Origin of the sequence: Kitasatospora atroaurantiaca, from assembly GCF_007828955.1 — a bacterium.
Lineage (GTDB): Bacteria > Actinomycetota > Actinomycetes > Streptomycetales > Streptomycetaceae > Kitasatospora > Kitasatospora atroaurantiaca.
Genome location: NZ_VIVR01000001.1, coordinates 3242206 through 3299876, shown reverse-complemented (window position 1 = coordinate 3299876; position 57671 = coordinate 3242206). Strand labels below are relative to the sequence as shown.

Genomic DNA, 57671 nt, shown 5'->3' with positions numbered 1-57671 from the left:
CCCGGCGTGGGGGTGATCGAGTCCCCGACGGTCGTCGCAAGCATCGTCGGCCGCAACGCCTGTGACGGCCCGTCGGACCTGCCCAGAGTGCTCGCGATCCAGCAGCGGCTGACGCTCACCCCGCTGGAGCCCGGCGGCGTGTACGCGGGGCTGCCGCAGCCGGACGAGGCCGTCCCGGAGGAGCTGAGGTTCCTCGAGCAGCTGCGGCTGTGGATGGCGGCCTTCCCGCCCGCCGCTCCCGACGTCGAGTACCAGCAGCGCTTCGCCCCGCTCGGGCTGCTGGACACCGGCCCCTCCCCGTACCTGGCCGCCGCGCCCGAGTGGACGGCCACCCTCGTCAAGGGCCTGGAGGCCGGCCGGCAGCGGGTCGAGGAGGCGACCAGGCCACCGGAGAACCAGCCCGCCGGAGAGTGGAGTGCCAACCTCCACCTCTTCGACTACAACCTCGACCACCTGGGCCCCGGCACCCTCGACGACTCCGAGTGGCGGATCGCCGACCGCAGGGCCGCCTACCTGACCCGCGCGGTCGCCGCGCGGACCGGGCTCTGGGGAAACCACGCGTACGAGGCGGCCTACGCCACGACCTTCGACGACGCGGAGGGCGGAAAGCTCACCGGCGCCCGCTCGTACACCCTGCGTTTCGACACGCCTCCGCCGGTGGACGCCTTCTGGTCGATCACCATGTACGCCGTTCCCGACTACTTCCTCGTGGCCAACCCGATCGACCGCTACTCGGTCGGCGACCGCACCCCGGGCCTGGTGCACGGCGCGGACGGCTCACTCACCCTCGTCCTGCAGCACGAGCTGCCGAGCGACCCGGCCGAGGCGGCCAACTGGCTGCCCACGCCGGAGGGGGAGTTCCGGCCGGTCCTCCGGATGTACCAGCCGGGTGCCGCGGTGCTCGACGGCTCGTACCGGCTGCCGAGGATCCGACCCCGCTGACGCTGCTCCACCGGCCCACCCGGGAGGTCTCGCCATGGGCGACGCGATCGGACAGATGCTGGCCTCGGCCGTCGGCATCGCCATCAGCCCGGTGCCGCTGATCGCGGTGGTCCTGATGCTCGCCACGCCGAGGGGCAGGGTCAACGGCACCGCCTTCACGCTCGGCTGGGTCGCGGCGCTCGCGGCGGTGGCCACGCTGGTGGTGCTGGCCGGCTCGGGGCTGGACACCGCCGGACCGCGGCCCACCTGGTCCTGGTGGGTCAAGCTGGCCGCCGGGGTGCTGTTGCTGCTCCTCGCCCTCAGGCAGTGGCACGACCGGCCGCGCGCGGGCCATGTGCGCAGTCCGCCGAAGTGGATGCAGACCATCGACCGGTTCACCCCCGAGAGGTCGGCCGGGCTCGCCGCCCAACTGGTGGCGGCCAACCCGAAGAACCTGGTGCTGACGGTCGGCGGCGCCGTCTCCATCGCGACCAGCACGGCGAGCGGTGCTGGCAAGACGGTGGCCGTGGTGCTGATGGTGCTGGTGGGATCGCTGTGCACGCTGGGACCGCTCTGCGTCCACCTCGTCGGCGGGGCCCGGTCGGCCAAGGTGCTGGGTGAGTGGAAGGCGTGGATGTCCGCCCACAACTCGGCGGTCCTGATGGTGGTGCTGGTCGTCATGGGCGCCACGTACGTCGGTGACGCGGTCTCGGGTCTGACGGTCTGACGAGCCGGTCGGTGCCGGTCACGGGGTGGCCGTCGGGGTTCCTGGGGGGCTCCCGGTGGGGCTCCCGGTGGGGCTGCGCGGGGAGGGGGAGGCGGTCGGGGACGTGCCGCCGCCGGCGGTGGGTGAGGCGGTGGGTGAGGCGGTCGGCGGGGCTGTCGGTGTGGGGGTCGGCGAGGGCGTCGGGCTGCTGGTCGGGCTGTTGCTCGGACCGGGGTCCGCGGTCGGCGGCTGACCGCCGCGGTGCTCGGGGCCGCCCTGCAGGGTGACCACCGCCTGCGACGGGGGCAGGGCGATCCTGGCCGTCCACGGGTGCCGCGGGGCGCGGTCCTCGTCCAGGACCACCGTGACGGTGATCCGCTGGCCGGGTGCCAGTGTCCCGGCGTCCCGGCTCAGGCGCAGCCAGTCGGCGTCGACCACGGCGTGCCACTGGATCGTCGTGCCGCCGGAGTTGGTCATGGTGATCACCGTCCGGCCGGCGTACTCTCCGACCTCGACGGTGAGCCGGCCCGCTGCCGGGGCGGGGACGGGAGCCGGCCGCCCGACCGCACCGGAGGACGGCCCGGACGCCCCCGTGCCGTCGCCGTTTAGCCGCTGATTCGGCGGAAGCAACGTTTCTGCGCTCACCGCACCGGCCAGCTCCAGCCCGCCGCTCGTCTGCCCGGCCGGGGGCGCCGGGGACGGCTCCGCGATCCGCTCACGCGCCGCGTCCACCCGGACGGAGGACACCGCAGCCGCTCCGCCAGGGCCGTCGCCCCCGCGATGAGCCCCCCACAGGGCCACCACCGGAGCCGTCAGCACGGCGGCGAGCACCCCGGTGGTCACCACCCGCTGACGCACCGCCAGCGCCCGCCCCTGGCTGGGCGCGCGGTGCCGGGGGAAGCCCCGCTGGTCGAACCGCGGCTCGGGCTGCCCGTCGGGGCCGTCCGGCCTGACCGCCCGGCGACCCGCCGCCGCACCCGCCAGAAAGGCAGCCCCCGCCGAACCGCCGGAACCGCCGACCGGCGTGGCGGGTGGGGCGCCGACCCGTAAGGTCGCCGGCGCGGGCAGGACCGGCAGACCAGGCAGCCCGGCCAGGCCGGTGCCCAGCTCGCCCGCCACCCGCTCGGCGGTGCCCCGGCAGGTCGGGCAGTCCACCACGTGCCGGACCAGCTCTCGGCGCAGCGCCGGGCCCAGCACCCGCCCGCCCTGCCCGCCGTCGGGCAGCGGGGGCCCGAGCCAGCTCTCCGCCCCTGCCCCGCCCAGCTCGCCCAGCACCGGACAGCTGCCGACCATCAGCACCAGCAGCGCGGCCCGCGTCCGGCGGACCTCCGCGCCGGCGGCGGCCAGCAGCGCCTGCGCCGCCTCGCCGGACAGACCCAGCACGGCCGCCACCTCGGCCGGCCGGAGCCGGTGACGGACCGCCAGCTCCAGGGCCTCGCGCTGCTCGGGCTCGGTACCGGCGGCCTCCGGCCAGGCGAGTGAGGCCAGCTCCCGGTGGCGCTGCTCCGCGTGCGCGGGATTCGCCGGGGTGGCCGGGGTGCCGAGCCCCTGCTCCAGCCGCTGCAGGCAGCAGTACCGCGCCAGCGAGTACAGCCACGCCCTGAGCAGGCCGGGATCGGCCAGCCGGGTACCGTGCCGCAGCGCGAGGTCGCGGACCTCGCGGACGGCGGCGAGGGCCGCTTCGTGCTCGCAGAGCACCGAGAGGCAGTAGGTGAACAGCCCGTCGACGCAACTGTCGTAGGCCTGGAGCGTGGGAGAGCTGCCGGGCACGGGGGTAGCAAGCCTGGTTGTCACGTACCAGACGGTAGAGAGGCGGCGGGTCCCGTCCCTGCTTTTCCCCGCTGTTGTACTTCTTTCGGGTAACAACACCGTGCATCACCGGCGGCCGATCGCGTGCCGGGTTGTCGGACCCACCGGCTACGGTTGGCCGCATGGCAGCCCGCACCAAGACCACCGCAAAGCCGCGCCCGGCATACCGCTGCACGGAGTGCGGCAACCAGCTCCCCAAATGGGTCGGCCGCTGCCCCGAGTGCAACGCCTGGGGCACCGTCGAGGAATACGGCGCGGTGCCGATCCGGACGACCGCGGCCGGGCCGGTCAGCGCGCCCGCGCGGCCGATCGGGCAGGTGGACGGCCAGGTCGCGACAGCGCGTACGACGGGCGTGCCCGAGCTCGACCGGGTGCTCGGCGGCGGGCTGGTCCCCGGCGCGGTGGTGCTGCTCGCGGGCGAGCCCGGCGTCGGCAAGTCCACCCTGCTGCTGGACGTGGCCGCCAAGGCCGCCAGTGACCAGCACCGCACGCTGTATGTGACGGGTGAGGAGTCGGCGGGCCAGGTCCGGCTGCGCGCCGACCGGATCAACGCGCTCTCCGACCACCTCTACCTCGCCGCCGAGTCCGACCTCGGCGCGGTGCTCGGACACATCGACCAGGTCGGCCCCGGGCTGCTGATCCTGGACTCGGTGCAGACCATCGCCTCCGCCGAGCTGGACGGCGCGCCCGGCGGCCCGGCCCAGGTCCGCGAGGTCGCGGGGGCGCTGATCCGGGCCTCCAAGGAGCGCGGCATGGCCACCCTCCTGGTCGGCCACGTGACGAAGGACGGCTCGATCGCCGGCCCGCGCCTGCTGGAGCACCTGGTCGACGTCGTGCTGAGCTTCGAGGGCGACCGGCACGCCCGGCTGCGCATCATCCGCGGGGTCAAGAACCGGTACGGCGCCACCGACGAGGTCGGCTGCTTCGAGCTGCACGACGAGGGCATCGCCGGGCTGGCGGACCCGTCCGGCCTCTTCCTGACCCGGCGTGACAAGCCGGTGCCGGGTACCTGCCTGACGGTGACCCTGGAGGGCCGCCGGCCCCTGGTCGCCGAGGTGCAGGCGCTGATGGTGGATTCGCAGATCCCCTCGCCCCGCCGGACCACCTCCGGCCTGGAGTCGCCCCGGATCGCGATGATCCTCGCCGTGGTCGAGCGGCACGGCGGCGTCAAGCTGGGCAAGCAGGACATCTACACCGCGACGGTCGGTGGCGTGAAGCTCACCGAGCCCTCCGCCGACCTGGCCATCGCCCTTGCGGTGGCCAGCTCCTCCTCCGACACCCCGCTGCCCAGCAACCTGGTGGCGATCGGCGAGGTGGGTCTGGCCGGGGAGGTCCGCCGGGTGACGGGAGTGCAGCGCCGACTGGCGGAGGCGCACCGGCTGGGCTTCACCCATGCATTGGTACCGCCGGACCCGGGCAAGGTCCCGCGCGGGATGAAGGTGGTCGAGGTCGCCGACATCGGCGAGGCCCTGCGCGCCATCCCGGGCCGCAAGCGGGCGCCGGCGAAGCCGCGTACCGCCCCCGAAAAGGCCGTTGTACCGCCGCCCGCGGCCTACCCCGAGGAGCTGATGGAGGGCTGGGAACCGGTCGACTCGGACGAACTGCGCTGACCCAGACCCTGTTATTGCCGCACGCAGTTAGACTTTGCCCTGTCTAATTGGCATGAAGTGCAGTAATGCAGCGACAGACCGTCGGGCGCCACGCCACACGGTCCGGGTCGACCGGAGGAGTCACGTGGCAGCCAGCGACCGGGCGGACAAGTCCTCCCGCGAGGAGGCCCTGCTGCGGGCCTCCCTCAGTGCCATCGCCCCGGGGACGGGGTTGCGGGACGGTCTGGAGCGGGTGCTCCGCGCCAACACCGGCGGCCTGATCGTCCTGGGCTTCGACAAGACGGTCGAATCACTGTGCACGGGCGGCTTCGTCCTGGACGTGGAGTTCACCGCCACCCGGCTGCGCGAGCTGTGCAAGCTGGACGGCGCCGTGGTGCTCGACAAGGACATCACCAAGATCGTCAGAGCCGGCGTGCACCTGATGCCCGACTCGACGATCCCGACCGACGAGACCGGCACCCGCCACCGCACCGCCGAACGGGTCAACCGGCAGACCGGCTTCCCGGTCGTCGCGGTCTCGCACTCGATGCGGCTGATCGCGATGTACGTCAACGGCACCCGCCGCGTGCTCGAGGACTCGACCACCGTGCTCTCCCGCGCCAACCAGGCGCTGGCCACCCTGGAGCGCTACAAGCTGCGCCTGGACGAGGTCGCCGGCACACTCTCCGCACTGGAGATCGAGGACCTGGTGACCGTCCGGGACGTCACCGCCGTCGCCCAGCGGCTGGAGATGGTCCGCCTGATCGCGGCCGAGATCGCCGGCTATGTGCTGGAGCTCGGTACCGACGGGCGACTGCTCTCGCTCCAGCTGGACGAGCTGATCGCGGGTGTCGAGCCCGAGCGCGAACTGGTCGCGCGCGACTACTTCCCGGAGCGCGCCGCGAAGCGCGGCCGTACCGTCCCCGAGGTGCTCGCCGACCTGGAGGCGCTCACCCATGCGGAGCTGCTCGACCTGCAGACGGTGGCCAAGGCGCTCGGGTACTCCGGTTCGCCCGAGTCCCTGGACTCCGCCGTCTCGCCGCGCGGCTACCGGCTGCTGGCGAAGGTCCCGCGGCTGCCCAACACCGTGATCGAGCGGCTGGTGGAGCACTTCGGCGGACTGCAGAAGCTGCTGGCGGCCAGCATCGACGACCTGCAGACCGTCGAGGGTGTCGGCGAGACGCGGGCCCGCTCGGTCCGCGAGGGCCTGTCGCGGCTCGCAGAATCGTCCATCCTGGAGCGCTACGTCTGAGCTTGGCTTTAAACCCCACCAAGATCATGTCTTGGTGGGGTTTAAAGCCAAGCTGAGCCGGGCCTCGCGTCGCGTTACGCCCGGTCGGGTGCGGCCGTCGGCTTGATCGCGTAGAGCAGGGTGAAGAGGGTCACGTCGACGGCGTCCTCCTCGGTACTGTCGCCCTCGTCCGCCAGCTGGTCGAGGATGGCGCCCAGTTGGGTGCGCAGGCGCAGGAGCCGCTCGGGGGTGAGCCGCATGCCGAAGTGGCTGAAGAGCCCGGGCGGGCCCGACGAGCCGTCGACGGGAGCGGCGAAGTCGATCCGGCGGCCGAGGTAGTGCCCCTGGAAGTCGGTGCGGACCATGTCCATCGCGGCGAGCATGGTGCCGAGGGCGGCCGGCCGGTCCGCGGAGTCGTCCGAGAAGATCTCGCGGGACAGACGCAGTGAGGTGTGGCCGGTCCGGTAGCGGCTCTCGACGATGCCCGAGACCAGCCGGGTCTCGGCCACCACGATGAGGTCGGCCTTCTCCAACTGCTTGACGTGCCGGTAGAGCTTGGTCTGAGGCTCGCCCAGCTCCGCCGCCATCTCCTTCACCGTCAGCGGCTCGGGAGCGCTCTTCATCAGGACGTTGAGGATCGCCAACCGCAGGGGATCGGCGAGTGCCTTCAGCGTCGCAACGTCCCCGACCTCGCGTTCTCCGTCTCGCTTCGCCACGGGCCCATTTACCCACAACGTGCACCCTTGCGCAATCAATCACTTGTCTGCAAGCATTCACGCATCGATGAATGGTTGCGGATGGGTGACCATCTGCGCTCAGGCAAAAGGGGTGGGGTATGGCTACGGTGGAGCTCACCGAGGTGGCCGGAACGCAGCGGCCGGTGCCACTGCGTCGGAACTGGCGCTTCCAGCTGCTCTGGGGCGGTGCGGCCTCGGCGATGCTCGGCACCTGCGTGGCGGACACCGCCTACCCGCTCGTGCTGCTGGCGATGACCGGATCGCCGGCCGTCGCCGGAGCCTTCGGCGCGGTCCAGTTCGCGGCCTCGCTGGTCTTCGGGGTGCACGGCGGCGCCGTCGCCGACCGCCGGGACCGCCGCCGGATCCTGATCGCGGCGGACGCCGCTCGCTTCCTGACGGCAGCCAGCGTCGTGACGGCGCTTCTGCTGCACCGGCTCACCGTCGTCCACACCCTGCTGGCCGCCGCCGTGATCGGCGCCACCATGGCGTACGGCGGCCCGGTGCGCATGATCGCCGTCCGGGCGGTGGTGCCCCCGGAGCAGATGCGCCAGGCGCTCGCCCAGGAGGAGCTGCGGGTCAGCGGAGCCAGTCTGATCGGGCCGCCGCTGGCCGGGTTCCTGCTCGGGTTCGGGCGGGCCGTGCCCTTCCTCGGCACCGCCCTGGCCTCACTGCTCTCGCTCTGTGCCGCCGTGGCGGTCCGGTTCGACGGCAAGGCGGAGCCCGCCGAGGGCGGCTCGCACGGCGGCGCGCTCGACGGCTTCCGGCACCTGATGGGCAGTCCGCTGCTGCGTTCGACCCTCGCCGTCACCTTCGCCCTCAACCTGGTCGGCTCGGCGATGCTGCTGCCGGTCATGGTCCTGCTGCGGGACGGTGGCAGCTCCACCGCGTCCATCGGACTGGCCCTCTCCGGGGAGGCCGTGGGCGGGCTGCTGGGTGCCCTGCTGGTGGGCCGTCTGCACCGGCTGCTCGGCCCGGGCAAGCTCCTGCTGGCGGTGGCCTGGGTCTGTGTGCCGCTGTTCCTGGTGCCGCTGCTGCCCGGCGGCCCGGTGACGGTCTTCGTCGCCCTCGCCGCGATGATGCTGGGGATTCCCTCGCTCCGGGTGATGGTCGACGTCCTGATCTTCCAGCGCGTGCCGGACGAGCTGCGCGGCCGGGTGGTCGCCGCCACCATGACGGTCTTCATGCTCGGGGTGCCTGTCGGGATGCTCGGCAGCGGCCTGCTGCTGGACCACGTCCCGCCGGCCGCCGCACTGGGCCTCTTCGCCGCCCTGCTCGCGGCGGGGCTGCTGCCCGCGACCCTCGGCCGCTCGCTCCGGCGCACGGAGTGGCCCGCCTGACCCGGCCGCACGGAGTGGGCCCGCCTGCCCCGGCCGCACGGAGTGGCCGCGTGATCCAGCTGCACCGAGCGCCCCCGCCCGATCTGCCGTTCCTGAGTGGGGACGGCCCGCAGCAGGCAGGAGTGCCCGTCCGTACACGGGGGCGGACGGGCACTCCTGTCGGTGCGTCAGGTCAGCTTCCTGACATGCCGGTGGCCGCTCAGTTGGCTGAAAACAGTCGGCAGGCGGCCCGCGCAGAGATGACAACGGCCCGCCCGGGTGGAGCAGAGAGGGTGTCAGCCTTCCAGGCGGATCGAGGTGCGGGCGGAGACCGGGCCGCCGGACGGGCCGGTGAGGTAGGCCTGGACCAGATAGTTCCCGGGCCCGGCGGTCGTGCCGTCGGTGGAGGCGCACTGCGGCTTGCTGCGGCTGCGGTCCCAGGTGAACGTCTCGGTCAGACCGGTCCCGGCGGTGATCTGCACCCAGGTACTCTGACGCTCCGTCGGACAGTCGCCCGAGGACCAGATCCGCTCGTTGGCGGCGGAGGTCACCACGATGGTCGAGGCCACCCGGCCGAGGTCGACCCGGCAGTTCGAGCCCGAGGCGTTGCGGACGGTGAGCGAGAGGCGCGGCTTGTCCTTGAGCTCGTACGAGTTCTGCGTACCGGCCAGCTCCAGGGTGACCTGCGAGGCGGCGCAGGCCGGGAGGGCCATCACCTCGCTGGTGTTGACGGCCGGAGGGGTGGCCGCCCCGCCGCCTGCGCCGCCCGCCCCGCCGGTCGAGGCACCGGCGCCGGTGGCCGTACCGGACGGGCTTGCGCTGCCGCCCGTACCGCCGCTGGTCAGGCTGACGTCGCCGCCGCTGCTGCCCGAGACGCCGCCCGCTCCGCCCGGACCGCCGGGGCGGCTGGTGATCGCGGAGCCGCTCGGGGACGCACCAGGGGTGATCGACTGGGCAGGGGCGGGCTGCGCGGCGTTGTCCTTGCCCTGCTTCCCGTCACCTCCCTGACCGGAGGTCAGCCAGACGATCAGCGCGAGGACGGCCGCCAGGGCTGCGAGCACGACGATGCGCCGACGCCAGTAGATCGACGCCGGCAGCGGTCCCACGGGTTGACGCAGAGAGGGCACGCGCAAACTCTACGAGACTGTGTGCACCCGTTGATGCATCAACACCGCTCTGGCGTCTCTTCCTTCACATGATCCGCCATTTGGTCCGGATGGGGGAGGGGGTTGCGGGCGCTCCGGCGTGCGGGGAATGTGCCGGGCGCGCGCGGGCGTACCCGAGGAGGTGGCACCCGGACCGCCCACTCCCGCCGCGCCGACACGAGCCCGTGGCGTGGGAGGATCGAAGGGCCATGGATGCCATCTCCGCCGCCCCCGCGCCGCTGCTCCACTCGACCGTCCTCGACTGGTACGAGGCCAACGCCCGTGACCTGCCCTGGCGTACCCCCGAGGCCTCGCCGTGGGCGGTCATGGTGAGCGAGTTCATGCTCCAGCAGACCCCGGTCAAGCGGGTGCTGCCCGCCTACGCCGCGTGGCTGGAGCGCTGGCCCGCCCCCGCGGACCTCGCCGCCGACGCGCCGGGCGAGGCCGTCCGGATGTGGGGCAGGCTCGGCTACCCGCGCCGGGCCCTGCGGCTGCACGCCGCCGCCGTGGCGATCACCGCGCACCACGGCGGCCGTGTGCCGGACGACCACGCGGCCCTGCTCGCCCTCCCCGGCGTCGGCGAGTACACGGCGGCCGCGGTGGCCTCCTTCGCCTTCCGGCAGCGCCATGTGGTGCTGGACACCAATGTCCGCCGGGTCTTCGCCCGGGCCGTGACGGGGGTCGAGTACCCGGCGCAGGCGACCACCGCCGCCGAGCGCCGTACCGCCACCGAGCTGCTGCCTGCGAGCGTCGAGACCGCCGCGACCTGGGCGGTCGGCGTGATGGAGCTGGGCGCGCTGGTCTGCACCGCCCGCAGCCCCGAGTGCGGCGCGTGCCCGCTGGCCCGGCACTGCGCCTGGCGGGTGGCCGGGCGGCCGCCGTACCAGGGCCCGCCGCGGCGCGGGCAGTCGTACGAGGGGACGGACCGTCAGGTGCGGGGCAAGCTGCTGGCTGTCCTGCGGGACGCCCACGGCACGGTGCCGCAGGCGAGCCTGGACGCGGTCTGGCCCGAGCCGGTGCAGCGGGCCAGGGCGTTGGACGGACTGGTCGCGGACGGCCTTGTCGAGCCGGTCGGGCCCGGCGTATACCGCCTGCCCGGATAGCCGCGAGGGCGGTCCACCGAACGAACCGGTGGATCGGTAATCCGGTAAATTGCTCATCCGGTGAACCGCCCGGAAACTCGTTACTTGCGGATCAGCTCGGCGAACTCCTCGAAGCTGATCTGGCCGTCGCTGTTCTCGTCGGCGTACTTGAAGGTCGCGGCGGCGTTCGCATCGCTGACCTTCGGGTTCTGCTGGAGGTACATCTTCAGCTCGTCGGCGGTGATGTAGCCGTCGCCATCGGTGTCGATCTCGTCGAACTGGCTCTGGATCTCGGCATTGCTGCGCATTGTCTGCCCCTTGATCGGCGCGGATTTCTGACGCTCAGAATCATAGAGGTGAATACCGCTGGTTTGTCTACGCCTCTTGAATTACCAATTTCTTCGGAAAATTGGACGGCCCCATTTGCACGATGTAGTGCAATGGGGCCGTCGGTGTTCTTCGTGCCGTCAGAGGGCGGCTGCCTCGACGGACTGCTCGGCCGGCTGGCCGGCGCCGCGCAGGGGGACCTCGCGCATGAAGACGGCGGCGGCGACGGCGATCAGGCTGATCACGGCGCCCCACAGGAACACGGTGTGCATGCCGTTGGAGACGGCGTGGTGGTAGGCGTCCTGCACCGGGGCCGGCAGCTTGCGCAGCGCCTCCGGGCCCATCTGACCGAGGTTGCCGGCGGCCTTGGCGCCGGACTCCTTCATGGTCGAGGTGACCCGGTCGTTGAAGAGCGCACCGAACAGGGCCACACCGAAGGAGCCGCCGATGGTGCGGAACAGGGTGGCGGTGGAGCTGGCCACGCCCATGTCCTTGAGCTCCACGCTGTTCTGAGCGACCAGCATGGTGATCTGCATCAGGAAGCCCATACCGGCGCCGAGCACCACCATGTAGCAGGCCGAGGTGAACCGGCTGGTGTCGGTCGACAGGGTGGAGAGCAGCAGCGAGCCGCCGGCCATCACGGCGGTGCCGATGATCGGGTAGATCCGGTACTTGCCGGTCTTGGTGACGGCCTGGCCGACCACCAGCGACACGACCAGCATCCCGAACATCATCGGCATCAGCAGCAGGCCGGAGTTGGTCGCCGAGGCGCCCTGGACGGTCTGCTGGTAGAGCGGCAGAAAGGTTACGGCGCCGAACATCGCGAAACCGACGATGAAGCCGATCACCGAGACCAGGGTGAAGTTGAGGTTCTTGAAGAGGTCGAGCGGGAGCATCGGCTCCTCGACCCGCTGCTCGACGTAGCAGAAGCCGATCAGCGAGGCGGCGGCGAGCGCGGCCAGGCCGAGGATCTGCTTCGAGCCCCAGGCGTACTCCTGGCCGCCCCAGGTGGTGATCAGGACCAGCGAGGTGATGCCGATGGTCAGCAGGGCGGCGCCGACGTAGTCGATCTTCGCGGTGGAGCGGACCTTCGGCAGCTTCAGGGTGACCACGATGAAGGCGAGCGCGACCAGGCCGAGCGGCAGGTTGATGTAGAAGGTCCAGTGCCAGCTGAGGTGGTCGGTGATGAAACCGCCGACCAGCGGGCCGCCGATGGTGGCCAGCGCCATCACGGCGGCGAACATGCCCTGGTACTTGCCGCGGTCACGCGGCGCCACCAGGGCGCCCATGATGGACATCACGCCGACCATCAGACCGCCGGCGCCGAGGCCCTGGACGGCGCGGAAGGCGATCAGCTGGGTCATCGACTGGGAGAGCCCGGAGAGCGCGGAACCTGCCAGGAAGATCGCGATCGAGGTGAGGAAGGTGCCCTTGCGGCCGTAGAGGTCGCCGAGCTTGCCCCAGATCGGGGTGGAGGCGGCGGTGGCCAGGGTGTAGGCGGTCACCACCCAGGAGAGGTGCTCGGCGCCGCCGAGGTCGCCCACGATGGTCGGCATCGCGGTGCCCACGATCAGGTTGTCGAGCATGGCCAGCAGCATGGCGACCACGAGCCCGATCATCACCAGGCGGATCTCGCGCGGTGACCTCGGGGCGGGGTCGGTCGCCCCCTCGACTGCGGCGGCGGGCTGATCCGCCGCGGCCTCGACCTGCTGTTGTGACATGGTGCGTCTCCCGGAAGCGCGGTGCCGGCCGATGGGTCAGTGGCGTGTTGTGGTGCTACTTACTTGACGACCGGCTAGTTAATCGTTCGGTCGCACGGTAAGTTGTCCGTAAGCCGGGCGTCAAGCCAGTTTCGGTAGTGGCCCCACGGGCAGGGAGAATGCACCCCGAGGTGAGCGCCGGTACCGGAGCTTGCCGCCCAATCGACGCAGGCATGAGGCAGGCCACCAAGCCATGAGTACGACGCAGAGCCCCCGCAGTGACACCCGGGCACGCATCATCGACGTCGCGCTCGAACTCTTCGCCGAGCAGGGGTACGAGAAGACCTCGCTGCGGGAGATCGCCGACCGGCTCGGGGTGACCAAGGCGGCGCTGTACTACCACTTCAAGACCAAGGACGACATCGTCCACGGCATCGTGGACAGCATGGCGGCTCCGATCGACGACACCATCGCCTGGGGCGAGGGGAAGCCGTGGTCGCCGGAGCTGCGGGACGAGCTGGTACGGCGCTTCGCGGCGGGGATGTTCGAGCGGGCGCCGCTGCTGCGGTTCTTCCACGACAACCAGCCGGCTCTGCGTGAGTCGCCGGCCGGGCTGGAGTTCAAGGCGCGGATGATGGCGATGATCCGGCTGGTGCACGGGCCCGACGCGACCTTCCAGGACCGGCTGCGGGCCACCATGGCGCTGTTCTCCGTCAACTGGGCACTGGTCCTGCTCAAGCAGGATGTCGAGGGTGCCGGGCGGGACGGCGGCGACGGCGTCGGGGGTGCCGAGCCGAAGGTGGCGACGCTGGCGGAGGCGATGGACGCCGCGCTGGAGGTTGCGTTGGAGAATGCGAGGCGGATCGAGCCGTCCGCGTGATGCGATGGCAGATATCAAAATCTGTCATCGCATCTCCGTTCGCGAGAACCGCCCGACCGCCCGCTAGAAGTTGGTCACCCCACGCGCCGACAGGTACGCGATCGGGTCCACCACGGCTCCGTACCGGTTGCTGGTCCGGATCTCGAAGTGCAGGTGCGGGCCGTGGGAGTTCCCGGTGTTCCCCGACTTGCCGATCTGCTGCCCCGCCGAGACGGTCTGGCCCGCCCGCACCGAGAGCGACGACATGTGGGCGTACTGCGCGAACTTGCCGTCCGAGAGCCGCAGCACGACCTCGTTGCCGTACGCGCCGTCGTAGGCGGCCGACACCACCTTGGCGTCGCCCACCGCGAACAGCGTCGTTCCGGCGGAGACCGCGAAGTCCACACCCGTGTGATAGCCCGCCGCGTACTCGGGGTTGTGGACGCCGAAGGGGTTGCTGATCCGAGCTCCGGGGGCGGGCGCGTACCAGGACGGGGCCGGAGCAGGTGCCGGCGCCGGAGCGGGCGCAGGGGCAGGGGCAGGCGAGGGAGCCGGAGCGGGTGCGCGCTCGGCCGACCGCGAGGCCGCCTCGGTCTCGGCGGCCGGAGCCGGCGCCGCAGGCGCGGGTGCCGCAGCCTCCGGCGCGGCGCCGGGTGCCAGGTTGCTCGCCACGGCCACCGCGTCCTGCGTGGAGGCCGCCCCCGGCAGCTTGTACGCGCTGGGCTCGGCCACCTGGACCACGCCACCCCGGTAGGCCTCCGAGCCGGCCGAGACGAAGACCGAGCTGCCCGGCATCGCGGGCTGGACGGTCTGCGCCGAGGCACTGCCCGGAATCAGCAGGGCGCCGAAGGCCAGGGTGGTGGCGCCGCTCCAGGCCACCACGGTGCGGCGCTCCTGCAGCCAGGCCACCACGGTGCGGCGCTCCTGCAGCCAGGCCACCACGGTGCGGCGCTCCTGCGACTGGGCCACCAGGGCCCGGCGCTCCTGCAGCCAGGAGGCGGCGGGGCGGATCCGGGCGTCCAGAACGGAGACGGCCGTCGCGGCGAGCTTGCGGCGGGCGGTGTCAAAGGCAGGCATCGGGTGGCAGTACCTCGCGGACGGGGGCAGCGTGGCGCAGAGCCGCGAGGGCCTGCCGAGCTGGGGACCATTCAGATGTAAGCGGTCATCACCGGCGGCCCCAAATGCTGTGACCTACTACGGCGTGTAGTGCCCGAGCCCCCGGACTCGACGCCCGCGGCGCATGGATCTTCCGGCCCGGCCTCGGGGTCAATCCCCTGACCGGTCCCCAGCCCGCCGCCCGGACTTCGCCACCCTGAAGGCCGCGCGCCCGCATCGGCTACTACCGTGCCTCGTACCGGCCCCACCCGCTGTGACAATCACCACCAGGAGTGTCCGACCGGCGGTCCGCTTCCCCGGATTCTCCGAGGGAAATCGTGAGCCGCCTCACACCTGGGCCGACCCGGCATCGGCAGGCATCCTGTCCAGCTCCAGACAGCCGTGCCACTCTGAGCGGCACCATCGAGCAACACCCGGCCAACACCCCGACCAACACCGCCAACCAACACCCTCGTAGCGACGCCTCGAGGAAGCGCCAACAAGCCAAGCAGAGCCACCCCAGCACCCGTCCTGCCCGAGCACCCCTTCCCCGACCCGGAGGAACTCCCCATGACGGCACCGCAGCTCAAGCCCGGCACATCCTGGTCCGAGACGTACGCCCGCTGCGTACGGACCGCCCCCGAAGCCTTCACCCCCGACGGTCTGCTCAACCTGGTGCGCGGCGAGTGGCGCGCCCTCGGCATCGCCGGCGAGCACACCACCCCACTGGACGGCACCCCGATCCCGGGCCCACCCCGGGTCGGCATAGAGGAGGCGCAGAGCGCCGTCGCGTTCGCCATCGCCCAGCACGCGGCCTGGGGGAAGGTCCCGTTGGACGAGCGCAAGGCCAAGGTCGCCGCGGCGGTCGACGGTCTGGCCGAGCAGCGCGACCTGCTGGCCCTGCTGCTGGTCTGGGAGATCGGCAAGCCCTGGCGGCTTGCCTGTGCCGACGTCGACCGCGCGCTGGACGGCGTGCGCTGGTACCTCGACAACATCGACCGTCAACTCGGCGACCGCACCCCGCTCCCGGGCCCGGTCTCCAACATCGCCAGCTGGAACTACCCGATGAGCGTGCAGGTGCACGCGGAGCTGGTCCAGCTGCTGGCCGGCAACGCGGTGGTGGCCAAGACCCCGTCCCAGGGCGGCTTCCACTGCCTCACCCTGGCCCATGCCGTGATGCACCGGGCCGGCCTGCCGGTCACCCTGATCTCCGGCCAGGGCGGCCGGATCGCCGATGCGCTGATCCGGGCCGAGGGCTTGGGCGCGCTCGCCTTCGTCGGCGGACGGGCCAACGGCCGCAAGGCCGCGACCGCGCTCGCCGACCTGAACCGCCGTCACTTCCTGGAGCAGGAGGGTCTGAACACCTGGGGCGTCTGGGACTACAGTGACTGGCCCGCGCTGGCCGCGCACCTGCGCAAGGGCTTCGAGTACGCCAAGCAGCGCTGCACCGCCTACCCGCGCTACGTCGTCCAGCGCTCGCTCTTCCCGGCCTTTCTGGAGACCTACCTCGGTGTGCTCGGCGGCCTGCGCTTCGGTCACCCGCTGGCCGTCGCCGCTCCCGACGACCCGCTGCCGGAGCTCGACTTCGGCCCGGTCATCCACGCGGCCAAGGCGGCCGAGCTCCGGGCCCACTTCGATACGGCCGTCGCCGCCCGGGCCGTCCCGCTGCACCGGGGCAGCCTCGACGACGGAACGTTCCTCCCGGGCCAGTCCCGTGACGCCTACCTGGCCCCCGCGGCTGTCCTCAACCCGCCCGCCAGCTGGGCCCTGCACCACTCGGAGCCGTTCGGCCCGCTCGACTCCATCGTCCTGGTCGACACCGAGTCCGAGCTCCTCGCCGCCATGAACGCCGGCAACGGCTCCCTGGTCGCCTCCCTGGCCACCGACGACCTCGCCTTCGCCGACCGGGTCGCCCCCGACCTCCTCGCCTTCAAGGTCGGTATCAACAAGCCCCGCAGCCGCGGTGACCGTGAGGAGGTCTTCGGTGGGCTGGGCGCCTCCTGGAAGGGGGCGTTCGTCGGCGGCGACCTGCTCGTCCAGGCCGTCACCCACGGCCCGGAGGGCCCGGACGAGAAGCTCTACGGCAACTTCCCGTCCTACTCCCTCTACCCGCCCCGCTGAGGCACGCCCCGCTCGGGTAGGCAGCCGAGCAGCCGCGCCGGGGCGCGGAGAACTGCGCAGAACAGGATGCTGCGGACCGGCATCTTCCGATCTCGCGCAGCTCCCCGCGCCCCGGCGCACCCTCGCACCGGACGTGGAGGCGCGGAGCATCTCACCGCCCGGTACGCCGGGCTGACCTAGGCCAGCGCGGCCATCAGGGCCACCCGGCGGTCCGGGTCGGTGCCGGGGGTGGCTGTCTCCGGCAGCTGTAACGTGCCGAGACGAACTCGTCAAACAAACTCTCGCGGTCCGGCGACATCCGTGTACGGCCCCTTGAATCCATCCCCCGGCGCGGCGCGCGCCCTTCACCCCGTACACGAGACACGGGCCCGGGAATGTTGCGTCGCCGGCCGATCGGGAATGATCGGCGGATGACCCACGCATCCGACGCCGTGCCGACCCCCGACCCGCGCGAGCGCAGGTTCGCCGCCCTACGGCGCTGCGACAGGCTGCTCTCGGGCGTCCGGCCGCAGAACCTCCGCGAGCGGCTGGCCGCGCTGGCCACGGATGCCGAGACGGCGTACGACCTGGACCAGCGCCCCGACATCTACGGCGACGGCGTCGTCCGCGCCCTCGAACAGCGGGTGGCCGAGCTGCTCGGCAAGCCCGACGCCGCCTTCTTCCCGACCGGGACGATGGCCCAGCAGGCGGCCCTGCAGTGCTGGGCCGAGCGCAGCGGCAGCCGTACGGTGGCGATGCACCCGCTGGCCCACCCCGAGGTGCACGAGCGGAAGGCCTACTCGCGGCTGAGCGGGCTGCACGCGGTCTGGCCGACCACCGCCCCGAGGATCCCCACGGCCGAGGAACTCCGCGACAGTGGCGAGCAGTTCGGCACCTTGATGCTCGAACTCCCACTGCGCGAGGCCGGATTCATCCTCCCCTCCTGGGAGGAGCTGGTCGCCGCCACGACCGCGCTCGACGGCACCCACGTCCACCTGGACGGTGCCAGGCTCTGGGAGTCCGTGTACCATCTCGGCCACTCCCTGCCGGAGATCGCCGAGTTGGCGGACTCCGTCTACGTCTCCTTCTACAAGACGCTCGGCGGCATCAGCGGCGCCGCGCTGGCCGGCCCCGAGGACTTCGTCCGGGACGCGAAGTCATGGCGTCACCGCTACGGCGGCCAGCTCTTCCAGCAGTGGCCCGCCGCCCTCTCCGCCCTCGCGGGGCTGGACCGCGAACTCCCGCGCCTGGAGTCGTACGTCGGCCACGCCAAGGTGGTCGCCACGGCCCTCGCCGAAGCCGTCGCCGACACCCCGGGCGCCCGGGTCAACCCCGAGCCCCCGCACACCCACCAGTTCCAACTCTGGCTCCCCCACCCGGCGGAGGCGCTCAACGAAGCGAACGTACGCCTCGCCGAGGAGCAGGGCCTCGGCCTCTTCGGGCCCTGGGGCGGGCGGGACCTCCCCGGCCTCTCGATGACCGAGGTGACCGTCGCCTCCGCCGCGCTCGACTGGACCCCGAAGGAGATCACCGAGGCGATGACGGCCTTCCTCACCTACCTCTGAGAAACGCCGTCGGCCCGGCTCCCCTCGCGGGGAACCGGGCCGACGATCTGTCATGCAGTCAGCTGGTCAGCGACACAAGGTCACTTGGCCGGCGTGACGAGCACCAGGGTCTCGAGCTTGTTGAGGCTCTCGTAGATGACCGAGATGCGGGTGTTGGTGTCGGGCACCTGGACGCTGCTGTACTGGTTCGAGGCGTCCCAGTACTTGCCGGTGTGGTCGTTGAAGGTGCGGACGCCCTTCTCGGACGGCACGTTGGCGGCGACATCGGCCTTGTGGAGGTTCAGGCCGTCGGTGCGCTCGAAGCCGAACGGGGAGTCGTAGCCCTGGAGGCGCGGACGCATCAGGGTGCCGTCGGTCCACTTGATCGGCGTCGGGTGCGAGTCGATCGGCAGGACCAGGCCCTGGCCCGGGTGGTTGGCCACGTTGTTGTCGGTCTGGGACTGGTCCCACAGCCAGATCAGCAGGCCGTTCTGGTTGGCGTAGTGCTCCACCCAGTCGGGCTTGGTGGTGCTGAAGCCGAAGTTGTACGGACCGGTCTTCAGGGTCTGGTCGTACGAGACGTACTGACGGTTCTCGACCAGGTAGTGCTGGGCGTAGTCCTTGGAGAACTTGCCCGTGATGCGCGAGAAGCCGGTGGCCGTCCAGCCGTTGTCACCGTTCTCGGCGCCGTCGGTGAAGACCGGGGTGCCGTTGACGGTGACGACGATGTCGTCGAGGGCGAAGCCCTTGTTGTGCACGCCACCGTCGGTGGTGTTGTGGAACCGGACCTTGACGGCCTTGCCCGCGTAGGCGTCCAGCGGGAAGGACAGGTCGCCCCACTTGTTGCCGGAGCTACCGGTCAGGCTCGCCTTGCCGGAGGGGTCCTTCGGGAGGGCGGTGCCGTTGAAGGTGCCGTCCAGGGCGGTCCAGTTGGCGCCGCCGTCGGTCGAGACCTCGGCGTAGCCGTAGTCGTAGTCCTGCTCGAGGTCGTACCAGCCCTTGGCGGACAGCGTCGCCGAGGTCTTGCCGGTCAGGTCCACGTCGCGGGCCAGCGTGACGTTGAGGTTGTCGGCGCTGCCGCTCCACCACTCGTTGCCACCCGCGAACGGGGTGTTGATCTCGGTGGTGACGGTCTTGTTCGGCAGGTCGACGACCAGGGCCTGCGGGCGCTTGGAGTTGTACTCCACCGGGCCGAGCAGGTGGGCGGAGATCTCGCCGGCCTTGGCCTTGTCGTACTTGAGCCAGCCGAGCTGCAGCTTGCTCCAGACGTCGAAGTCGTTCGGCTTGTCGCCGATCGAGTCCTTGCCCTCGCCGAGCCAGGAGCCGGACGACATCAGGGACCAGAAGCCGACCGAGTTGTCGATGCCCTGGCCGGAGGTGTCGTACAGGTCCGGCAGCCCGAGGTCGTGGCCGAACTCGTGCGCGAAGACGCCGAGGCCGCCGTTCTCCGGCTGCATCGTGTAGTCGCCGATCCAGATGCCGGTGTCGCCGACCGGGGTGCCACCGAGCTTGTTGGTGGACGGGCCGGTCTGGCCGGCGCCGGAGCCGTAGACGTACGAGCGGTGGGCCCACAGGGCGTCGGTGCCCTGCTTGCCGCCGCCGGCCGACTGGTCCTCACCGGCGTGCACGATCTGGAAGTGGTCGATGTAACCGTCGGGCTCGTTGAAGTCGCCGTCGTGGTCGTAGTCGTACCGGTCGTACTTGTCGTACTGGGCGATGGTGTCCTTGATCTGAGCGTCCGTCTGGCCCTTGGCCTTCTGGTCGGCGACCCAGGCGTTGATGCCGTCGCGGATCAGGTCCTGCGCGTTGTTGCAGACGTGCTGGCCGCAGTAGTCCGAGCCGTAACGGGCCTCGTTCCACGGCACCTTCACCCAGTCGGTGACCTGGCCCTCGAGCGAGTAGCGGCCCGAGGACTGCTTCTCGTAGAAGGTCTTCATGGAGTCCTGCGTGCTGCTGAAGTACAGGTCCTGGAAGTGCTTCTGGTTGTAGTCCGCCTGCCAGGCGGTGGAGTTGTTCTTGGCGCGGTCCGGCTGCGCGATCTGGTTGTGCTGCGGGCCGGGGGTGCCGCCGTACTTGACCTTGCCGTCGGCGGTCTTGGTGGTGCTGTCCACCTGGTCGCTGAAGTCGACCAGGATGGTGAAGATCTTGTCCGTGCGCTCGCGGGCGAGCTCGACGTACTTGTCACGGCCGAGCTTGATGCTGGTGCTGCTGCCGTGCTTCTCGATCTTGGCGGTGCCCGCCAGGAGCTGCTCGGTCGCGGCCTTCTGCTCGGCCTCGACCTTCTCGGTCAGCGGGCCCGGGAGGTTGTGGTCAACCTTCGTGCTCTGAATCGCGTCCGCAGGGTCGTTCGTGGGCGTGGCCGGTGCGGCGGTCGCCGTGCCCGGCAGCATGCCCGCGCCGAGGGCGGCGATAACCGCCACGGCTGCGGTGGCCGCAGAGGCCCTCGTGGATATCTTCAACGTTGTGACGTCCTCCCCATACCGGCACAGCTGTTGGCCCTGCCGGTGAACCAATGAAAGACAGGTGGACGACATTTGATCCAAGAGTGGGTAAAAAAGAAAGACCTTGACCATGACATGGCGACGACGCTATCCTCCCGCGCCACTGATCAACTGACGATCAGTCACGCCTCCGGTGCGGTCCGGTAGGCAGGGCCTGCATCGCACTCGAACCATGATGTGAACCCCCCGAACGGCGGGGATTGCCGTGCGGTATGTCACAAGATTTGTTACCGATTGTGGAGTGGTCTTCTCAACAGACATTCAACAGACATTAAACAGAAAAGGCCGCGGCCCCGACGGAATGTCGGGGCCGCGGCCTTTCGTGCGGGTTGTGCTACTTCGTCAGATCCGGACCGGTCGAGGCGACGGCCGCCGGAGTGTCCGCCACCGGCGACTTCTCCTCGCCGCGGAAGGTGAACTTGGCTTCCTTGCCCTCGCCCTCCACGCCGACGACCACGATGTGGCCGGCCCGCAGCTCGCCGAAGAGGATCTTCTCGGAGAGGTGGTCCTCGATCTCGCGCTGGATGGTGCGGCGCAGCGGACGGGCACCGAGCAGCGGGTCGTAGCCGCGCTTGGCGAGCAGCTTCTTGGCCTCGATGCTGAGCTCCAGGCCCATGTCGCGGTCCTTGAGGCGGCTGTCCACCTTGTCGATCATCAGGTCGACGATCTGGATGATGTCTTCCTCGGACAGCTGGTGGAAGACCACGATGTCGTCGACACGGTTCAGGAACTCGGGGCGGAAGTGCTGCTTGAGCTCCTCGCCGACCTTCGCCTTCATCCGCTCGTACCCGGTGGCCGTGTCACCCGTGGCCGCGAAGCCCAGGTTGAAGCCCTTGGAGATGTCCCGGGTGCCGAGGTTGGTCGTCATGATGATGACGGTGTTCTTGAAGTCCACGACCCGGCCCTGGGAGTCGGTCAGGCGACCGTCCTCCAGGATCTGCAGCAGCGAGTTGAAGATGTCTGGGTGGGCCTTCTCGACCTCGTCGAACAGGACGACCGAGAACGGCTTGCGGCGCACCTTCTCGGTGAGCTGGCCGCCCTCCTCGTACCCGACGTAGCCGGGGGGCGAGCCGAAGAGCCGCGAGACGGTGTGCTTCTCGCTGAACTCCGACATGTCGAGGGAGATCAGGGCGTCCTCGTCGCCGAACAGGAACTCGGCGAGCGTCTTGGACAGCTCGGTCTTACCGACACCGGACGGGCCGGCGAAGATGAACGAGCCACCGGGGCGCTTCGGGTCCTTGAGGCCCGCACGCGTACGCCGGATGGCCTGGGAGAGCGCCTTGATGGCGTCCTTCTGGCCGATGACGCGCTTGTGCAGCTCGTCCTCCATGCGCAGCAGGCGGGAGGACTCCTCCTCGGTGAGCTTGAAGACCGGGATGCCGGTGGCCGTCGCCAGAACCTCGGCGATCAGCTCCTCGTCCACCTCGGCGACGACATCCATGTCGCCGGCCTTCCACTCCTTCTCCCGCTTGGCCTTGGCCTGCAGAAGCTGCTTCTCGTCGTCTCGCAGGGACGCGGCCTTCTCGAAGTCCTGCGCGTCGATCGCGCTCTCCTTCTCGCGGCGGACGTCGGCGATCTTCTCGTCGAACTCGCGCAGGTCCGGCGGCGCGGTCATCCGGCGGATGCGCATCCGGGAACCGGCCTCGTCGATCAGGTCGATCGCCTTGTCCGGCAGGAAGCGGTCCGAGATGTACCGGTCGGCCAGGGTGGCGGCGGCGACCAGGGCGGCGTCCGTGATGGAGACGCGGTGGTGCGCCTCGTAGCGGTCGCGCAGGCCCTTGAGGATCTCGATGGTGTGCGGCAGCGACGGCTCCGCGACCTGGATCGGCTGGAAGCGGCGCTCCAGCGCGGCGTCCTTCTCCAGGTGCTTGCGGTACTCGTCGAGAGTCGTCGCACCGATGGTCTGCAGCTCGCCACGGGCCAGCATCGGCTTGAGGATGCTGGCGGCGTCGATGGCGCCCTCGGCGGCGCCCGCGCCGACCAGGGTGTGCAGCTCGTCGATGAACAGGATGATGTCGCCGCGGGTGCGGATCTCCTTGAGCACCTTCTTCAGGCGCTCCTCGAAGTCACCGCGGTAGCGGGAGCCGGCAACCAGCGCGCCCAGGTCGAGGGTGTAGAGCTGCTTGTCCTTCAGCGTCTCCGGGACCTCGCCCTTGACGATCGCCTGGGCCAGGCCCTCGACGACCGCGGTCTTGCCGACGCCGGGCTCACCGATCAGCACGGGGTTGTTCTTGGTGCGGCGGGACAGCACCTGCATGACCCGCTCGATCTCCTTCTCGCGCCCGATGACCGGGTCGAGCTTGGCCTCGCGGGCGGCCTGGGTGAGGTTCCGGCCGAACTGGTCGAGGACCAGCGAGGTCGACGGGGTGCCCTCGGCGGGCCCGCCGGCCGTGGCCGACTCCTTGCCACCGCCCTGGTAACCGGAGAGCAGCTGGATGACCTGCTGGCGCACCCGGTTCAGGTCGGCGCCCAGCTTCACCAGGACCTGGGCGGCGACGCCCTCGCCCTCGCGGATCAGGCCGAGCAGGATGTGCTCGGTGCCGATGTAGTTGTGGCCGAGCTGAAGGGCCTCGCGGAGCGACAGCTCCAGCACCTTCTTCGCCCGGGGGGTGAAGGGAATGTGACCGGACGGGGCCTGCTGGCCCTGGCCGATGATCTCCTCGACCTGCTGGCGGACCGCCTCGAGCGAAATCCCGAGGCTCTCCAGGGCCTTAGCGGCGACACCCTCACCCTCGTGGATCAGGCCCAGGAGGATGTGCTCGGTGCCGATGTAGTTGTGGTTGAGCATCCGGGCTTCTTCCTGAGCCAGGACGACAACCCGCCGCGCGCGGTCGGTGAACCTCTCGAACATCGTTTATCGCTCCTCAGAGCGGTCGGGCAGTTCGGGGACTGTCCCCGCCCTGTCCTTCCGCATGCTAGTCCCGCTCAGCGGCGCGGCCCACGGATCCCACTCGTGTGGGGAATCATGCTGCGCGACCAGCCGACACCAATCCCAACCTGATGCTGGGAGACGGTGTTCCCACAGCTGGGCCTGATGCACCCGATACCGCTACGCCATCGGCGAACAAGGCTCGCCGGGGACGGAGCAGCTGGTCTCGCAGATCTCTCCGGCCGGAGCCCTGGGACCCCGTCCACCTGCATTCATACCCGGTATTCCGATGAGTTTCGCGCAGTTTCCCGGGTGGCGGTGTTCGCCTGGCGAGAAGTCTGCTGACGGACCGCCCGACAGCACCCACCGAGGTGACGGTGGCTCAGCTGCCTCCGGCCGGGTGCGGCCGTTCAGGTGGCGGTCGCGTTACCGCTTCGCTCATACAGCGTTGCACAACCCATGACAGCTGCGCTGCCCGTGCCGCCTGCCGAGTTGTCCGATCCGACGCCGGCGCTGCTGGGCTCGGACCGGGTGGAGGTACGGCGGCCGGTCGCTCTGGCCGCCCTGGGGCGGCTGGACCGGCTGCGGCGGCCGTACGGCCCGGTGGTCGCCAGCGGCGGCCTGGCCGCCTTCCTGCTCGCCCCCGGGACGGCCGATGCCGTCCCCGATCTGCTGCACTGGCTCGGCTGGGGGGCCGAGCTGGAGCTGGGCCTCACGGCCAGGCCCGCCGGTGCCCCCCGGGTGCCACGGCCGCGGGGCGCGGAGGAGGTCCCTCCGCGCCCCGAGAACCGATGCGATGTGCCGCCGGCCGTCTGGCTGCGGCCCGGGGCGAACGGCCCGGGTCTGGACCTGCGCTCACCCGACCTGCTCCGGCTGCTCGACTGCCTGGCGGACGCCTGCGCCCGCGACCTGATGGGCCTGGCACCGGCCGCCTGAGCCGCAGGACGGCTCTGGTCCGGCGGTCCGGATCAGGCCGCGTTGGCCCGCTCGTACGCCTCACGGACATTGCTCGGGACGCGGCCGCGGTCGTTGACCTCGAAACCGTTCTCCTTGGCCCACGCGCGGATCTTCGCGGTGTCCGGCGCACCGGCGGCCGGGCGGCCCGCGCTACGGCCGCTGCTGCGGCGCGCGCTGGTGAGCCGGCCACTCTGCTTGCGGCCCTTCTCGACGTACGGGGCCAGCAGGCCGCGCAGCTTGTCCGCGTTGGCGCTCTTCAGGTCGATCTCGTAGGCAACGCCGTCGAGAGCGAACGTCACCGTCTCGTCCGCCGAACCGCCGTCGAGATCGTCTTCAAGAATGACCTGCACCCTCTGTGCCACGGGCTTCCCTTTCCGCGTAAACGACCCATTGCCTAAGGGAAAGGAAACCGCCTTTTCCCGGAAAACACAAACCCTTGCCCGCTCCGGGCCTCCGCAAGGCACCCCGGGAGGTACCGCTCAGAGGTGCAGCAGCATCCGAGAGTTGCCCAGGGTGTTGGGCTTCACCCGCTCGAGGTCGAGGAACTCCGCCACACCTTCGTCGTACGAACGCAGAAGTTCCTCATAGACATCCGTAGCGATCGCCGCCGGGTCTGTCGTACCATCGTCGGTTTCGTAGAGTTCGCCGATCTCGACGAAACCGTGTTTCGCGAAGAAGGCCACCTCGAACGTCAAGCAGAAAATCCGACGTACGCCCAGCCAGCGTGCGGTCTGCAGCAGCTTCTCCAGCAACAGGTGCCCGATGCCCTTGCCCAGGCAGGACGGGTCCACGGCGAGGGTGCGCACCTCGGCCAGGTCCTCCCACATCACGTGCAGTGCGCCGCAGGCGACGACCAGGCCGGTGTCGTCGCGTTCGGCCACCCAGAACTCCTGCACGGATTCGAACAACGTGACGGTGGGCTTGTCGAGCAGAATGCCGTCGCGAGAGTAGCCGTCGATGAGCCGCCGTACTGCGCGCACGTCCGTGGTCCGCGCCCGGCGGATGGTGACCTCCATGGCGGGACGTTATCGTGCCGGCGGGCCCGCAGTCTCCTCGGTATCCGGATCGGTATCGGGATCCGGATCGGGATCCGGATCGGGTTCCGTCGGGAAGAGGGCGGCGACCCTTAGCGCATCGCGCAGTGCCTCCCGCTGCTCCGGTGACATCAGGCCGAAGAAGTGCACCAGGGCGGCCGCAGGATTGTCACTCGTCCCCCACGCATCGTTCATCAGTGCCGCGGTGTATGCCTCACGGGACGAGACCGGCTCATATCGATACGCCCGGCCGACCTGCTCGCGGCGCAGCCAGCCCTTTCTGAAGAGCTTGTCGAGCACCGTCATGACAGTGGTGTACGCGATATCGCGTTCCGACTGCAGATCCTGCAGAACCTCGCGAACGGTGACCGGGCGGTTCCACTGCCAGACCCTGGTCATGATGTCGTTCTCGAGTTCTCCGAGTTGCCGCACCATAGTCCGGCCAGGATAGGGACTGTTTCGGACAAAATTTGCTTATTCGGAGCAAACCGGCGCGCCGCCACCCGGGAAGGGTGACGGCGCGCCGGTGGGGTGCTGCTATTCGGCTGTGGCGGTCCGGGCCATCGCCTCCGCGGCGGCGTCCTCCTTGGCCTTCTGGGCGCCGCCCTGGCTGCGGATGATGGCCCGCACCAGGAACCCGAAGCCGATCGCCATGACCAGCGGGGGCACGATCGCTGAGATGTAGTCCATCAGGTCACTCCTCGGTGTCTGCGGTCTCGGCGTCGGCCTTGGGGGCCTTGGCCTCAGGCTTCACGAGCGGGAAGAGCACCGTCTCGCGGATGTTCTTGCCGGTGAGCAGCATGATCAGGCGGTCCACGCCGAGCCCGAGGCCACCGGTCGGCGGCATCGCGTACTCGAGGGCCCGCAGGAAGTCCTCGTCCAGCTGCATCGCCTCGACGTCGCCGCCGGCGGCCAGCAGGGACTGCGCGGTGAGGCGGGCGCGCTGCTCGACCGGGTCGATCAGCTCGGAGTACGCGGTGCCGATCTCGGTACCGAAGATCACCAGGTCCCACTTCTCAGCCACGCCCGGGATCGAGCGGTGCCGGCGGGTCAGCGGGGAGACCTCGGTCGGGTAGTCCTTGATGAAGGTCGGCTTGATCGCGTGGTGCTCGAGCAGCCGCTCGATCATCTCCAGGACGATCTGGCCGTGGCCCCACTCCTTCTCCCACGGCACACCGGCGTCGTCGGCGAGCTTGCGCAGCTCCTCGACGCCGGTCTCCGGGGTCACCTCGACACCGAGGTGCTGGGAGATGCCGGGGTAGACGGAGACCTCGGCCCACGGCTCGGCCAGGTCGATCTCGTGTTCCTGGCCGTCCGGGCCGATGCCGCGGACCACGGTGGTGCCGAGGGCGTCCATGGCGGCGTTGATGATGATCGCGCGGATCAGCTCGGCCTGGGTGTCGTAGTCGCCGTAAGCCTCGTACGACTCCAGGGCCGTGAACTCCGGGTTGTGGGTCGCGTCGGCGCCCTCGTTGCGGAAGTTCCGGTTGATCTCGAAGACCTTCTCGGCGCCGCCGACCACCAGGCGCTTGAGGTAGAGCTCGGTGGCGATGCGCAGGTAGAGGTCGATGTCGTACGCGTTGATGTGCGTCAGGAACGGACGCGCGTTGGCGCCGCCGTGGATCGGCTGCAGCATCGGGGTCTCGACCTCGAGGTAGCCGCGGTCCTCGTAGGTGCGGCGGATCGAGCGGACCACCTTGGTGCGCAGCTGGAGCATCTCGCGCGCCTCGGGGTTCACGATCAGGTCCACGTACCGCTGGCGGACCCGGGCCTCCGGGTCGGTCAGGCCCTTGTGCTTGTCCGGCAGCGGGCGAAGGCACTTGGCGGTGAGCTCCCAGCGGTCCACCATCACGCTCAGCTCGCCGCGGCGGGAGGTGATCACCTCGCCCTCGACGCCGACCTGGTCGCCCAGGTCGATGTCCGCCTTCCAGGCCGCCAGCCGCTCCTCGCCCAGCTTGTCCAGGGAGAACATCACCTGGAGGTCGCCCGAGCCGTCGCGCAGGGTGGCGAAGCAGAGCTTGCCACCGGTACGGGCCAGGACGACCCGGCCGGTCACGCCGACGCGCTCGCCGGTCGCGGTGTCCGGCTCCAGGTCGGGGTGCTTGGCCCGCAGGTCGGCGATGGTGGTGGTACGGGGGAAGCCGACCGGGTACGGGTCGATGCCGGCCGCCCGGAGCCGGTCCAGCTTCTCGCGCCGGACGCGCATCTGCTCGGGAAGGTCGTCGGTCGCGGGGACGGTGCTCTGATCGCTCACCCCACAAGGGTAGCCATCGCCGACACGTACCCCTGCGTGGGGCGCCCCGGTGCCGGAGCGGGGTCGGCCGGGATCGGCCGGCCCCGCAGGAGCAGTTCGGTCAACGGGCCTCGGCCGGTGCTCAGCCGGTGCCGGTGGCGAGCTCGATGTCGTCCTCGTCGGGGTGCGGGGGCTCGGGGTGCTGCTGGGGCTTGGGGCGCCGGCCGAAGAGTTCGGCGGGGGTCGGCATCCGGCGGGGCTGGGGGCGGTCTGCCGGGGTGGGGGCCTTGGGGGTGGGGGCGCCGGCGGGGTTGCTCATCGGGATCCGTCCTCCAACTGGGGTGAGGCCAACCGGGGTGCTGGCCGTGCTGGGTGGTGCGGCGGGGCTGGGTACGGCCGTGAGGTGGCGCTGGCCCGTGCTCAGGGCGAGCCGCTCGCGGACGTCCGCCTCGGCGAGCGCGTGGCAGCGGCCGGCCAGCCGGGATCGGCGGGTGCGCTCGCCGGAACCGCAGGGGAGGCGGGCCAGGGCGCGCAGCGCGGTGAGGTCCTCCGGGCAGGGGAGGTAGCCGTCGGCGACGGCCTCCTCCAAGCGTTCCAGGTAGCCGGAGACACTGCCCGGCAGAGCGGCCCGGTAGCGGGCCAGGTCGGCGAGGAGGAAGGAGCGCAGTCTGCCGCCCTCCTGCACCGCCTCGTCGACGGCCTCGGCGAGCCGCAGCGCCTCCTGCACGTCCTCGGCCCACAGGTCACCGGCGGGCGTCGGGTACGGCGATTGGACCGGGTTGAGCGCTTGGGCGAGGGCACGGCGCAGCACGCGGACTTCGTCGGCGCTGAACGCCATGCCGCCGCGCGATCCGTGTGGCGTAGGCATGTGGTGACACTACGTGGCCAACGTCCGATTTGTGGCGATTGGCGACGCGTTTGTGCCGATTGGCGGATGGTGCGTTGATCCGATCGGTGAGCGGTGCACTCAGGGCAACCACAAGGGGCGCGGGGCTCTGTTGATCAGCTGCGTGCGCGCGCAACCGTGCACGTACGTCGTGCCTTGGTCGCGCAGTTCCCCGCGCCCCGGTGGGCTGCCCGAGTGCGTAGGGCTCACGTGGCGGGCTTGTTGCGCTCGTAGACGAGGCGGAGGCCGATCAGGGTGAGCCAGGGCTCGTGGACGTCGATGGTGGTGGCCTCACCGAGGACGAGGGGGGCCAGGCCGCCGGTGGCGATCACCTGGACGTCGTCGGGGTCCTTGGAGAGCTCCTTGGCCATCCGGTTGACCAGGCCGTCCACCTGACCGGCGAAGCCGTACAGGATGCCGGACTGCATGCCCTCGACGGTGTTCTTGCCGATCACGTTGCGCGGGCGGGCCAGCTCGATCTTGCGCAGCTGGGCGCCGCGGACACCGAGCGCCTCCACCGAGATCTCGATGCCCGGGGCGATCGCGCCGCCGACGTAGTCGCCACGCTCGTTGATCGCGTCGAAGGTGGTCGCGGTGCCGAAGTCGACCACGATGCACGGTCCGCCGTAGAGGTGGTTCGCCGCCAGCGCGTTGACGATCCGGTCGGCGCCGACCTCCTTGGGGTTGTCCATCAGGACGTGCACCCCGGTCTTCACCCCCGGCTCCACGATCACCGCGGGGACGTCGCCGTAGTAACGACGCGTCACCTCGCGGAGCTCGTGGAGCACGGCGGGTACGGAGGAGCAGATCGCCAGCCCCTCGACCCGGTCCTCGGCCGAGACGACCGGGTGAGAGCCCATCAGCCCGTGCATCAGCACCGCCAGCTCGTCCGCCGTGCGGCGCGGGTCGGTCGAGATCCGCCAGTGCTCGACGATCTCCTCACCGTCGAACAGGCCGAGCGTGGTCTGGGTGTTGCCGACGTCGATGGTGAGGAGCATGGGGTGCTTTCTAAGAGGATGGGGGTCAGGAACGGAGGTCCAGGCCGATGTCCAGGATCGGCGAGGAGTGCGTCAGGGCCCCGACGGCGAGGTAGTCGACACCAGTCTCGGCGACCTCACGCGCGGTGGCCAGAGTCAGGCCGCCGGAAGCCTCCAGCTTGGCCTTGCCCGCCACCAGCTCGACGGCCTCCTTGAGCTGAGCCACCGTGAAGTTGTCCAGCAGGATCAGGTCCGCGCCGGCCTCCAGGACGGGCGGGATCTGCTCCAGGGTGTCGACCTCGACCTCGACCGGCAGCTCCGGGTACGCGGCCTTGACGGCCCGGAAGGCCTCGGCCACGCCGCCCGCGGCGACCACGTGGTTGTCCTTGACGAGAGCCGCGTCCGAGAGCGCCATCCGGTGGTTCGCCCCGCCGCCCGCGCGGACGGCGAACTTCTCCAGCGCCCGCAGGCCCGGGGTGGTCTTACGCGTGTCGCGCACGACCGCCTTCGTGCCCTGCAGGGCGTCCGCCCACTCGCGCGTCGCGGTGGCGATACCCGAGAGATGGCAGAGCAGGTTGAGCGCGCTGCGCTCGGCGGTCAGCAGGTCGCGGGTACGGCTGCGCACCGAGAGCAGCACCTGGCCGGCCTCGACCCGGTCGCCGTCCTCCGCGTGCCGCTCGACCTCGAACTCCTCCTCGCAGACCAGCGAGACCACGGCCTCGGCGATCCGCAGACCCGCGACCACGCCGGCCTGACGGGCCGTGAAGTCGGCGGTGGCGACGGCGTCCGCCGGGACGGTCGCCACCGAGGTGACGTCCTCGCCGCCGGCCAGGTCCTCGGCCAGCGCCAGGGTGGCGATGTCCTCGACCTCGACCGGGTCCAGGCCGGCCTCCTCCAGCAGCTCGGCCAGCGCCGGGTCGAGCCCGGTCTCGTACGCCTCGCCGTCGCCGCAGGCGCAGCCGTCGCCGCAGCCCGCGGAGGCCAGCGGAAGTTCGTCGTGGGTCATCGGGATGCTCCTTCAGGGATGGCCAACCACAGGGGCGCGGGGAACTGCGCGAAACGGAAGGCAACGGTGGTCAGCCGGACTGGGCGGGCAAGGTGCACCTCGCGCCCTTCCGGTGGGATGGTGCAACGTGCTCGCTGCGCGAAGGTGCGGCCTGGAAGCCTTCCGATTCGCGCAGCTCCCCGCGCCCCTGAGGGTGTCACCGGGCCTCCAGGGTGCCGTCCGGGGACAGGCGGGTGGTCAGGTGGCGCTGCCAGTGCGCGTCGTCCCGCTCGGGGAAGTCCTCGCGCCAGTGGCAGCCCCGGGTCTCCTCCCGCTGCGCGGCCGCGGCGACCAGCGCGGTGGCGACCAGGTGCAGGTTGGCGGCCTCCCAGGTCTCCACCCGGGGGTCGGCCGGCTTCTCCTCGGCGACGTGCGCGAAGGCGTCCTCGGCGAGCTGCGCCAGCCCGGCCGCAGCGGCCGCCATCGAGGCGGCCGAGCGCAGCACGCCCGCACCGGTGCTCATCATCCGCTGGATCTCGGCCCGCGCCTCGGGAGCGAGCAGCGGGACGCTGCGGGCCGCCCGGGCACCCGCGACGTCCACCGCGCGCTCGGGCAGCCCGCCCTCGGCGTGGCGGTCGGTCAGGTCCGCGGCGATCCGCTCGGCGAAGACCAGCCCCTCCAGGAGGGAGTTGGACGCGAGCCGGTTGGCCCCGTGCACGCCGGTGCAGGCGACCTCGCCGCAGGCGTACAGGCCCGGGACGGTGGTGCGGCCCTGCAGGTCGGTGCGGATGCCGCCGGAGGCGTAGTGCGCGGCGGGGGCGACCGGGATCAGCTCGGTGACCGGGTCGATCCCGTGCGAGCGGCAGGAGGCCAGGATGGTGGGGAAACGCTCCTCCCACATCTCGGCACCGAAGTGCCGCCCGTCCAGGTACATGTGCTCGGCGCCCTGCTCCTGCATCCGCCGGGTGATCGCCTTGGCGACGATGTCGCGCGGCGCCAGCTCGGCGAGCTCGTGCTGACCGACCATGAAGCGGGTCTCGTCGGCGTCGACCAGGTAGGCGCCCTCACCGCGGACGGCCTCCGACACCAGCGGCTGCTGGCCCTCGGCCTCCGGGCCCAGCCAGAGCACGGTCGGGTGGAACTGGACGAACTCCAGGTCGGTGACCTCGGCGCCCGCGCGCAGTGCCAGTGCGACACCGTCGCCGGTGGAGACGGCCGGGTTGGTGGTGGCGGAGAAGACCTGGCCCATGCCGCCGGTGGCCAGCACCACGGCGCGGGCCCGGATCGCGCCGACACCGTCGCGCTGGCCCTCGCCCATCACGTGCAGGGTCAGGCCGGCCGCGTGGCCCTCGGCGTCGGTGAGCAGGTCGAGGACGAGCGCGTGCTCGATCAGCTCCAGGCCCGGGTCGCTGCGTACGGCCGCGACCAGGGCTCGCGATATCTCGGCACCGGTCGCGTCGCCGCCCGCGTGCGCGATCCGGCGGCGGTGGTGGCCGCCCTCGCGGGTCAGCAGGATCTCGCCGTCGGCGTCCAGGTCGAAGGCCGCGCCGACGCTGATCAGGTTCCGTACGGCCGACGGGCCCTCGGTGACCAGGGTGCGCACCGCATCCTCGTCGCAGAGCCCGGCGCCCGCGACCAGGGTGTCGTCCAGGTGCTGCTCGGGGGTGTCCCCCTCGCCCAGGGCGGCGGCGATGCCACCCTGGGCCCAACGGGTGGAGCCGTCGTCCAGCATCGCCTTGGTGACCACCATGGCCCGCAGGCCGGCCTTGCGGACGTTGAGCGCGACGGTGAGCCCGGCGACCCCGGAGCCGACCACGACGACGTCGGTGGTCGTGGTCCAGCCGGGGGCCGGGGCGGTGAGGCGATGAGAGACGGGCATCGTGTTCAGTGGCTCCTTCAGCGCGCGGCGGTGGTGGCTGCGCCGTGCACGCCACCGTACGCCTGGTCGCCGCGCACCAGTCCGGTGCCCTCCTGGGCCTCGGCAGCGTCCGTGCCGAGACCGGTGATCTTGTTCTCCGCGTCCACGAAGACGACCTTGGGGACGTAGCCCTTGGCCTCCGCGGTCTCCATCTGCCCGTAGGCGATCAGGATCACCAGGTCGCCGGGGTGGACCAGGCGGGCGGCGGCGCCGTTGATGCCGATCACGCCCGTGCCACGCGGGCCCGCGATGGTGTACGTCTCCAGGCGGGCGCCGTTGTTGATGTCGACTATGTGGACCAGCTCGCCCGGGAGCAGGTCGGCGGCGTCGAGCAGGTCCTCGTCCACCGTCACGGAGCCGACGTAGTGCAGGTCGGCCTGGGTGACGGTGGCGCGGTGGATCTTGGACTTGAGCATGGTGCGGAGCATGGGGTCACGCCTCCAGATGTGAGTGCATGCCTAGAAGTACGGCTACCGAACGATGATGCGGACGTTGTCGATCAGGCGGGTCGACCCCACCTTGGCGGCAACGGCCAGCACAGCCTCGCCCTGGAAGTCGTCGGCGGCTTCGGTGAAGTCCTCCGGGTCGATCAGGGCGAGGTAGTCAAGGGTGACACCTTCAGTGGTGTCCAGGACGGCCGAGGCCGCCTCGCGGACGGCCTTCGGGCCCTGGGCGGCCACGTCGCGGCCGGCGAAGAGGGCCTTGGACAGGGCGAGGGCCTGCGCGCGCTCCTCGGCGGAGAGGTAGCGGTTGCGGGAGGAGAGCGCCAGGCCGTCCTCCTCGCGGAGGGTCGGGACGCCGATCACCTCCACGTCGAAGTCCAGGTCCGCGACCATCCGCTGGATGACGGCGAGCTGCTGGGCGTCCTTCTCGCCGAAGAAGGCGAAGTCCGGGTCCGTGATGTGCAGCAGCTTGGCGACGACCGTGAGCACGCCGTCGAAGTGCCCGGGACGCGAGGCGCCCTCGAAGCGCTCGCCCATCGGGCCCGCGGTGATCCGCACCTGCGGGGCGCCGTTGGGGTACACCTCCTCGGGCAGCGGGGCGAAGACCACGTCCGCGCCGTTCTCCTCGGCGAGGCGGACGTCGGCGGCCAGGGTGCGCGGGTAGCGGTCGAGGTCCTCGCCCTCGCCGAACTGCAGCGGGTTCACGAAGACCGTCACGGCGACCCGGCCGTCCGCGCCGACCTGCTTGCGGGCGGCCCGGATCAGTGCGGCGTGGCCTTCGTGCAGCGCGCCCATGGTCATCACGACCGCGTTGTCGACCGGCTGCTCGTCCGGCCAGAAGGCCGGCTCGAAGTCGGCGATGGTGTGGGTCAGCACAGTCTTCCGGGCCTTCGCCGGCTGCTTGCCGCGTGCCATCAGTTGCTCTCCTCGTTGAGTACGTCCAGCAGCGCCGCCGCCGACTCTTCCTTGAGCGATCCGTTCCGGACCGCCCGCTGCGCCGTGGCCCGGGCCATCGCGCGGTACGCCTGCCCGATGTCCGGGGACACCGTACTGAGCTGCCTCAGGTGCCGGCTCACCGTCCCCGTGTCGCCGCGGGCGACCGGGCCGGTGAGCGCAGCGTCGCCGGAGCGCAGGCTGTTGTCCAGGGCGGCGCCGAGCAGCGGCCCGAGCAGGCGGCCCGGCTCGGCGACACCGGCCGTACGCAGCAGCTCCAGGGCCTGTGCGACCAGCGTGACCAGGTGGTTCGCGCCGTGCGCCAGGGCCGTGTGGTAGAGCGGGCGGACCTCCTCGGGCACCCACTCCGGCTCGCCGCCCATCTCCACCACCAGCGCCTCGGCGACCGGCCGCAGCTCCTCGGGGGCCGTGACGCCGAACGGGCAGCCGGCCAGCCGGGCCAGGTCGACGGAGGTGCCGGTGAAGGTCATCGCGGGGTGCAGCGCGAGCGGCAGCGCGCCGGCCCGGGTGACGGGTTCGAGGACCGCCACCCCGTGCGCGCCCGAGGTGTGCACGATGATCTGGCCCGGGCGGACGGCTCCGGTCGTGGCCAGCCCGGCGACCAGGTCGGCCAGCGCGTCGTCGGGGACGGTGAGGAGGACGAGATCGGCGGCCGCCAGCACCTGCGGCGGGCTCACCAGCTTCACCCCGGGAAGCAGCGCCTCGGCCCGGCGCTGCGAGGCGGTGGACACTCCCGACGCCGCCACCACCCGGTGGCCCGCCAGCTGGAGTGCGGCGCCGAGGGCGGGGCCCACCCGGCCGGTGCCGACCACACCGACGGTCAGCCGGGCGGGGCGGTTGCCGGGGTCGGAAGGATCGCCGAAGGGGTCGGCCAGGGCACCGAAGTCTGCGTGGTCGGACGTACTCATGCCCACGCCTCGCTCCGCTCGGCGCGTGCTTCGCACAACGCGCACCTCTTGATGGTTCGCTCGCTCCGCTCGCTCACGCGCTCGGCCTTCGTCCTAACTTCCGTTCCAGTCCTCTGCGGGTACCAGACGTACCGAGCCATTCTACGACCGGCCGGCAGGGCCCTCGGATGTCTCGCGCGTCACTCGCCGCATGCTCGGCACGGAGCATGATCTCCGCCAAAGTTTCACTACCCGGCGGTCACTTCCGGGATTCGGCGCAGGTAGCTTTCTCCAGTCCGCCACTCGGCGGGTTCGGCATCCCCGAGGGAGATCATGCGCAAGCGCCTCGGCACTCCCACGATCCGCACCCGGATCACCACCCTCGTCCTCATCCCGATCGTGGCGCTGGTGGCCCTCTGGGGCTTCGCGGTCGTCTCGATGACCGGTGATCTGCGGGCGCTGATCCGGCTGGAAGGCGTCTACCAGTACTTCGGCACCCCGGTGGACACCGCCCTCGGACAGATCCAGATCGAGCGCCGGATGGCCTCCGAGTACCTCGGGTCAGGCTGGGACCAGAACCTGCTCGCCGAGTTCACCACGCAGCAGCACGCGACCGACGAAGCCGTCCGGGCGATGCACGCGGCGGCGGTGAACCCGGACCACCGCGGTGAGCTCTCCGGTGAGCAGCGCAGCCGGCTCGACCGGATGGTCAAGGCCGCCGACGGGCTGGCCGCGCTGCGCAGGGGCGTGGTCACCCGGCAGATCCCCTGGGACGAGGCGGTCACCGGTTACACGGCGATCGTCGAGCCGGGCTTCGAGGTGCAGTCCGCGCTGACCGCTCTGCAGGCCGGACAGCTGGCCCGCGAGGCGCAGGTCGTCATCGAGCTGGTCCGGGTCCGCGAGTACGTCTCGCGCGAGGACGCCATGGGCTCGGGCGCGCGGGCGGCCGGGGGGTTCTCCCCGGCGCAGGCGCGGGCCTTCGCCGCCACCGTGGAGGACCGGCGGGTCTTCCAGCGGACCTACGTGCCCGCCCTGCCCGCCGACTCCCGGGCGGCCTTCGACGCCTTCGCCCAGGACTCCCGGTACACCGCGCTGGTCGACGCCGAGGACAAGACGCTGGCCGACGGCGGCCGCAGCATCTCGCGGGAGTCCTGGCGAGGCACCATGGACCCGGCCGTCCACCGCTACATGGAGCTCTGCAGCCAGGCGGCCCTCAACTCCGCCGCCCGCGGCCGCGCCTACGCGACCGACGAGCTGACCCGGGCCGCGCTGGTCGGCGGTGCGGGCCTGGTCGCCGTGGTCTTCTCGATCTGGTACTCGATCCGCACCGGGCGCCGGATCACCCAGCGCCTGCTCCGGCTGCGGGCCTCCGCCAACCTCCTGGCGGGCAGCCGGCTCCCCAGCGTGATGCGGCGGCTCAGCGCGGGCGAGGTGGTCGACGTCGAGGCCGAGGCACCGCCGCTGACCTTCGGTGCGGACGAGATCGGGGACGTCGGCCGGGCGTTCAACGACGCGCGCCGGGCGGCGGTCGAGGCGGCCGTGGAACAGGCGAGGCTGCGTCGGGGGATCTCCGGGGTGTTCCTCAACATCGCCCGCCGCAGCCAGTCCTTGGTCCACCGCCAGCTCAAGCTGCTGGACGCCATGGAGCGGCGGGTCACCGACCCCGACGAGCTGGCGGACCTGTTCCGCGTCGACCATCTGACCACCCGGATGAGGCGCCACGCGGAAGGCCTGATCATCCTCTCCGGCGCGGCGCCCGGGCGGATGTGGCGCAAGCCGGTGCCGCTGGTGGACGTGATCGGCTCGGCTGTCGGCGGGGTCGAGGACTACCAGCGGGTCGTCATCCCGCCGATGCCGAAGGTCGCCGTGGTCGGAGCGGTCGTGGCCGACCTGGTGCACCTGGTGGCGGAGCTGGTGGAGAACGCGACCGTGTTCTCGCCGCCGCAGACCAAGGTCGGCATGAGGGTGGGCGAGGCGGCCGGCGGCTGCGTACTGGAGATCGACGACCGGGGTCTCGGCATGGACCCTGACGAGCTGGCGGCCGCCAACCTCTCGCTGGCCGAGCCGCGGGACTTCGACCCCGCGCAGACCGAGCGCCTCGGCCTCTTCGTGGTCGGCCGGCTGGCCCGGCGGCACGGGATCGAGGTGACGCTCTGCCGCTCGCCGTACGGGGGCACCACGGCCGTGGTGTTCCTCCCGGGCGCCGTCCTGGCGGAGGAGGAGCTTCCCCCGGAGCCCGAGGAGCTTCCGGTGGCCGCGCAGAGCCCCACGGTGCAGAGCCTTACGGTGGTGCCGAGCTCGGAGGCAGGGACCGGGACCGCCGTCCTGCCGATGCGCAGACGGCAGCCGGCACCCGACCCGGACCCCGCCGCCGCGCCGGCCGCGCCGACCGGCCTGCCCACCCGGGTACGCCAGGCCTCCCTCGCCCCGCAGCTGCGGGCGGCACCCGGCCGAGCCGCGGGCGAAGGCGAAGGCGAGGCCGAGGAGGTCTCGCCCGAGCAGCTGGGCGCCATCTTCGGGGCCTTCCAGCGGGGCCTGGACCGTGGCCGCAGCGAAGCTCCGACGGACGATCAGAAGGGCGAGCAAGAATGACGGCTACGGACATGAGCGAGGCCGAGCCGGCCGGCGGTCTCGACTGGCTGCTGGACGACCTGGTCGACCGCACCGAGCACCTGCGGCAGGCCGTGCTGCTCTCCTCGGACGGCCTGGCCACCGCGGCCTCCGCCGGCCTCGGCACCGACGACATCGACCATCTGGCCGCACTCTGCTCCGGCTTCCACAGCCTCGCCAAGGGCGTCGGCAGCCACTTCGGGGCCGGCGGCGTCCGGCAGACGATGGTGATGCTGGAGGACGCCTTCCTCTTTGTCACCCCGGCCGGCGAGGGCAGCTGCCTGGCGGTGCTCTGCGATGTGCAGGCCGATGTCGGGCAGGTCGCGTACGAGATGTCGATGCTGGTCAAGCGGGTCGGCCGGCGCCTGTCCACGCCGGTGCGAGCCGAGCTCAGGCCGGCCCATGGCTGATGACGAGGGCAGCGGGGCGCAGCTGCACTGGTACGACGACGACGCGGGCCCGATGGTCCGCCCGTTCACCGTGACCAGGGGCCGCACCCGCCCCGCCACCGGCCAGGACTTCGACCTGCTGGCCGAGGTACGGGCCGTACCGGGGGCCGAGCCGGCCGTCCCGCTGGACCACGCCCGCAGCTCGCTGCTGGACCAGGTACGGCGTGGCCCGCGCCCGCTCGCCGAGCTGGCGGCCGACGCCGACCTGCCGGTCGGTGCGCTCCGGGTGCTGCTGGGCGACCTGCTGGACGACGGCCTGGTGCAGGTCGCCGCGCCCGCGACCCGGGCCGGACGCCCGGACGTCCGGCTGCTGCACGAGGTCATCCAGGGGCTGCGCCGCCTCTGAGCGCTCCGCTCGGACAGGCAGCCGATCAGCCACAACAGGGGCGCGGGGAACCGCGCGAGGCGGGAGGGCACAGGCCGTTGCCTTCCGATCTCGCGCAGTTCCCCGCGCCCCTGGGGTACCCGGTCCTGATCGATAACCCAGCTGCTACTCGTTCGCGCCTGCGCGGACCAGGCCGGCCTCGTAGGCGAGGACCACCGCCTGGACGCGGTCCCGGAGGTTGAGCTTGGCGAGGATGCGGCCGACGTGGGTCTTCACGGTGGCCTCGGACAGGGTCAGCTTGGCGGCGATCTCGCCGTTGGAGAGGCCCTGGGCGACGAGCAGGAAGACCTCGCGTTCGCGCTCCGTCAGCGGGCCCAGGACGGGGGAGCCGGGGGAGGACCGCGGGGTGGGGAGCACCTCGGCGAAGCGGTCGATCATGCGGCGGGTGGTGGTCGGCGCGACCACCGCGTCACCCGCGTGGACGGCGCGGATCGCGGCCACCAGCTCGGTCGGCGGGACGTCCTTGAGCAGGAAGCCGCTGGCCCCCGCCTTGAGCGCGGCGAAGGCGTACTCGTCAAGGTCGAAGGTGGTCAGGATCAGCACGTGCGGGGCTCCGGGCAGGGGGGTGCCGTCCCCGGCGAGGCAGATCCGGCGGGTGGCCTGGACGCCGTCCAGGCGGGGCATCCGGACGTCCATCAGGATCACGTCGACGGAGGTCTCCTCGAGGACCGCCAGAGCCTGCTGGCCGTCGCCCGCCTCGGCGGCGATCTCGATGTCGCCCTGGGACTGCAGGATCATCCGGAAGCCCGTGCGCAGCAGCTCCTGGTCGTCGACGAGCATCACCCGGATAGTCAACGCAACTCCCTTATTTGGCCGTCTTGAGGGGCAGTACCGCGCGGATCCGGAAGCCGCCGCCGGGCCGGGGCCCGATGTCGAGGCTGCCGCTGACCATGCCGACCCGCTCCCGCATGCCGATCAGACCATGTCCGAGCCCGTCCGTTCCACCGGCCGTCAGCTGCTCGTCGGTCGTGCCGCGGCCGTCGTCGTCGATCAGGACCTCCAGCTCGCGCTCCCGGAAGTCCACCTCGACCTTGGCCCTGACGTCGGGCCCGCCGTGCTTGCGGACGTTGGTCAGCGCCTCCTGGACGATCCGGTAGACCGTCAGCTCCACGCCGCGCGGGAGCTCCCGCGGGTCGCCCGAGGTGGTGAACTCCACCGGCAGCCCCGCCGTGCGGACCTGCTCCAGCAGCTCGGGCAGTTCCTCCACGCCCGGCTGCGGCACGTACTCGTCGGCGGTGTCCGCGGTGCGCAGCACCCCGAGCAGGCGGCGCATCTCGACCAGCGCCTGCCGGCCCGTGGAGGCGATCGTGCCCAGCGCCTCCTTGGCCTGCTGCGGTGAGTTGTCCAGCACGTACGCGGCGCCGTCGGCCTGGACGATCATCACCGAGACGTTGTGCGCCACCACGTCGTGCAGTTCGCGGGCGATGCGTGCCCGCTCGGCGGCGACCGCCACCTTCGCCTGGGCATCCCGCTCACGCTCCAGCCGGGCGGCGCGGTCCTCCAGCTCGATCAGGTACGCCCGGCGGACCCGGGTCAGCCGGCCCCAGGCCCAGCAGAGCACGAAGGGCGTCGACATCAGGGCGGTGATGAAGAGGATCTGCGGCCAGCTGCGGTCGGCTCCCTCCGCGGTGTTGAACCGCCAGACGGTGAGCGGGCCCGCCGCCAGCCCGGCGCCGAGTGCCACCCGGGAGACCCACGGCGAGCCGAAGGCGGCGCCGGTGTAGGCGAAGACCAGGTACCCGATGCTGGACGGGCCCGGATCGATGGCCAGGGCCACCTGGCCGAGTCCGAGGAGCACCGCGGCGGTCACCGTGATGTCCGGGTTGCGGCGCCGGAAGACCATCAGCACGGCGACGGCCAGCGCGATGGCGACGAACTCGAGGCTGCTCCCCGACATGTCGGCGGCGGACAGCAGGGAGAGGGCGAGCACTACCAGCGCCCATGCGGAGTCGACCACCATGGGGTGTCGGCGGAGCCAGGCGTTGAGTCGATGCACGCCTCAAGCCTAGGCAGTCACTGACCGCACTCAGGTCCGCCGGGAGAGCGATCCCTCCTACTCCGCAGGGTGGAGACGACCCCCGCCACAGGTAACGTCCCCTTCATGACCTGGATGCGCTGGCGGCCCGCCATGGAGGAGGCCCTGTACGGGGCGGACGGCGGCTTCTACCGCAGGTCGGAGGGCCCGGCCGGGCATTTCCGGACCTCCGTGCACGCCTCGCCGGGGTACGCCCGGGCGGTGGCCCGGCTGCTCGGGGACGTGGACGAGGCGCTCGGCCGCCCGGCGGAGCTCGCCCTGGTGGACATGGGCGCCGGACGCGGGGAACTGCTGACGGGGGTGCTGCACGCGGCCGGCCCCGAGCTGGCCGGGCGGCTGCGCCCGTACGCGGTCGAGATCGCGGAGCGCCCCGCCGGTCTGCCCGAGGCCGTGGTGTGGACGGACCGGATGCCGCAGGGGGTGTCGGGGCTGCTCTTCGCCAACGAGTGGCTGGACAACGTGCCGCTGGACGTCGCCGAGGTGGACGACCATGGGGTGCTCCGGTACGTCGAGGTCGCGCCGGACGGTGAGGAGCGGCTCGGCGACGCGCTGGACGCCGAGGACGCGGCCTGGTCGGCCCGCTGGTGGCCGGCCGACGAGCCGGGCGCACGGGTCGAGCTGGGCTCGCCCCGGGACGCGGCCTGGGCGGCGGCCGTCGGCGGGCTGGAGCGCGGCCTCGCGGTGGCGGTGGACTACGCGCACGTCCGGGAGAGCCGCCCCCTCTTCGGCACGCTGACCGGCTTCCGTCAGGGACGCGAGGTGCGGCCGGTGCCCGACGGGTCCTGCGACGTGACAGCGCACGTGGCACTGGACGCCGCGGCCGCGCCCGCGCTCCACAGCCTGTGGACAACCCAGCGCGAGGCCCTGCGTGCGCTCGGCGTGAGCGGTGCCCGGCCACCGCTCGCACTCGCCTCGACCGACCCGGCCGGGTACCTGCGCGCCCTGGGCGGGGCCGGGGAGTCGGCCGAGCTCACCGACCCGGCGGGGCTCGGTGGCTTCGGGTGGCTGGTGCAGACCGTCCGCATGCCGGTACCGCAGAGCCTGGAGGGGTTGGCGGGATGGCAGACTCTGGTGCCATGAGGGAGACCACGGTCGGCATCGGCGCAGGTGCAGAGAATCTGGCGAGCGAGCTGGGCACCAGCGACATGGTGCTCAACATCGGCCCGCAGCACCCGTCCACCCACGGCGTGCTGCGCCTGAAGCTGGTGCTGGACGGCGAGCGCATCGTGGCCGCCGAGCCGGTGATCGGGTACATGCACCGGGGTGCCGAGAAGCTCTTCGAGGCCCGGGACTACCGGCAGATCATCATGCTGGCCAACCGGCACGACTGGCTCTCCGCCTTCTCCAACGAGCTGGGCGTCGTCCTCGCCGTCGAGCGGATGCTCGGCATGGAGGTCCCCGAGCGGGCGGTGTGGATCCGCACCATGCTGGCCGAGCTGAACCGGGTGCTCAACCACCTGATGTTCCTCGGCTCGTACCCGCTGGAGCTCGGCGGCATCACCCCGATCTTCCACGCCTTCTCCAGCCGCGAGGACCTCCAGCACGTCATGGAGGAGGCCTCCGGCGGCCGGATGCACTACATGTTCAACCGGGTCGGCGGCCTGAAGGAGGACCTGCCGGCCGGGTGGCTCGGCCGGGTCCGCACGGCTGTCGCGACCGTCCGCTCGCAGCTGCCGGTCTTCGAGAACCTCGTCCTCGGCAACGAGATCTTCCGGGCCCGTACGGCGGGCGTCGGCGTGCTGTCGGCCGAGCAGGTCCACGCGTACGGGGTCAGCGGCCCGATCGCCCGCGCCAGCGGCGTCGACCTCGACCTGCGGCGGGACGAGCCGTACCTCGCGTACGGCGAGCTGCGGGACGTGCTGACGGTGGTGACGCGGGAGGAGGGCGACTGCCTGGCCCGCTTCGAGTGCCTGCTCGAACAGACCGTCAACTCGCTCGACCTGGCCGACGCGTGCCTCGACCGGCTGGCCACCCTCGCGCCGGGGCCGGTCAACCTCCGGCTGCCGAAGGTGCTCAAGGCGCCCGAGGGGACCACGTACGCGTGGACCGAGAACCCGCTCGGGATCAACGGCTACTACCTGGTGTCGCGCGGGGAGAAGACGCCCTGGCGGCTCAAGCTGCGGTCGGCGTCCTTCAACAACATCCAGGCGCTCACCGAGCTGCTGCCCGGGACGCTGGTCGCGGACATGGTGGCGATCCTGGGCTCGATGTTCTTCGTCGTCGGCGACATCGACAAGTAAGCCCACCTCCGACAGACAGGGCACCCCGACAGACAGGGGCAACCTGAAGGGGCGCGGGTCTCTGCTTGATCAACTGCGTGCGCGCGCAACCGTGCACGTACGTAGTGCCCTGGTCGCGCAGTTCCCCGCGCCCCTGTGGGGTTTGCCCTGTCTACCGGGTTTCCCCTACTTCTTGGGGTCCGCCGGGTGGGGAGCGAAGCGGCGGTCGCCCTTCGAGGCGATCCGCTGCTCGCAGAGCTCCACCAGCGCCGCGTAGCCCGCCTCACCCATCAGCTCGGTGAGCTCCGGCCGGTAGCTGACGTACACCGGGTCGGGACCGTCGTGCGCCTCGGGGCTGCCGGTGCACCACCAGTGCAGGTCGTGGCCGCCCGGGCCCCAGCCCCGGCGGTCGTACTCGCCGATGGTGACCTGCAGGTAGCGGGTGTCGTCCGGGCGGTCGATCCAGTCGTACGTGCGGCGGACGGGCAGCTGCCAGCAGACGTCCGGCTTGGTCTCCAGCGGCTCCTTGCCCTCCTTGAGGGCCAGCGTGTGCAGGGCGCAGCCCTCGCCGCCCGGGAAGCCGGGGCGGTTGAGGAAGATGCAGGCGCCGTCGACACGGCGGGTCTGGCGGTCGCCGTCCTCGTCGAACATGGTGATGCCGCCGTCGAGCTTGATCCGGCCCTTGGCGTCGGTGCCGTGCTCGAACAGCTCCCAGTTCTCGGGCGTGAGCCGGGCCGCGTGCCCGGCCACCCGCTGCTCGTCGTCCTCGTCCGAGTAGTGGGCGCCCAGGGTGCAGCAGCCGTCGGACTCGCCGCGCCCCGGCCGGATGCCGTGGCAGCCCTTGCCGAAGATGCAGTTCCAGCGCGAGGTGAGCCAGGTCAGGTCGCAGCGGAAGACCTGCTCGTCGTCGGCGGGATCGGCGAACTCCACCCAGGCCCGCGGGAAGTCGAGCGGGACCTCGGGCACCCGGGTCGGCATCGCGAGGTCGATGACCGTCGAGGAGGCCTTGGCCTTCTTGCCGCTCTTGGAGGTCTTGTCGGTGGTCTTGGGGGTCTTGGTGCTCTTCGGGGTCTCTGCTGCCACTCAGCAAGGGTATGGCCTCGGGAGTGCGTCCATCGGCTCGTGATGGTGGCATTTGCGGCGATTCGTCGCCGATCGGCGGTGACCGGGCGTCGCAGGTCGTGAAGTTGACGTGAGAAACCCCCACGGGCCCTGCGGAGGCTTCGCGGTCGGGGCCTAGGATGGCGGCCGTTGGGCGCGTACGGAGCCTTCGGCGGCCGTACGGGGACGGGGGAGTGGGCGGATGGCGACGGGCGCTGCGGGCGAGTTCCGGATCAAGCCGTGGGAAGTACACGGTGAGGGACGGGAGTTCGAGAACATCTCCAACGATTTCGCGCGGGCCGCGCTGGCGTTGGAACACGGGCTGGCCGGGCTGGGCACCCCCTGGGGCAAGGACGAGCCGGGAGCCGGCTTCGGCAGCGCGTACGGCGAGGCCCAGACCGACATCATGGCCGGGCTGAACGGTCTCGCGGACCGGCTCGGCGGTATCGGCGCCGGGCTGCACACCATGGCCGACCAGGCGAGCCGCACCGAGGACGACGTCCGAGCGGACTTCACCGGCGGTAAGGCCGGCGCCGGCGGAACCGGACCGGGCTCGATGGCGGTCTGAGACCACAGAGGGCACCACCACCGGCCCGACGCCGTACCGGCGGTCGGGCCCGGCGCAATGGCGCACGGCGTTGACATGGCGCATGGCGCTGACATCCGTAGAGCCCGAAGGGGGGACCGCGTGTCCCGGAATTTGCCCGAGGAACTGGTCCCGGTCATGGCGAAGGTGGGCCACCACTGGCCCGAGGCCGACGAGGACGGGCTGCGGAGAGCAGCGGGCGTCTGGCGGGAGTTCGGCGGTGAGGCGGAGCGCCTGAGCCGGCGCGGCGGGGACTCCGCGCAGCGGGTCACCGGGGAGAACTCCGGCCGTGCGGTGGACGCCTTCGCCGAGCACTGGCGCGGCTTCGCGGGTGGTGGCCGGGGTGCGCTGGACGATGCGCAGACCGCTGCCGAGCTGATCGCCAAGGCCTTCGAGTCGGCCGCCACGGCCACCGACAGCTGCAAGTCCGCGATCATCTCCGTGCTGACCGAGCTGGCCGAGGAGATCAAGGCGGACGAGGCCGCCAAGGCCAAGGCCGGTGCGGGCGGCGGTGTCCTCGGGGCCGTCGTGAAGGTGGTGACCACCGTCGTCGCCGACGTCGAGGAGCTGGTGGCCGTCACCGTCGCGAAGGCGCGCGTCGGTGAGCTGCTGGAGGAGCTCGGCCGCGAGATGAAGCACGGCCTGGAGGCTGCGCTCAAGGAACCGGCCGTCACCACGCTGGAGCGGATCGCGCAGGCCGACGGGCACGGCCACCGCAGTGGGTCGGGCGATCTCCGGATGATGAGTGCGGGCGCGCACGGTCAGCTGACCGGCGCCCTGGCGGGGTCCGCCGCCGGTGGAGCCGCGGTCGGCGGTGTCCGGGCGCTCTCCGCCAAGGTCGGGCCCGACGGCCGGGTGGTGACGGATGCCTCGGGTCAGCCGGTGCTGTTCGACCAGAACGGCAAGAAGGTGACCGGCGTCGAGGGCGTCACCGTCGAGACGGACGGCCAGGGCAAGCCCGTGGTCGGCGCCGACGGCAAGGTCGCGGTGCTCGGTGCGGACGGCAAGCCCGTGGTCGGCCTCGCCCTCGGCCTCGACGGCAAGCCGATGACGGACAACGACGGCAAGCCGGTCGTGGTCGGCGCCGACGGCAAGCTCGGCGAGAGCGGGCTGTCGGTGGCCGTGGGCAAGGACGGCAAGCCGATGGTCGGGACCGACGGCCGCCCGGTCGTGGTCGACGCCGACGGCAAGCCCGTCGTGGGAGCGGACGGCCGGGTCGCGAAGCTCGGTACGGACGGCAGGCTGGTCGTGGACGCCCAGGGCCACCCGGTGGTGGTCGGGGTCGACGGCAAGGAGATGGCGCCGACCGGGCACGACCAGCAGGCGGTGAAGCTGGGCCCGGACGGACGGCCGGTGGTCGACGTCAACCTCAAGTCAGGAACCGGTGTGCTGCCAGGAGTTGGCGGTGCGTCGGCCGACGGCCCGGGTGGCCTCGGCCTCGGCGTGCAGGCCGGGCCCGGCGGAGCCGGCGTGCAGGTGACCGGCGGGCCGCAGGCCGACGTGCGGGTGGATGACGGACGCGGCCACGACGATGCCCCGATGCGGGGGCACGACCGGTCCGGCTCCGGGTCCGGCTACGGGCACCAGCGGCAGCAGCCGGTCGAGTACGACGAGCCGGGCGGCTTCGACAGCGATCCCGTCGACCTTCCGCGCCCCTCACGTGGCGGGCCGGCCGCGGTGCACACCGACTCGGTGGCGGTGGACCTGCCGCCGGTCACGGCGACGGGTGGCTCCGGCGGCGGCGGTGGTGGCTTCGGCGGCGGTTTCGGTGACGCGCCGTCGGCTCCGGCCGGTGGCGGTGGCTCGCGACCGTTCGACCCGCCGATATCCGGCGGTTCGGTGGGTACTCCTGGTGGCGGCTACGGGCCGGTCAGCGGCGCCCCGGTGGGTGCCGGTCCGGTGGGTACCGGTCCGGTCGGCGGCGGTTCCGGCGCCGGCGTGCCCGGCAGCCCGATCGGTGCCGGCGGTGCGGCCGGTGGCAGTGCGCCGGTCGCCCCGGGCCCCGTCGCAGGTCAGACCGGCGTGCCCGGTGCCGGCGGAACCGCGGGCATGCCCGGTACGCCCGGTGCAGGCGGCGTCGGTGGCCCCGGTGGCGCGAACCCGCCGGCAGCGGGCGGCCAGGGCGGTGCGGCCGTCGTCGGCATCGTGCCCGGCCAGGAGGCCAGGGCAGGGGCGGGCGCGGCCCGTCCGCCGGTCGGCTCGCCGCTTCCCGGAGCGGGCGCAGGCGTGGGAGCAGGCGCGGGCGCCGGGCAGGGCGGCCCGGCCCCCTTCCGGATGTTCTCGGAGACCGTGATCGATCCGCGCCGCCGCCCGGACGGCATGATCCACCCGGAGGCCGGCGGCTGGGCGGCCGTCCCCCCGGCGGAGGCCGGCGCAGCGGTCCTGATCATCCACACCGCCGGCCGGTCCGGCGGTGTCGAGCCGGCCTCCGAGCCGGTCCACGTCCGGACGATCGCCGACAGCCGCCCGTACGGCGTCCCCGGCGGGCTCGGCCCGGTCGACCCCGCCCATCAGGCCGAGGCCGAGCGAAGGGCCCCCCGTACACCGGAGGGTGCCTTCGCGCTGCACCCGGACCCGCGCGGCGGTGACTGGACCGAGGCGCTGAACGGCGGCGGCTACCGCGAGCCCGGCCGTGCCAACAACTGCCTCGACGTCGCGCTGTCCGGCATCGACACCTTCGCCGGCCACCCCACCTGTGCCGCTCCCCGCCTGCCCGACGGCCCGGCCGGCGAGCGCGGCGGGCGGGACCGCGCCGAGCGCGAACTGGGCACCCAGTTCCACGACCTGGGCGACGGCGGCGATGCGCTGGCCCAGCTGGCGGAGACGCTGCTGCGCTCGGGGCCGGGTGCCCAGGCGGTGCTGCTCACGCTGGACGAGTTCGGCCGTTCGCACAGCTGGAACGCCGTCAGCCACGGCGAGGCCGTCACCTACCTCGACCACCAGACGGGCCGTCAGTCCACCGTCCCGCTCCACGATGCGGCCCACGGGCTGTGGGCCATCGCGGTGGACGCCGAGTCCCGCCCGCTGGACCTGTCGGACATCCAGCTGACGGTGCCAGTGCCGAAGGCGGAGCCGGCCCAAGCGGTCGAAGCGGTCGAACGCCAGAGGCCGGCCGCGCCGCAGGAGCCGGCCCCGCCGCGCTCCCGGCTGACCATCCACCGAACCGCCGCAGGCACCAGCGCCAGGAGCAACCACCGATGACCACCCTCGCGCAGGCGGTCGACGCCGCCCACCGCTGGATCAACGGCGACCTGCCGCAGGAGAGTTCGCGCAAGGTCCAGTCGTACGAGTTCGACCTTGGCTGGGTGCTCTGGCCCGAGCCGCCCCCCGTCCATGTGAACCCGCTGACCGGGGTGCGGCGCGCGCCCGAGGAGATCGGCGCGGCCTGCGCGGTGGTCGACCGGGCGACCGGCGAGCTCACGGTGTGGCCGTCCGTGCCGGTGCCCGAGGTGGTCCGGCTCTACCGCGACAAGCTGGGCGCGGGCCTGTACGACCCCGCCCTGCCGCCCGTCACCGGGCCGGGGACCCGCGCCGAGCTGACGTACCGGGACGAGCTCGGCGAGCCGCAGACGCTCGTCCTGCACTCGCTCACCGGCCGGCCGCACCCGGCGCTGCGGGCCTGGGAGCAGCTCCAGCAGCAGGGTGTCCGGGCCGAGGACGTCCTCGCCGTGCACACCGACCTGCGGCTCGGCATGCTCCCCGGCGGCTACCTGGCGCAGGCCGTCGCCGGCCGGCTGCCCGAGGCGCGGATCACCCACGAGCTGGTGTACGGGCCGCGCTTCGACGGCCGCGCGGAGGCCGTCCGCACCCTGGTCGCCCAGCTGCCGGCCGCCACTCCCGACGGCCGTCCGGCAGCGCCCAGGCCGAACCGCGTGCCCTTCCCGCTCGCCGTACCGCCCGCCCAGCCGGAGGCGGCGCCGGAGCTGGCCGCCCGGCTGGCGGCGCAGTTCGGCCCGGAGGGCGTCCGCCGCTTCGAGGCCGCCCACGTGAGCGCCGCCGACCTGCCCGAGGCGGTGGCCCGCCCGCTCCTCGAGGTCGGCCTGCCCACCGCTGTCGAGGGCTTCTTCACCCTGCACCACCCGGTCTCGGACGGCGTGGTGGACGGCAGCCCGGCCGACCCCGTCCTGCCGGACGTCGCCGCCCACCTGGCCGCGCTCGGCCGGGGCACCCTGGCCACGGCGGCCGCCCGCCAGGGCCTGCTCGGCCAGCTGATGATCGGTACCGACGGCTGGGCCCTGCTCACCGTCGACACCGCCCAGGGCCGGATCCGCGCCGTCGACCCCGACTACGCCACCGCCCGCTACTGCAACGCCGACCTCACCGCCTTCACCCGCTCCCTCGCCCTGCTCGCGGACCGGCTGCCCCGCCTGCGCGACCTGCACCCGTACGCCGCCGGCCCGGCGGTCGCGGAACTGCAGTGGGGGCTGGCGGCGCTGGACCGGACGGCCTTCGGCGACCCGGAGAACTGGTGGGCCGTCATCATCGAGCAGCTCTGGCACGGCCTGCTGTGACCGGCGGCGCGCCAGGCCGTCGCGTGGGTGCCTAGGCTGGATTCGAGGGCCCGAGTGCCGGGGGCTGCCCAGCCGTCCGCGATGGCTGTCCGCGCTGGTCGCGGCGGAGCCCGCTACGTCGCGGGCTCCGCACCGGCGGACGTACCCGCCGAGTCCCTCGACCTGCTGCGCCACCTGCCGGCCGACTACGACCGACAGGTGCGGGACCTGCCACCCGCACCGCCGAAGAAGGAGAGGGACGAGCCCCGGCCGGCGCCGACGACCGGTGACTGATCGTCATGAGGGCCCGGGGGGAGCGACAGGTCAGCCGGGTCCGCACAACAGTCCAGGTGGCGGGGCCGGATCGCGTAGCGTGGAGGGCTATGCGACTCGGTGTGCTCGACGTAGGTTCCAACACCGTCCACTTCCTCGTGGTGGACGCCCATCCCGGTGCTGCGCCCTTGCCGGCGTACTCCCACAAGGCCGAGCTGCGGCTCGCCGAGCTGCTCGACGACGACGGAGCGATCACCCGGAGCGGGGTCGACAAGCTGGTCGGCATGGTGGCCTCCTCGATAAGGGTCGCCGAGGACAAGGGCGTGGTCGACCTGCTGCCCTTCGCCACCTCCGCCGTCCGTGAGGCCGCCAACGGCGAGGCCGTGCTCCGCCGGGTCGCCGAGGAGACCGGTATCGAACTGCGGGTGCTCTCCGGCCAGGACGAGGCCCGGCTCACCTTCCTCGCGGTGCGCCGCTGGTTCGGCTGGTCGTCCGGGCGGCTGCTGAACCTGGACATCGGCGGCGGCTCGCTGGAGATCGGGTGCGGCCTGGACGAGCAGCCCGACGTCGCCTGTTCGCTGCCGCTGGGCGCCGGCCGGCTGACCGCCAGGCTGCCCGGGGACGTCGCGGACCCCGACGACCTGAGGGAACTGCGACGGCACATCAGGGCCGAGATCGCCCAGGTGGCCGGTGAGTTCGCCCGGATGGGGACGCCGGACCATGCGGTGGCCACCTCGAAGACCTTCAAGCAGCTCGCCCGGATGACCGGCGCCGCCCCGGCCGACGCCGGCCCGCTGGTGCCCAGACGGCTCACCAGGTCCGGACTCTCCGCCTGGGTCCCCCGGCTCAGCACAATGTCGGTCGCCGAGCGCGCCCAGATCCCCGGCGTCTCGGAGGGCCGGGCCAAGCAGCTGCTCGCCGGCGCGCTGGTGGCGGACGCGGCGATGGACCTCTTCGGCCTGGACGAGCTCGACATCTGCCCCTGGGCGCTGCGCGAGGGCATCATCCTGCGCCGCCTGGACGCGATGGACAGCCCGGCCGACCGGAGGGCCGCGCTCACCGGGTGAGCACGCCCACACCCGGCCGAGGCGCGGTCCCATTCCGCCGTCCGGCCGCATACGCTGTGTCCCGTGGCGGATCCAGCGGACGAGGACGCAACGCAGGCAGGCCGCGCTGCCGGTACCGGTGCCGGGCAGTCGCGGCCGGCCAAGCCGCGCCGGGCCCGGGCGAGTGCCGCAGCGAAGCAGGCCACCGAGAAGAAGCAGACCACCGGGGAGAAGCAGGGCACGGGGGAGAAGCAGGTCACCGAGCGGACGGGTGACAGGCAGAGCCTGGGGGAACGGGCCGCCGGAGCCGCCTCCCGGACGGCCAGGACGGTGAAGTCCGCGAAGGCGGTGAAGACCGCGAAGGTCGCCCAGGCGGTGCAGGCCGTCAAGGCGACCAAGCAGGCCAGGGCCACCAAAAGGTCCGGGAGCGGCAAGTCCGCCCCGCTGCTGCGCACCACCGACCGGCTGGTGCTGCCCCCGCACCCCGAGCTGCACGTCCCCGACACCAAGGTCGTGCTCTCCACCGCCTCGGTCTACCCGGAGACCACCGCCACCGCTTTCGAGCTGGCGGCCAAGCTCGGCTACGACGGCGTGGAGGTGATGGTCTGGAACGACCCGATCAGCCAGGACATCGAGGCCCTGCGCCGCCTCTCCGATGCCCACCGGGTGCCGATCCTCGCCGTCCACGCGCCCTGCCTGCTGATCACCCAGCGGGTGTGGACCACCGACCCGTGGACCAAGCTGGTCCGGGCCCGCGCCGCCGCGGAGAAGCTGGGCGCCGACACCGTGGTGGTGCACCCGCCGTTCCGCTGGCAGCGCCAGTACGCCCGGGAGTTCGTCGAGGGCATCGGCCGGATGGCGGGCGAGACGGACGTCCGCTTCGCCGTCGAGAACATGTACCCCTGGCGCTACCGCGACCGCGAGGTCCTCGCGTACGCCCCCGGCTGGGACGTCACCGACGAGGAGTACCGGCACTTCACCATCGACCTCTCGCACGTCGCGACCTCGCGGATCGACGCCTTCGGCATGGCCGACCGGATGGGCGACCGCCTGGCCCACATCCACCTCGCCGACGGCACCGGCTCCGGCAAGGACGAGCACCTCATCCCCGGCCGCGGGAACCAGCCCTGCGCGGAGCTGCTGGAACGCCTGGCCCGTACGGGCTTCGCGGGGCACGTGGTGCTGGAGGTCAACACCCGCCGCGCCACATCCTCCGCCGAACGCGAGGCCGACCTGGCCGAGGCCCTCGCCTTCACCCGCCTGCACCTGGCGACCCCCTCCCGCGTCCGCTGAGGCCCCACCCGGGGGCGTGAGGGTGACCGCCCAGGGCAACCACAGCAGGGGCGCGGGGAACTGCGCGATCAACCGTGCACCTTCGTCGTGCCCTGGTCGCGCGCGCAGTTGATCAAGCAGAGCCCCGCGCCCCTGGGGGGACCCAATTGCGTAAGGTTCCCGCCGCGTAGGCTGGGCGGTATGACGGAGTATCAGCCGCAGGACCACGCCGGCTCGTTCGGTTCGGTCGCCGCCGAGTACGACGCGGGCCGTCCCTCGTACCCCGACCAGCTGTTCGACGAGCTGGAGCGGCTGTCCGGCCGGCCACTGAAGGGCGCGGACGTGCTGGACGTCGGCGCGGGAACCGGCATCGCCACCCGCCTGCTGGCTGCCCGCGGCGCCCGGGTCACCGCCGTCGAGCCCAGCCCCGGCATGGCCGCCCGGCTGCACGCCGTCAGCCCCGAGATCCCGCTGGTCAAGGCCACCGGCGACGCGCTCCCCTTCCACGACCGCACCGCCGACCTGATCACCTACGCCCAGGCCTTCCACTGGACCGACCCCGACCGCTCGATCCCCGAGGCGATCCGGGTACTGCGCCCCGGCGGCTCGCTCGCTCTGTGGTGGAACGTCAAGGACCGCGAGACCGCCTGGGTGCAGGCCCAGGAGGACCGCTTCGTCGCCGCGCTGCCCTCGTACCACCACTACGGCGCCGCCAACACGGTCACCGAGCCGCTCGCCCCGTACGGGCTGCGCCTGGGGACCGCCGTGCTGCGCTGGGAGCGCCGGATCCCGGTCGAGACCGTGATCACCGACCTGAGGTCGAAGTCGTACTTCGCCGTGCTGCCGCCGGAGCAGCGGGAGCCCGTGCTGGCCGCCGAGCGCGCCGCGCTGCTCGCGGAGTTCCCGGACGGCGAGGTCGTCGAGCCGTACGTGCTGGACCTGACCGTGGCCACGGTCGAGGGCTGACCCCGGGGTGACCGCATCGCGGACGATGTGTCCGGCGGCTGGACGGGAGGCGTAGGCTCAAAACCTACGGCGGCCCTGCACCCTCCCACCAGCAGCGGTCGCGAGCAGCCTCCGAAGGAGTGGAGCACAGTGCCCGAGCTGAAGTCCCGTACGGTCACCCACGGTCGCAACATGGCAGGCGCCCGGGCGCTTCTCCGGGCGGCCGGCGTAGCCCGCGAGGACTTCGGCAAGCCGATCATCGCGGTGGCCAACTCCTTCACCGAGTTCGTGCCGGGTCACACCCACCTCCAGCCGGTCGGCCGGATCGTCTCCGAGGCGATCAAGGAGGCCGGCGGCATCCCGCGCGAGTTCAACACCATCGCGGTGGACGACGGCATCGCCATGGGCCACCACGGCATGCTCTACTCGCTGCCCTCGCGCGACCTCATCGCCGACTCGGTCGAGTACATGGTCAGCGCGCACTGCGCGGACGCGCTGATCTGCATCTCCAACTGCGACAAGATCACCCCCGGCATGCTGATGGCCGCACTGCGCCTCAACATCCCGACGGTCTTCGTCTCCGGCGGCCCGATGGAGGCCGGCCAGGCCGTCCTGGTCGACGGCACGGTCCGCAAGCTCGACCTGGTCAACGCGATCTCCGATGCCGTCAACGAGAACGTCTCCGACGAGGACATCGCGATCATCGAGGAGAACGCCTGCCCCACCTGCGGGTCGTGTTCGGGCATGTTCACCGCGAACTCGATGAACTGCCTGACCGAGGCGATCGGCCTCTCGCTGCCCGGCAACGGTTCCACCCTGGCCACCCACACCGCCCGCAAGGCGCTGTACGAGGACGCCGGCCGGACGATCGTCGAGATCACCAAGCGCCACTACCACCAGGACGACTACTCCGTCCTGCCGCGCAACATCGCCACCCGCGCGGCCTTCGAGAACGCCATGGCGCTGGACATCGCGATGGGCGGCTCCACCAACACGATCCTGCACCTGCTCGCCGCCGCCCAGGAGGCCGAGCTGGACTTCGACATGCGGGACATCGACGCGATCTCGCGCCGCGTCCCCTGCCTGTCGAAGGTCGCGCCCAACGGCTCGTACTACATGGAGGACGTCCACCGGGCCGGTGGCATCCCCGCCATCCTCGGCGAGCTGTACCGCGGCGGGCTGCTCAACGAGGACGTGCACACCGTGCACTCCAACTCGCTGGCCGAGTGGCTGAAGACCTGGGACGTCCGGGGCGGCTCCCCGTCCCCGACGGCCGTCGAGCTGTTCCACGCCGCCCCCGGCTGCGTGCGCTCCGCCACCGCCTTCTCGCAGTCCGAGCGCTGGGACAGCCTGGACACCGACGCCGCCAAGGGCTGCATCCGCAGCGTCGAGCACGCCTACTCCGTCGAGGGCGGGCTCGCCGTGCTGTACGGCAACCTCGCCGAGGACGGCTGCATCGTGAAGACGGCCGGCGTGGACGAGTCCATCTGGACGTTCAGCGGCCCGGCCGTGGTGCTGGAGTCCCAGGAGGACGCGGTCGACGCGATCCTGACCAAGCGGGTCAAGGAGGGCGACGTCGTCGTCATCCGCTACGAGGGCCCCAAGGGCGGCCCCGGCATGCAGGAGATGCTCTACCCGACCTCCTTCCTCAAGGGGCGTGGCCTGGGCAAGGCCTGCGCCCTGATCACCGACGGCCGCTTCTCCGGCGGTACGTCCGGGCTCTCGATCGGCCACGCCTCCCCGGAGGCCGCGTCGGGCGGCACGATCGCGCTGGTCGAGGACGGCGACATCATCGCCATCGACATCCCGGGCCGCTCGGTCGAGCTGAAGGTCTCCTTCGAGGAGCTGCACGAGCGCCGGCTGAGGCTGGAGGCCGACGGCGGCTACCGGCCGAAGAGCCGGGACCGTCAGGTCAGCGCCGCGCTGAAGGCCTACGCGGCGATGGCCACCTCTGCCGACAAGGGCGCCGTCCGGGACGTCAGCAAGCTCGGCTGACGCACACTGGACGTGGAGGGAGTCGCCCCGGCGAGGGGGCGGCTCCCTCTGTGCTGGTCGCCCGCTCGCCTCCGGGGCAGTTGTTCGCCCGCTCGCCTCCGGGCGCTTGCTCGGGGCGGTGGTTCGCCCACTCGGGGTGGGAGGGGGAGTCGGGTCATAATCGGACCCGTGACCGAGCAGAGCACCACCCCCCAGCCCAAACCCGCCGGAGCCCCCGAGCCGGAGGCCGTTCGCTGGTTCGGCACCAGCTGGGTCGGTCGCGGTGCCGACTACTGGTTGCGGCGCGTCCTGGTCCCGATCGGCGCCCTGCTGACCGCCGTCGCCGGTGCTTTCGTCCTGCGCTTCGCCGTCGCCGGCGTGGGGATGTCGGACGCGGGCGGCTTCGTCAACGGCCTGCTGATCGCCGCCATCGCGATCTGCTCCTGCCTGGCCGCCCTGCGTACCTGGAAGCTGCTGAGCGAGGGCAAGGACGCCCTGACCGGCTGGATGGCCGAGGACAGGTCGCTCGGCGCGGTCTGGCTGATCGGCAGCGTCGGCGCGGTCATCGCGTACTTCTTCCGCAGCCTGACCGAGGCCCCCGGCGAGGCCGTCGAGCGGGCCCGCTACGAGCAGGCCGTCCAGCAGTACGCACGCCGCCAGGCCGGCCGCAGCGGCCGCCCCGGCCCGAAGCCGGGGAAGGCCGCCAAGCGGAAGGGCTGAGCTCAGCTGCGGGAGATCGTCCCGCAACCGGAGTGCTTCTCGAGCGGCTTGTTGTAGTCGTACGGGTCGGTCGTCGTCCCGTCGCTCGGCCTGCCCGTGCCTGATCCGGGGAGCGGGAAGTCCGTTTCGAGGAAGCCGCTGCCCATCTCGCAGACGTTGTTGCCGAAGTCGCTGTGTCCCTCGCCGAAGCTCAGCTTCCGAGGGTTCACGTCGTAGCGCGCCGGGTTGTCGAAGCGGAAGTCCTGGACCCGGCGAACGATCTCGCGTTCGACCAGGGTGTCCTTTCCGGCGGACCAGGAGACCGGTTTGGCGCCGCCCGAGCCGCCGCCGGCCGGTGCGGTGCCGCGCGGGCTCGCGCCGGGGGACTTGCCGGCATCCGGTCCGGGGCGCAGGGCGTAGACGAAGGTGACGTCGGTGTGCACCACCATGCCCTTCTCGCCGTTCTCCTCGAAGGTCACGGTGCTGTGCACCTTCACCGTGTCGGTGACCGGGATCGCGAGTCGGGGGTTGAACCGGCTGAGGTAGTTGGTCGGGTCGTGGTCCTTCGAGGGCGCCGCCAGCGCCTTCTCGACGTACTGCCGGCTGTTCACGTTCAGGAGATCCAGGGCAGCCTGCGGTGTGCCGCCGGCCACGGTCCTCGGGTCCACGTTCGCCAGTACCAGGAAGTCCTTGACCGCCTTCAGCTGCGCGGCGACCTCGTCCTTGTCGAACACGCCCACGGCCCTGGCCTCGGGCAGGGTGATGCCCTCCGCGCCGTCGGACCAGGTGAGCGCGGGGGAGCCGTCCCAGGGGTGGTCCTGCGTGGGTGTGCCCGGGGCGGCGGACGGCGGCGCGGCGGACGGTGAGGCGCTCCCGGGAGTCCGGACGGGCTGAGCGAGCGACGTCTTCCCGTCGTCGCCCAGCCGGAGGCCGAGCAGGGCGAGGCCGCAGACGCAGGCCACGATCAGCCAGGTCTGCCACCCCCGGCCGATCCGGGCGAGGAAGCCGCGCCGCTTGCGCGGCGGCGTCGGCAGCTCCGGCCAGGTCGGCTCCGGAGGCTCGCGCTTCCACTTGGCGGCGAGCATACGAGCGCGGCCGGACTGCTCCTTGACGGTGGCGGCCCGGACGAACTCCTCGTCCAGGACCAGCCCCGCGAACGGGTCGTCCTGCGGCCCGTCCGAGGGGCGAGGTTCTGGATCTTCGGCTATCGGCACGCGGTCAGTATGCAGACGCGCGGCGACAACCTTTCTACCGGGTTGGCGAGTTGCCCGCACACGGTGATCGTTCTGTGTCGATAGTGGTCGAAAGCGCCTGTTTCGCGTGGTCGGGGTCAGTAGGCGCGGGTCAGCCGCTGTGCCTGGCGCGCTTCACCGAGCCGACCACCCCGGCGACGATCAGCAGCACTCCGGCCGGCAGCAGCGAGGTGAAGAGCGCGCCGAACAAGCCCCAGCTGCCCAGCAGGGTCAGCGCCAGCGTGTTCAGCACCAGCAGCGCGCCCGCCGCCGGCAGGACCGACTGCCAGGGGTGCTCGTCGGCCCAGCGGCGCAGCCGCCGGTCGCCGGTGTCCTGCCGGATCCGTCCGCCGACGGTGCCCACCAGGAAGAAGAAGAACAGTGCCAGGCCCACCGGCCCCGCCAGGATGTCCATCGACCAGTGCCCGGTGACGACGTCCACCGCGAGCGCGGCACCGCCCACCACCGTGCCGACGGCCGCAGCCGTCCGCCAGGGCCCGAGCGTCGCCGAGGCGACGGCGAGCTGCCGGTTGTCCTTTCGCGACAAATCTCCGTGTCCCATGCCTCCACGGTGCTCCGCCGCGAGCCCGGAAGCCATAGGGAACAACCCCGAGTTTCCCCGTAGGGGCTCACCGGCACCGGGTCGTCACCCGGTGGGCGGTGAGCCCGCCGTCAGCGCCGGTACTCGACCGAGAGGGTGGCGTTCGCTCCGCGCTGCAGGAAGAGGTAGGCGGTGGAGGTGAGCGCCTGGTCGAAGGAGAGCCGCAGCTGGACGGTCCCGCCGGGGGTGATCGCGGCCAGGCCGGCGGGGGAGAGGTCGGTGGAGGTCTGGCTGCCCGAGGAGAACCGTCCGATCGTGGCCACCTCGGCGGCCGTCACGGCGGCGGACCAGTCGTCGGTGCCCGTCGTGCCGGCGGCGCCGAAGCAGCCGGTACGGGCGTCGACCACCAGTCGGCTGCCGCTGAACGGGTCCCCGCTGCCGCTGCCGTACGCGACGGTCAGCCGGGCCCCGGTGATGACGGCTCCCGCCGGGATGCCGGAGGTGTCGAAGGAGAGCAGGGCCCGGTTCTGCTTGCCGTCGGTGCCCCGGCCGACGGCCAGGCCGAGCGAGCCGGACAGGGTGCCGACGGCGGGTGAACTCCCGTCGGCGGCGGCCTTCACATAGCCGTCGAGGGTGGTGTCGTCGGCGAGGGTGGCGGTCGAGGGGCCCGTGGTGGGGGTGGGGGAGGGGCTGGGGGTGGAGCTGCCGTCCAGGCCCCAGAACCTGCCGATCCAGTACGAGGCACAGATGTTGACGTCCAGCACGTACGCGCCCGCCGTCCCGCACTGCGTCGAGCCCGTGCCCGGGTCGACCGGCTGTCCGTGGCCCATCCCGGTGATCGAGTAGGTCTCCACCCGCGCCTGCCCGCCGGCGTCCGTGTACACCTGGTGGGGGTAGCCGCCGACGGTGTCACTGGTGGTGGGCGTCTGGCCGATGCCGTTGGCGTTCGTCCACTGCTCCATCAGCTCGGTGAGGTTGCTCGGCTTCACCAGGGAGTCCGAACTGCCGT

The 57671-nt window shown here is 71.9% G+C and carries 50 protein-coding genes (2 of these 50 only partly in view); 24 read left to right on the top strand and 26 right to left on the bottom strand.

Annotated elements, in window-relative coordinates; genetic code table 11:
* Both FB465_RS15215 and FB465_RS15210 read left to right on the top strand, forming a co-directional pair.
* A protein-coding gene (locus FB465_RS15215; RefSeq protein ID WP_145791128.1) for a DUF1254 domain-containing protein crosses the window boundary here: on the top strand, positions 1–942 show its 3' portion. The gene continues 393 nt to the left of window position 1, outside the view; the window shows 942 of its 1335 coding nt (coding positions 394–1335); its start codon lies beyond the left edge, outside the window; the stop codon is at positions 940–942.
* Positions 943–976: 34 nt separating this feature from the next.
* On the top strand, positions 977–1648 hold the full coding sequence (locus FB465_RS15210) for a GAP family protein (protein ID WP_145791126.1): 672 nt from the start codon (positions 977–979) through the stop codon (positions 1646–1648).
* 18 nt (positions 1649–1666) lie between these two features.
* Here FB465_RS15210 and FB465_RS15205 read toward each other — a convergent pair whose 3' ends face one another.
* A complete protein-coding gene (locus tag FB465_RS15205; RefSeq protein ID WP_145791124.1) occupies positions 1667–3421 on the bottom strand; it encodes a BACON domain-containing protein in 1755 nt (584 codons plus the stop codon).
* A 137-nt stretch (positions 3422–3558) separates the two neighbouring features.
* On the opposite strand from FB465_RS15205, the gene radA reads away from it, so the two are divergent.
* A complete protein-coding gene (gene radA, locus FB465_RS15200) occupies positions 3559–5046 on the top strand; it encodes a DNA repair protein RadA (protein ID WP_145791122.1) in 1488 nt (495 codons plus the stop codon).
* 172 nt (positions 5047–5218) lie between these two features.
* Entirely contained in the window at positions 5219–6277 is a 1059-nt protein-coding gene (gene disA / locus FB465_RS15195) for a DNA integrity scanning diadenylate cyclase DisA (RefSeq protein ID WP_145797365.1), read from the top strand.
* A 74-nt stretch (positions 6278–6351) separates the two neighbouring features.
* Here the strand turns inward: disA and FB465_RS15190 are convergent, their stop codons facing one another.
* Entirely contained in the window at positions 6352–6972 is a 621-nt protein-coding gene (locus FB465_RS15190) for an ArsR/SmtB family transcription factor (RefSeq protein WP_170290592.1), read from the bottom strand.
* Positions 6973–7091: 119 nt separating this feature from the next.
* Here FB465_RS15190 and FB465_RS15185 point away from each other — a divergent pair, with 119 nt between their 5' ends.
* Entirely contained in the window at positions 7092–8330 is a 1239-nt protein-coding gene (locus tag FB465_RS15185; protein WP_145791119.1) for an MFS transporter, read from the top strand.
* A gap of 275 nt (positions 8331–8605) precedes the next feature.
* On the opposite strand, the gene FB465_RS15180 is transcribed toward FB465_RS15185, so the two are convergent.
* A complete protein-coding gene (locus tag FB465_RS15180; RefSeq protein WP_145791117.1) occupies positions 8606–9436 on the bottom strand; it encodes a hypothetical protein in 831 nt (276 codons plus the stop codon).
* A gap of 227 nt (positions 9437–9663) precedes the next feature.
* Between FB465_RS15180 and FB465_RS15175 the strand changes: the two genes are divergently transcribed.
* The gene (locus tag FB465_RS15175; RefSeq protein ID WP_145791115.1) at positions 9664–10557 is read left to right on the top strand and encodes an HhH-GPD family protein; all 894 of its coding nucleotides are present in this window, start codon (positions 9664–9666) and stop codon (positions 10555–10557) included.
* 80 nt (positions 10558–10637) lie between these two features.
* Here FB465_RS15175 and FB465_RS15170 read toward each other — a convergent pair whose 3' ends face one another.
* Both FB465_RS15170 and FB465_RS15165 read right to left on the bottom strand, forming a co-directional pair.
* A complete protein-coding gene (locus tag FB465_RS15170; RefSeq protein ID WP_281292384.1) occupies positions 10638–10898 on the bottom strand; it encodes an EF-hand domain-containing protein in 261 nt (86 codons plus the stop codon).
* A gap of 105 nt (positions 10899–11003) precedes the next feature.
* Positions 11004–12584: an MDR family MFS transporter gene (locus FB465_RS15165; protein ID WP_145791111.1), complete on the bottom strand. Its 1581-nt coding sequence runs from the start codon at positions 12582–12584 to the stop codon at positions 11004–11006.
* Between the two features lie 232 nt (positions 12585–12816).
* Between FB465_RS15165 and FB465_RS15160 the strand changes: the two genes are divergently transcribed.
* Positions 12817–13443 (top strand): TetR/AcrR family transcriptional regulator, encoded by a 627-nt coding sequence (locus FB465_RS15160; protein ID WP_145791109.1) that lies wholly within the window; start codon positions 12817–12819, stop codon positions 13441–13443.
* A 63-nt stretch (positions 13444–13506) separates the two neighbouring features.
* On the opposite strand, the gene FB465_RS36945 is transcribed toward FB465_RS15160, so the two are convergent.
* Positions 13507–14499: a M23 family metallopeptidase gene (locus tag FB465_RS36945; RefSeq protein WP_246192668.1), complete on the bottom strand. Its 993-nt coding sequence runs from the start codon at positions 14497–14499 to the stop codon at positions 13507–13509.
* A gap of 588 nt (positions 14500–15087) precedes the next feature.
* Here FB465_RS36945 and FB465_RS15150 point away from each other — a divergent pair.
* Positions 15088–16638 (top strand): aldehyde dehydrogenase family protein, encoded by a 1551-nt coding sequence (locus FB465_RS15150; RefSeq protein ID WP_145791107.1) that lies wholly within the window; start codon positions 15088–15090, stop codon positions 16636–16638.
* 410 nt (positions 16639–17048) lie between these two features.
* Complete coding sequence (locus FB465_RS15145) at positions 17049–18182, top strand: threonine aldolase family protein (protein ID WP_145791105.1); 1134 nt, start codon at positions 17049–17051, stop codon at positions 18180–18182.
* A gap of 80 nt (positions 18183–18262) precedes the next feature.
* Here FB465_RS15145 and FB465_RS15140 read toward each other — a convergent pair whose 3' ends face one another.
* Entirely contained in the window at positions 18263–20551 is a 2289-nt protein-coding gene (locus tag FB465_RS15140; protein WP_211785975.1) for an immune inhibitor A domain-containing protein, read from the bottom strand.
* Between the two features lie 445 nt (positions 20552–20996).
* Positions 20997–23513, bottom strand: a complete 2517-nt coding sequence (locus FB465_RS15135) for an ATP-dependent Clp protease ATP-binding subunit (protein WP_145791103.1) — start codon at positions 23511–23513, stop codon at positions 20997–20999.
* Positions 23514–23990: 477 nt separating this feature from the next.
* On the opposite strand from FB465_RS15135, the gene FB465_RS15130 reads away from it, so the two are divergent.
* Entirely contained in the window at positions 23991–24467 is a 477-nt protein-coding gene (locus FB465_RS15130; protein ID WP_145791101.1) for a hypothetical protein, read from the top strand.
* Between the two features lie 32 nt (positions 24468–24499).
* On the opposite strand, the gene FB465_RS15125 is transcribed toward FB465_RS15130, so the two are convergent.
* The 12 genes from FB465_RS15125 to FB465_RS15075 all read right to left on the bottom strand — a co-directional run bounded on the left by FB465_RS15125 (position 24500) and on the right by FB465_RS15075 (position 34826).
* Positions 24500–24850 (bottom strand): histone-like nucleoid-structuring protein Lsr2, encoded by a 351-nt coding sequence (locus FB465_RS15125; protein WP_145791099.1) that lies wholly within the window; start codon positions 24848–24850, stop codon positions 24500–24502.
* Between the two features lie 117 nt (positions 24851–24967).
* On the bottom strand, positions 24968–25504 hold the full coding sequence (locus FB465_RS15120; protein ID WP_145791098.1) for an amino-acid N-acetyltransferase: 537 nt from the start codon (positions 25502–25504) through the stop codon (positions 24968–24970).
* Between the two features lie 9 nt (positions 25505–25513).
* On the bottom strand, positions 25514–25957 hold the full coding sequence (locus tag FB465_RS15115; protein ID WP_145791096.1) for a BlaI/MecI/CopY family transcriptional regulator: 444 nt from the start codon (positions 25955–25957) through the stop codon (positions 25514–25516).
* Between the two features lie 102 nt (positions 25958–26059).
* Positions 26060–26212, bottom strand: a complete 153-nt coding sequence (locus FB465_RS35815; RefSeq protein WP_170290591.1) for a hypothetical protein — start codon at positions 26210–26212, stop codon at positions 26060–26062.
* 4 nt (positions 26213–26216) lie between these two features.
* Positions 26217–27776 (bottom strand): bifunctional lysylphosphatidylglycerol synthetase/lysine--tRNA ligase LysX, encoded by a 1560-nt coding sequence (lysX, locus tag FB465_RS15110; protein ID WP_145791094.1) that lies wholly within the window; start codon positions 27774–27776, stop codon positions 26217–26219.
* A gap of 121 nt (positions 27777–27897) precedes the next feature.
* A complete protein-coding gene (locus FB465_RS15105; protein WP_145791092.1) occupies positions 27898–28623 on the bottom strand; it encodes a hypothetical protein in 726 nt (241 codons plus the stop codon).
* Positions 28624–28847: 224 nt separating this feature from the next.
* Complete coding sequence (locus tag FB465_RS15100) at positions 28848–29639, bottom strand: type III pantothenate kinase (RefSeq protein WP_145791090.1); 792 nt, start codon at positions 29637–29639, stop codon at positions 28848–28850.
* Between the two features lie 25 nt (positions 29640–29664).
* Positions 29665–30624 (bottom strand): carboxylating nicotinate-nucleotide diphosphorylase, encoded by a 960-nt coding sequence (gene nadC / locus FB465_RS15095; protein ID WP_145791088.1) that lies wholly within the window; start codon positions 30622–30624, stop codon positions 29665–29667.
* 196 nt (positions 30625–30820) lie between these two features.
* Positions 30821–32482 (bottom strand): L-aspartate oxidase, encoded by a 1662-nt coding sequence (locus FB465_RS15090; RefSeq protein WP_145791086.1) that lies wholly within the window; start codon positions 32480–32482, stop codon positions 30821–30823.
* A gap of 17 nt (positions 32483–32499) precedes the next feature.
* Entirely contained in the window at positions 32500–32949 is a 450-nt protein-coding gene (gene panD / locus FB465_RS15085; protein ID WP_145791084.1) for an aspartate 1-decarboxylase, read from the bottom strand.
* A gap of 42 nt (positions 32950–32991) precedes the next feature.
* Positions 32992–33879, bottom strand: a complete 888-nt coding sequence (gene panC / locus FB465_RS15080; RefSeq protein ID WP_145791082.1) for a pantoate--beta-alanine ligase — start codon at positions 33877–33879, stop codon at positions 32992–32994.
* Positions 33879–34826 (bottom strand): Rossmann-like and DUF2520 domain-containing protein, encoded by a 948-nt coding sequence (locus tag FB465_RS15075; RefSeq protein WP_145791081.1) that lies wholly within the window; start codon positions 34824–34826, stop codon positions 33879–33881. The genes panC and FB465_RS15075 overlap by 1 nt, the downstream gene beginning before the upstream one ends.
* A 312-nt stretch (positions 34827–35138) precedes the next feature.
* Here FB465_RS15075 and FB465_RS15070 point away from each other — a divergent pair, with 312 nt between their 5' ends.
* The 3 genes from FB465_RS15070 to FB465_RS15060 are packed head-to-tail and all read left to right on the top strand — an operon-like array spanning position 35139 to position 38210.
* Entirely contained in the window at positions 35139–37397 is a 2259-nt protein-coding gene (locus FB465_RS15070) for a sensor histidine kinase (RefSeq protein WP_145791079.1), read from the top strand.
* Entirely contained in the window at positions 37394–37825 is a 432-nt protein-coding gene (locus tag FB465_RS15065) for a roadblock/LC7 domain-containing protein (protein WP_145791077.1), read from the top strand. Before FB465_RS15070 ends, FB465_RS15065 begins: the two co-directional genes overlap by 4 nt.
* Positions 37818–38210, top strand: a complete 393-nt coding sequence (locus FB465_RS15060) for a DUF742 domain-containing protein (RefSeq protein WP_145791075.1) — start codon at positions 37818–37820, stop codon at positions 38208–38210. Before FB465_RS15065 ends, FB465_RS15060 begins: the two co-directional genes overlap by 8 nt.
* A gap of 144 nt (positions 38211–38354) precedes the next feature.
* Here FB465_RS15060 and FB465_RS15055 read toward each other — a convergent pair whose 3' ends face one another.
* Positions 38355–39044 carry a response regulator gene (locus tag FB465_RS15055; protein ID WP_145791073.1) on the bottom strand — a complete coding sequence of 230 codons (690 nt, stop codon included), beginning with the start codon at positions 39042–39044 and terminating at the stop codon, positions 38355–38357.
* A gap of 10 nt (positions 39045–39054) precedes the next feature.
* The gene (locus FB465_RS15050; protein WP_170290590.1) at positions 39055–40245 is read right to left on the bottom strand and encodes a sensor histidine kinase; all 1191 of its coding nucleotides are present in this window, start codon (positions 40243–40245) and stop codon (positions 39055–39057) included.
* 105 nt (positions 40246–40350) lie between these two features.
* On the opposite strand from FB465_RS15050, the gene FB465_RS15045 reads away from it, so the two are divergent.
* Positions 40351–41364 carry an SAM-dependent methyltransferase gene (locus FB465_RS15045; RefSeq protein ID WP_145791071.1) on the top strand — a complete coding sequence of 338 codons (1014 nt, stop codon included), beginning with the start codon at positions 40351–40353 and terminating at the stop codon, positions 41362–41364.
* Complete coding sequence (locus FB465_RS15040; protein ID WP_145791069.1) at positions 41361–42524, top strand: NADH-quinone oxidoreductase subunit D; 1164 nt, start codon at positions 41361–41363, stop codon at positions 42522–42524. The genes FB465_RS15045 and FB465_RS15040 overlap by 4 nt, the downstream gene beginning before the upstream one ends.
* 165 nt (positions 42525–42689) lie before the next feature.
* Here FB465_RS15040 and FB465_RS15035 read toward each other — a convergent pair whose 3' ends face one another.
* Positions 42690–43481, bottom strand: a complete 792-nt coding sequence (locus tag FB465_RS15035; RefSeq protein WP_246193222.1) for a DUF3109 family protein — start codon at positions 43479–43481, stop codon at positions 42690–42692.
* A 325-nt stretch (positions 43482–43806) separates the two neighbouring features.
* Between FB465_RS15035 and FB465_RS15030 the strand changes: the two genes are divergently transcribed.
* From FB465_RS15030 to FB465_RS14990, 9 genes are all read left to right on the top strand, one after another.
* On the top strand, positions 43807–44172 hold the full coding sequence (locus FB465_RS15030) for a hypothetical protein (protein ID WP_145791065.1): 366 nt from the start codon (positions 43807–43809) through the stop codon (positions 44170–44172).
* Positions 44173–44292: 120 nt separating this feature from the next.
* Positions 44293–47391, top strand: coding sequence for a toxin glutamine deamidase domain-containing protein (locus FB465_RS15025; RefSeq protein ID WP_145791064.1), 3099 nt, complete (start codon positions 44293–44295; stop codon positions 47389–47391).
* Positions 47388–48701: an SUKH-4 family immunity protein gene (locus FB465_RS15020; RefSeq protein WP_145791062.1), complete on the top strand. Its 1314-nt coding sequence runs from the start codon at positions 47388–47390 to the stop codon at positions 48699–48701. The genes FB465_RS15025 and FB465_RS15020 overlap by 4 nt, the downstream gene beginning before the upstream one ends.
* Positions 48702–48782: 81 nt before the next feature.
* Entirely contained in the window at positions 48783–48974 is a 192-nt protein-coding gene (locus FB465_RS15015) for a hypothetical protein (RefSeq protein ID WP_145791061.1), read from the top strand.
* Between the two features lie 89 nt (positions 48975–49063).
* Positions 49064–50020, top strand: a complete 957-nt coding sequence (locus FB465_RS15010; protein WP_145791059.1) for a Ppx/GppA family phosphatase — start codon at positions 49064–49066, stop codon at positions 50018–50020.
* A gap of 468 nt (positions 50021–50488) precedes the next feature.
* On the top strand, positions 50489–51292 hold the full coding sequence (locus tag FB465_RS15005; RefSeq protein ID WP_145797361.1) for a sugar phosphate isomerase/epimerase family protein: 804 nt from the start codon (positions 50489–50491) through the stop codon (positions 51290–51292).
* Positions 51293–51472: 180 nt separating this feature from the next.
* Positions 51473–52237 (top strand): class I SAM-dependent methyltransferase, encoded by a 765-nt coding sequence (locus FB465_RS15000; RefSeq protein ID WP_145791057.1) that lies wholly within the window; start codon positions 51473–51475, stop codon positions 52235–52237.
* Between the two features lie 129 nt (positions 52238–52366).
* Positions 52367–54211 (top strand): dihydroxy-acid dehydratase, encoded by a 1845-nt coding sequence (gene ilvD, locus FB465_RS14995; RefSeq protein WP_145791056.1) that lies wholly within the window; start codon positions 52367–52369, stop codon positions 54209–54211.
* A gap of 168 nt (positions 54212–54379) precedes the next feature.
* A complete protein-coding gene (locus tag FB465_RS14990; protein WP_145791054.1) occupies positions 54380–54910 on the top strand; it encodes a hypothetical protein in 531 nt (176 codons plus the stop codon).
* Positions 54911–54912: 2 nt separating this feature from the next.
* Here the strand turns inward: FB465_RS14990 and FB465_RS14985 are convergent, their stop codons facing one another.
* The 3 genes from FB465_RS14985 to FB465_RS14975 all read right to left on the bottom strand — a co-directional run.
* Positions 54913–56103 (bottom strand): SCO2583/SCO2584 N-terminal domain-containing protein, encoded by a 1191-nt coding sequence (locus FB465_RS14985; protein WP_145791052.1) that lies wholly within the window; start codon positions 56101–56103, stop codon positions 54913–54915.
* Between the two features lie 130 nt (positions 56104–56233).
* Entirely contained in the window at positions 56234–56683 is a 450-nt protein-coding gene (locus tag FB465_RS14980) for a hypothetical protein (RefSeq protein WP_145791050.1), read from the bottom strand.
* Positions 56684–56793: 110 nt separating this feature from the next.
* Positions 56794–57671 carry the 3' portion of an extracellular catalytic domain type 1 short-chain-length polyhydroxyalkanoate depolymerase gene (locus FB465_RS14975; RefSeq protein WP_145791049.1) on the bottom strand. Its footprint extends 682 nt past the window's final position, so 878 of the gene's 1560 nt are visible here — the last part of the coding sequence; its start codon lies off the right edge, out of view; it ends in the stop codon at positions 56794–56796.

Coding starts and splice junctions, on each gene's coding strand:
- FB465_RS15210 (WP_145791126.1), top strand. CDS start 977: ATGGGCGACGCGATCGGACAGATGCTGGCCTCGGCCGTCGGCATCGCC.
- radA (WP_145791122.1), top strand. CDS start 3,559: ATGGCAGCCCGCACCAAGACCACCGCAAAGCCGCGCCCGGCATACCGC.
- FB465_RS15185 (WP_145791119.1), top strand. CDS start 7,092: ATGGCTACGGTGGAGCTCACCGAGGTGGCCGGAACGCAGCGGCCGGTG.
- FB465_RS15175 (WP_145791115.1), top strand. CDS start 9,664: ATGGATGCCATCTCCGCCGCCCCCGCGCCGCTGCTCCACTCGACCGTC.
- FB465_RS15165 (WP_145791111.1), bottom strand. CDS start 12,584: ATGTCACAACAGCAGGTCGAGGCCGCGGCGGATCAGCCCGCCGCCGCA.
- FB465_RS15160 (WP_145791109.1), top strand. CDS start 12,817: ATGAGTACGACGCAGAGCCCCCGCAGTGACACCCGGGCACGCATCATC.
- FB465_RS36945 (WP_246192668.1), bottom strand. CDS start 14,499: ATGCCTGCCTTTGACACCGCCCGCCGCAAGCTCGCCGCGACGGCCGTC.
- FB465_RS15150 (WP_145791107.1), top strand. CDS start 15,088: ATGACGGCACCGCAGCTCAAGCCCGGCACATCCTGGTCCGAGACGTAC.
- FB465_RS15145 (WP_145791105.1), top strand. CDS start 17,049: ATGACCCACGCATCCGACGCCGTGCCGACCCCCGACCCGCGCGAGCGC.
- FB465_RS15140 (WP_211785975.1), bottom strand. CDS start 20,551: ATGCTGCCGGGCACGGCGACCGCCGCACCGGCCACGCCCACGAACGAC.
- FB465_RS15135 (WP_145791103.1), bottom strand. CDS start 23,513: ATGTTCGAGAGGTTCACCGACCGCGCGCGGCGGGTTGTCGTCCTGGCT.
- FB465_RS15130 (WP_145791101.1), top strand. CDS start 23,991: ATGACAGCTGCGCTGCCCGTGCCGCCTGCCGAGTTGTCCGATCCGACG.
- FB465_RS15120 (WP_145791098.1), bottom strand. CDS start 25,504: ATGGAGGTCACCATCCGCCGGGCGCGGACCACGGACGTGCGCGCAGTA.
- FB465_RS15115 (WP_145791096.1), bottom strand. CDS start 25,957: ATGGTGCGGCAACTCGGAGAACTCGAGAACGACATCATGACCAGGGTC.
- FB465_RS35815 (WP_170290591.1), bottom strand. CDS start 26,212: ATGGACTACATCTCAGCGATCGTGCCCCCGCTGGTCATGGCGATCGGC.
- FB465_RS15105 (WP_145791092.1), bottom strand. CDS start 28,623: ATGCCTACGCCACACGGATCGCGCGGCGGCATGGCGTTCAGCGCCGAC.
- FB465_RS15100 (WP_145791090.1), bottom strand. CDS start 29,639: ATGCTCCTCACCATCGACGTCGGCAACACCCAGACCACGCTCGGCCTG.
- nadC (WP_145791088.1), bottom strand. CDS start 30,624: ATGACCCACGACGAACTTCCGCTGGCCTCCGCGGGCTGCGGCGACGGC.
- FB465_RS15090 (WP_145791086.1), bottom strand. CDS start 32,482: ATGCCCGTCTCTCATCGCCTCACCGCCCCGGCCCCCGGCTGGACCACG.
- panD (WP_145791084.1), bottom strand. CDS start 32,949: ATGCTCCGCACCATGCTCAAGTCCAAGATCCACCGCGCCACCGTCACC.
- panC (WP_145791082.1), bottom strand. CDS start 33,879: ATGGCACGCGGCAAGCAGCCGGCGAAGGCCCGGAAGACTGTGCTGACC.
- FB465_RS15075 (WP_145791081.1), bottom strand. CDS start 34,826: ATGAGTACGTCCGACCACGCAGACTTCGGTGCCCTGGCCGACCCCTTC.
- FB465_RS15070 (WP_145791079.1), top strand. CDS start 35,139: ATGCGCAAGCGCCTCGGCACTCCCACGATCCGCACCCGGATCACCACC.
- FB465_RS15065 (WP_145791077.1), top strand. CDS start 37,394: ATGACGGCTACGGACATGAGCGAGGCCGAGCCGGCCGGCGGTCTCGAC.
- FB465_RS15060 (WP_145791075.1), top strand. CDS start 37,818: ATGGCTGATGACGAGGGCAGCGGGGCGCAGCTGCACTGGTACGACGAC.
- FB465_RS15045 (WP_145791071.1), top strand. CDS start 40,351: ATGACCTGGATGCGCTGGCGGCCCGCCATGGAGGAGGCCCTGTACGGG.
- FB465_RS15040 (WP_145791069.1), top strand. CDS start 41,361: ATGAGGGAGACCACGGTCGGCATCGGCGCAGGTGCAGAGAATCTGGCG.
- FB465_RS15035 (WP_246193222.1), bottom strand. CDS start 43,481: ATGCCGACCCGGGTGCCCGAGGTCCCGCTCGACTTCCCGCGGGCCTGG.
- FB465_RS15030 (WP_145791065.1), top strand. CDS start 43,807: ATGGCGACGGGCGCTGCGGGCGAGTTCCGGATCAAGCCGTGGGAAGTA.
- FB465_RS15020 (WP_145791062.1), top strand. CDS start 47,388: ATGACCACCCTCGCGCAGGCGGTCGACGCCGCCCACCGCTGGATCAAC.
- FB465_RS15015 (WP_145791061.1), top strand. CDS start 48,783: ATGGCTGTCCGCGCTGGTCGCGGCGGAGCCCGCTACGTCGCGGGCTCC.
- FB465_RS15010 (WP_145791059.1), top strand. CDS start 49,064: ATGCGACTCGGTGTGCTCGACGTAGGTTCCAACACCGTCCACTTCCTC.
- FB465_RS15000 (WP_145791057.1), top strand. CDS start 51,473: ATGACGGAGTATCAGCCGCAGGACCACGCCGGCTCGTTCGGTTCGGTC.
- FB465_RS14980 (WP_145791050.1), bottom strand. CDS start 56,683: ATGGGACACGGAGATTTGTCGCGAAAGGACAACCGGCAGCTCGCCGTC.